This is a genomic window from Blastococcus mobilis, from assembly GCF_900188025.1.
Lineage (GTDB): Bacteria > Actinomycetota > Actinomycetes > Mycobacteriales > Geodermatophilaceae > Blastococcus_B > Blastococcus_B mobilis.
In genome coordinates this window covers 56596-99923 of record NZ_FZNO01000022.1, presented here as the reverse complement: position 1 = coordinate 99923, position 43328 = coordinate 56596, and the positions used below count along the sequence as shown (strand labels likewise).

At 74.2% G+C, this 43328-nt stretch carries 40 protein-coding genes (1 of these 40 running past the window's edge); 13 read left to right on the top strand and 27 right to left on the bottom strand.

What is annotated here, in order from left to right:
- Window positions 1–225: 225 nt before the first annotated feature.
- Both CHB94_RS18345 and CHB94_RS18340 read right to left on the bottom strand, forming a co-directional pair.
- Window positions 226–507 (bottom strand): hypothetical protein, encoded by a 282-nt coding sequence (locus CHB94_RS18345; RefSeq protein WP_089337995.1) that lies wholly within the window; start codon window positions 505–507, stop codon window positions 226–228.
- Between the two features lie 217 nt (window positions 508–724).
- Window positions 725–2752: an ATP-dependent helicase gene (locus CHB94_RS18340; RefSeq protein ID WP_089337994.1), complete on the bottom strand. Its 2028-nt coding sequence runs from the start codon at window positions 2750–2752 to the stop codon at window positions 725–727.
- A 168-nt stretch (window positions 2753–2920) separates the two neighbouring features.
- On the opposite strand from CHB94_RS18340, the gene CHB94_RS18335 reads away from it, so the two are divergent.
- From CHB94_RS18335 to CHB94_RS18325, 3 genes are all read left to right on the top strand, one after another.
- On the top strand, window positions 2921–3187 hold the full coding sequence (locus tag CHB94_RS18335; protein ID WP_089337993.1) for a mycoredoxin: 267 nt from the start codon (window positions 2921–2923) through the stop codon (window positions 3185–3187).
- A gap of 120 nt (window positions 3188–3307) precedes the next feature.
- The gene (locus CHB94_RS18330; protein WP_089338012.1) at window positions 3308–3907 is read left to right on the top strand and encodes an ANTAR domain-containing protein; all 600 of its coding nucleotides are present in this window, start codon (window positions 3308–3310) and stop codon (window positions 3905–3907) included.
- Window positions 3908–3990: 83 nt separating this feature from the next.
- Window positions 3991–4557, top strand: coding sequence for a nucleoside/nucleotide kinase family protein (locus tag CHB94_RS18325; protein WP_254920751.1), 567 nt, complete (start codon window positions 3991–3993; stop codon window positions 4555–4557).
- Here the strand turns inward: CHB94_RS18325 and nudC are convergent.
- From nudC to CHB94_RS18305, 4 genes are all read right to left on the bottom strand, one after another.
- Entirely contained in the window at window positions 4550–5473 is a 924-nt protein-coding gene (nudC, locus tag CHB94_RS18320) for an NAD(+) diphosphatase (RefSeq protein ID WP_089337991.1), read from the bottom strand. The genes CHB94_RS18325 and nudC overlap by 8 nt on opposite strands.
- The gene (locus tag CHB94_RS18315) at window positions 5470–6831 is read right to left on the bottom strand and encodes a M16 family metallopeptidase (RefSeq protein WP_089337990.1); all 1362 of its coding nucleotides are present in this window, start codon (window positions 6829–6831) and stop codon (window positions 5470–5472) included. The genes nudC and CHB94_RS18315 overlap by 4 nt, the downstream gene beginning before the upstream one ends.
- Window positions 6828–8138: a M16 family metallopeptidase gene (locus CHB94_RS18310; RefSeq protein WP_089337989.1), complete on the bottom strand. Its 1311-nt coding sequence runs from the start codon at window positions 8136–8138 to the stop codon at window positions 6828–6830. The genes CHB94_RS18315 and CHB94_RS18310 overlap by 4 nt, the downstream gene beginning before the upstream one ends.
- A gap of 341 nt (window positions 8139–8479) precedes the next feature.
- Entirely contained in the window at window positions 8480–9370 is an 891-nt protein-coding gene (locus CHB94_RS18305) for a DUF2510 domain-containing protein (RefSeq protein ID WP_089338011.1), read from the bottom strand.
- A gap of 63 nt (window positions 9371–9433) precedes the next feature.
- Here CHB94_RS18305 and CHB94_RS18300 point away from each other — a divergent pair, with 63 nt between their 5' ends.
- Entirely contained in the window at window positions 9434–10216 is a 783-nt protein-coding gene (locus CHB94_RS18300) for a putative protein N(5)-glutamine methyltransferase (RefSeq protein ID WP_254920750.1), read from the top strand.
- 98 nt (window positions 10217–10314) lie between these two features.
- Here CHB94_RS18300 and CHB94_RS18295 read toward each other — a convergent pair whose 3' ends face one another.
- Window positions 10315–11730 carry a M20/M25/M40 family metallo-hydrolase gene (locus tag CHB94_RS18295; RefSeq protein WP_176445624.1) on the bottom strand — a complete coding sequence of 472 codons (1416 nt, stop codon included), beginning with the start codon at window positions 11728–11730 and terminating at the stop codon, window positions 10315–10317.
- A 57-nt stretch (window positions 11731–11787) separates the two neighbouring features.
- On the opposite strand from CHB94_RS18295, the gene CHB94_RS18290 reads away from it, so the two are divergent.
- Window positions 11788–12639 (top strand): alpha/beta fold hydrolase, encoded by an 852-nt coding sequence (locus CHB94_RS18290; RefSeq protein ID WP_089337988.1) that lies wholly within the window; start codon window positions 11788–11790, stop codon window positions 12637–12639.
- A gap of 286 nt (window positions 12640–12925) precedes the next feature.
- Here the strand turns inward: CHB94_RS18290 and CHB94_RS18285 are convergent, their stop codons facing one another.
- The 11 genes from CHB94_RS18285 to CHB94_RS18235 form a co-directional block, all read right to left on the bottom strand.
- Complete coding sequence (locus tag CHB94_RS18285; protein ID WP_089337987.1) at window positions 12926–16264, bottom strand: ATP-dependent helicase; 3339 nt, start codon at window positions 16262–16264, stop codon at window positions 12926–12928.
- Window positions 16261–19461: an ATP-dependent helicase gene (locus CHB94_RS18280; RefSeq protein ID WP_089337986.1), complete on the bottom strand. Its 3201-nt coding sequence runs from the start codon at window positions 19459–19461 to the stop codon at window positions 16261–16263. Before CHB94_RS18280 ends, CHB94_RS18285 begins: the two co-directional genes overlap by 4 nt.
- A 61-nt stretch (window positions 19462–19522) precedes the next feature.
- The gene (locus CHB94_RS25320; protein ID WP_176445623.1) at window positions 19523–19693 is read right to left on the bottom strand and encodes a hypothetical protein; all 171 of its coding nucleotides are present in this window, start codon (window positions 19691–19693) and stop codon (window positions 19523–19525) included.
- 140 nt (window positions 19694–19833) lie between these two features.
- Window positions 19834–20337 carry a GNAT family N-acetyltransferase gene (locus tag CHB94_RS18270; RefSeq protein ID WP_254920749.1) on the bottom strand — a complete coding sequence of 168 codons (504 nt, stop codon included), beginning with the start codon at window positions 20335–20337 and terminating at the stop codon, window positions 19834–19836.
- 30 nt (window positions 20338–20367) lie between these two features.
- Complete coding sequence (locus tag CHB94_RS18265; protein WP_217899370.1) at window positions 20368–20673, bottom strand: MGMT family protein; 306 nt, start codon at window positions 20671–20673, stop codon at window positions 20368–20370.
- Window positions 20674–20761: 88 nt separating this feature from the next.
- A complete protein-coding gene (locus CHB94_RS18260) occupies window positions 20762–21343 on the bottom strand; it encodes a TIGR03086 family metal-binding protein (protein ID WP_089337984.1) in 582 nt (193 codons plus the stop codon).
- Window positions 21344–21480: 137 nt separating this feature from the next.
- Window positions 21481–22641 carry an adenylyltransferase/sulfurtransferase MoeZ gene (gene moeZ, locus CHB94_RS18255; protein WP_089337983.1) on the bottom strand — a complete coding sequence of 387 codons (1161 nt, stop codon included), beginning with the start codon at window positions 22639–22641 and terminating at the stop codon, window positions 21481–21483.
- Window positions 22642–22725: 84 nt separating this feature from the next.
- Window positions 22726–24360: an ABC transporter permease gene (locus tag CHB94_RS18250; RefSeq protein ID WP_141137546.1), complete on the bottom strand. Its 1635-nt coding sequence runs from the start codon at window positions 24358–24360 to the stop codon at window positions 22726–22728.
- Window positions 24357–25271 carry an ABC transporter ATP-binding protein gene (locus tag CHB94_RS18245; RefSeq protein ID WP_089337981.1) on the bottom strand — a complete coding sequence of 305 codons (915 nt, stop codon included), beginning with the start codon at window positions 25269–25271 and terminating at the stop codon, window positions 24357–24359. Before CHB94_RS18245 ends, CHB94_RS18250 begins: the two co-directional genes overlap by 4 nt.
- 110 nt (window positions 25272–25381) lie before the next feature.
- On the bottom strand, window positions 25382–26341 hold the full coding sequence (locus CHB94_RS18240) for a DUF3152 domain-containing protein (RefSeq protein WP_089338006.1): 960 nt from the start codon (window positions 26339–26341) through the stop codon (window positions 25382–25384).
- A gap of 94 nt (window positions 26342–26435) precedes the next feature.
- Window positions 26436–27509 (bottom strand): alpha/beta fold hydrolase, encoded by a 1074-nt coding sequence (locus CHB94_RS18235; protein ID WP_089337980.1) that lies wholly within the window; start codon window positions 27507–27509, stop codon window positions 26436–26438.
- A 69-nt stretch (window positions 27510–27578) separates the two neighbouring features.
- Between CHB94_RS18235 and CHB94_RS18230 the strand changes: the two genes are divergently transcribed.
- Together CHB94_RS18230 and CHB94_RS18225 are read left to right on the top strand one after the other, a co-directional pair.
- Complete coding sequence (locus CHB94_RS18230; RefSeq protein ID WP_089337979.1) at window positions 27579–28226, top strand: TetR/AcrR family transcriptional regulator; 648 nt, start codon at window positions 27579–27581, stop codon at window positions 28224–28226.
- A 148-nt stretch (window positions 28227–28374) separates the two neighbouring features.
- Window positions 28375–28611 (top strand): DUF3107 domain-containing protein, encoded by a 237-nt coding sequence (locus CHB94_RS18225; RefSeq protein WP_089337978.1) that lies wholly within the window; start codon window positions 28375–28377, stop codon window positions 28609–28611.
- Between the two features lie 130 nt (window positions 28612–28741).
- Here CHB94_RS18225 and CHB94_RS18220 read toward each other — a convergent pair whose 3' ends face one another.
- Window positions 28742–29407, bottom strand: a complete 666-nt coding sequence (locus CHB94_RS18220; RefSeq protein ID WP_089337977.1) for an SDR family oxidoreductase — start codon at window positions 29405–29407, stop codon at window positions 28742–28744.
- 10 nt (window positions 29408–29417) lie between these two features.
- A complete protein-coding gene (locus tag CHB94_RS18215) occupies window positions 29418–30071 on the bottom strand; it encodes a ferritin-like fold-containing protein (RefSeq protein WP_254920748.1) in 654 nt (217 codons plus the stop codon).
- A gap of 339 nt (window positions 30072–30410) precedes the next feature.
- Here CHB94_RS18215 and CHB94_RS18210 point away from each other — a divergent pair, with 339 nt between their 5' ends.
- The 4 genes from CHB94_RS18210 to CHB94_RS18195 all read left to right on the top strand — a co-directional run bounded on the left by CHB94_RS18210 (window position 30411) and on the right by CHB94_RS18195 (window position 35244).
- Window positions 30411–32081 carry a DEAD/DEAH box helicase gene (locus CHB94_RS18210; protein ID WP_089337975.1) on the top strand — a complete coding sequence of 557 codons (1671 nt, stop codon included), beginning with the start codon at window positions 30411–30413 and terminating at the stop codon, window positions 32079–32081.
- An 89-nt stretch (window positions 32082–32170) separates the two neighbouring features.
- Window positions 32171–33304, top strand: coding sequence for an outer membrane protein assembly factor BamB family protein (locus CHB94_RS18205; RefSeq protein WP_089337974.1), 1134 nt, complete (start codon window positions 32171–32173; stop codon window positions 33302–33304).
- 144 nt (window positions 33305–33448) lie between these two features.
- Entirely contained in the window at window positions 33449–34366 is a 918-nt protein-coding gene (locus tag CHB94_RS18200) for an alpha/beta fold hydrolase (RefSeq protein ID WP_089337973.1), read from the top strand.
- Entirely contained in the window at window positions 34363–35244 is an 882-nt protein-coding gene (locus tag CHB94_RS18195) for an oxygenase MpaB family protein (protein ID WP_089337972.1), read from the top strand. The genes CHB94_RS18200 and CHB94_RS18195 overlap by 4 nt, the downstream gene beginning before the upstream one ends.
- Before the next feature lie 46 nt (window positions 35245–35290).
- Here CHB94_RS18195 and CHB94_RS18190 read toward each other — a convergent pair whose 3' ends face one another.
- The 5 genes from CHB94_RS18190 to CHB94_RS18175 form a co-directional block, all read right to left on the bottom strand.
- Window positions 35291–36139, bottom strand: coding sequence for a RecB family exonuclease (locus CHB94_RS18190; protein ID WP_254920747.1), 849 nt, complete (start codon window positions 36137–36139; stop codon window positions 35291–35293).
- Between the two features lie 54 nt (window positions 36140–36193).
- Complete coding sequence (locus tag CHB94_RS18185) at window positions 36194–37051, bottom strand: PHP domain-containing protein (protein WP_089337971.1); 858 nt, start codon at window positions 37049–37051, stop codon at window positions 36194–36196.
- Window positions 37052–37073: 22 nt separating this feature from the next.
- Complete coding sequence (locus tag CHB94_RS18180) at window positions 37074–37718, bottom strand: PH domain-containing protein (RefSeq protein ID WP_089337970.1); 645 nt, start codon at window positions 37716–37718, stop codon at window positions 37074–37076.
- Between the two features lie 12 nt (window positions 37719–37730).
- Window positions 37731–37889 (bottom strand): hypothetical protein, encoded by a 159-nt coding sequence (locus tag CHB94_RS25315; RefSeq protein ID WP_176445622.1) that lies wholly within the window; start codon window positions 37887–37889, stop codon window positions 37731–37733.
- 164 nt (window positions 37890–38053) lie between these two features.
- Complete coding sequence (locus tag CHB94_RS18175) at window positions 38054–38677, bottom strand: DUF6758 family protein (RefSeq protein ID WP_089337969.1); 624 nt, start codon at window positions 38675–38677, stop codon at window positions 38054–38056.
- 102 nt (window positions 38678–38779) lie between these two features.
- On the opposite strand from CHB94_RS18175, the gene CHB94_RS18170 reads away from it, so the two are divergent.
- A complete protein-coding gene (locus CHB94_RS18170; RefSeq protein WP_089337968.1) occupies window positions 38780–39211 on the top strand; it encodes an NUDIX hydrolase in 432 nt (143 codons plus the stop codon).
- Between the two features lie 28 nt (window positions 39212–39239).
- Here CHB94_RS18170 and CHB94_RS18165 read toward each other — a convergent pair whose 3' ends face one another.
- Together CHB94_RS18165 and CHB94_RS18160 are read right to left on the bottom strand one after the other, a co-directional pair.
- On the bottom strand, window positions 39240–39746 hold the full coding sequence (locus CHB94_RS18165) for a MaoC family dehydratase (RefSeq protein WP_089338004.1): 507 nt from the start codon (window positions 39744–39746) through the stop codon (window positions 39240–39242).
- Window positions 39747–39963: 217 nt separating this feature from the next.
- Window positions 39964–40257 carry a WXG100 family type VII secretion target gene (locus CHB94_RS18160; RefSeq protein ID WP_089337967.1) on the bottom strand — a complete coding sequence of 98 codons (294 nt, stop codon included), beginning with the start codon at window positions 40255–40257 and terminating at the stop codon, window positions 39964–39966.
- Between the two features lie 151 nt (window positions 40258–40408).
- Here CHB94_RS18160 and CHB94_RS18155 point away from each other — a divergent pair, with 151 nt between their 5' ends.
- A protein-coding gene (locus tag CHB94_RS18155; RefSeq protein WP_089337966.1) for a type VII secretion EssC family protein crosses the window boundary here: on the top strand, window positions 40409–43328 show its 5' portion. It continues 1391 nt past the right edge of the window; the window shows 2920 of its 4311 coding nt (coding positions 1–2920); the start codon lies at window positions 40409–40411; its stop codon lies beyond the right edge, outside the window.

Here is a 43328-nt window from a genome sequence, read left to right as displayed (position 1 = left end):
CTTCTTGGTCGTTGATCCCTCTACCGGAGACCTCGCCTTCTTTCGGCACCGACACGCCAGCCACGGCCCGCGAGCGACTTCTCAAACAGGGCCTAGTTCTCGTCGTCGGCGACGGTCAGCGGGAACCCGCCGACCGGTGGTCGGTGTCGGGGGCCGCGGACAAAGAGAAAGGCCGCGGATCCCGGGGTTCGGGTTCCGCGGCCTCGTGGAGGACCGGTCGAGCGCTTAGCTCTGCGGTCTCCTCGAGGAGTGGATCCCGAGGGTGGTGCCGTTGTTGTCGAAGAAGTTCTTGATCACGACGTCGTGGCCGACGGCCTGACGGGTGACGGGGCGCACGCGCAGGGCGGTGCCGACTGCGGGCAGATCGGTCCTCTGCCGGGTGGCGATAGGCGCAACGGCGCGCTCGGCACGACCGCCGCACAGGCCCGGGCCGTAGACCGGGCGCACGTCGAAGCCGCCCAGGCCGAGGAGATCGGCGGGGGCCTTCATCCACGTCGTGCTGATCATCGGTGCCCCCTCCTTCCTCGGGTTCGGTCCCGGCCGGACGGCCAGGAGCGCAGGGGTGCAGCTCGTGTGTGCCGGAACACTAGGGCGCCCGTCGAAGCGGGGTCAATCGAATTAACCGGCAGTTCCTCCGGACGCGTCGCGCCCGCCGTTCCGACCCGCCTGCCGTTGCCCTCGGTATCGGCCCGGCCCGGGCCCGGATGTGCCCGCCCGGACCCGTTCAGCCGCTGACGGCGGCCAGCACGTCCTCGCCGTAGAGCTCCAGCTTGCGAGCCCCCACGCCCGGGAGCCCGGAGAGCTCCCGCAGCGAGGCCGGTCGCGTCTCGGCGATGGCCTGGAGGGTCGCGTCGGTGAAGACGACGTAGGCCGGGACCGAGGCCGACTGCGCCGCCTGGCTGCGCCACGCGCGCAGCCGCTCGAAGAGTTCGCCCGCCTCACCCTCGAGGACGACCTTGGGCCGCTTGTTGGGCCGGCGAGGAGCGGGCGCCGTAGGCCCGGAGTCGGGGGCCAGGCCGGTGAGGAAACGGCTGCGCGGACGAGCGCGCTTGGCACCGGGGTTGCGCCCCAGGGACCAGGACAGCGACAGATGTTCTCGGGCGCGGGTCACGGCGACGTAGAGCAGCCGGCGTTCCTCCTCCACCGCGTCGGGCCGGGACAGCGACTGCGCGATCGGGAGGACGCCGTCCACCAGGCCGACCACGAACACGACGTCCCACTCCAGGCCCTTGGCCGCGTGCATCGACGCCAGTGTCACGCCCTGCACGGTGGGCGCGTGCTGCGCATCGGCCCGACTGGCCAGGTGACCCACGAACCCGGCGAGGTCGAGCGTCGGGTTCTCCGCGACCAGGTCGACGGCCAGGTCGACCAGGGCAGCCAGCGACTGCCACCGGTCGCGGGCCGCGCCGCCGGCCGGAGGCCGGTGCTCGGCCCAGCCCACCGAGGCCAGCACGTCTCGGACGGTCGGGACGAGCGCGCCGGGTTCGGTGCCTCCGGCGGCCGCACCGCGGAGCAGGAGCACCGCCTCACGCACCTCGGGCCGCTCGAAGAACCGCTCGCCCCCCTTGAGCACGTACGGCACACCGGCGTCGGCGAGCGCCGACTCGTAGACCTGGGACTGGGCGTTGATCCGGAACAGCACGGCGATCTCGGCCGCCGGCATCCCGGAATCGATCAGCGCCTTGCACTTCGCGGCCACGGCGGCGGCCTCGGCCGGCTCGTCGGGATGCTCGGTGAACGTGGGCTCGCCGGCGTCGGGGCGCTGACCGAGCAGGCGCAGGCCCGGCAGGCCCTTGCGCCGGGGAGCCTGTCCGATGAGCCGGTTGGCCAACCCGACCACCTGCGGGGTCGAGCGGTAGTCCCGCTCCAGCTTGACCACGGCCGCGTCGGGATAGCGATCGGCGAAACCCAGCAGGTAGTCGGGATCGGCCCCGGTGAAGGAGTAGATCGTCTGGTTGGGGTCGCCGACGACGCACACATCGGCGCGCCCGCCCAGCCAGGCGTCGAGCAGCCGTTGCTGCAGCGGATTGACGTCCTGGTACTCGTCGACGACGAAGTGGCGGTACTGCGCCCGCACCTCCCGGGCCACCGCGGGATGCTCCTCGAGCGCGTAGGCGGTGACCAGCAGCAGGTCCTCGAAGTCCAGGGCCCCGTCGCGCTGCTTGGCCGACTCGTAGCTCGCGTACACGGCCGCGACGGCGGCCGCCTCGAAGGGCGGCTCCCGCCCCGCAGCCCGCGCGCGGGCCGGATAGTCGTCGGGCGTGGCCAGCGTCGTCTTGGCCCATTCGATCTCGCTGGCCAGGTCACGCAGGCTCGTGCGGTCGGTGGACAGCCGCGACCGGGAGGCGGCCGTGGCCACCAGCCGCAGCTTGTTCTCGACCAGCGAGGGCATCGGGCCACCGAGGACCCGCGGGGCGAAGTAGCGCAGCTGGCGCATCGCCGCGGCGTGGAACGTGCGCGCCTGCACGCCACCGACGTCCAGCGCGGCCAGCCGGCCACGGAGCTCCCCGGCCGCGCGGGCGGTGAACGTCACCGCGAGCACCTGCTCCGGCACGTAGACGCCGGTGTGCACGCCGTAGGCGATGCGGTGGGTGATGGTGCGGGTCTTGCCGGTGCCGGCACCGGCAAGGATGCAGACGGGGCCAGTGACCGCCTGCGCGGCCTCCCGCTGTTCGTCGTCCAGGGCGGCGAGCACCGCCTCCGCACGGGAGGCCGGCTCGGTGTCCGGTCGTACGGATCCGGTCCTCTGCATCGTGGCCCCCTTTCTCTCCTCGCGGTCGACGTGCGGCCCCCGATCCTGTCAGTCCGGAGCGACGACGTCGGGAAGCATCCCCAGGAGAGCGGCGTTGCCCTCGACACATGGCGGTCCACCCTCTCGGGGACTGGACCCGCTCGCCCCTACCAGGGAGGATTCCCCTCGATGACCTCGACCCCCACCGCCCCCGTGACCATGTACACCACCGCCTGGTGCGGTTACTGCATGCGGCTGAAGAAGCTCATGCAGCGCGAGGGCATCGAGTTCGCCGAGGTCGACATCGAGCACGACGCGCAGGCGGCCGACGTGGTCATGACCGCCAACGGTGGCAACCGCACCGTTCCCACCCTGCTGTTCGCCGACGGCGTCGCGTTGACCAACCCCACCATCGACGAGGTCAAGGCCCAGCTGGGCTCCCTCCGGGAGGCGTGAAAGCAGGTGATCCCCGGCCCGCGGCCCTCGAAGGGGCATGAGCGCCCCCGAGCGGGCCGCGTCCGCGGCACCGACGTCGTCCGGCCGTCGTCACCGGAGACGTTCTCGGAGGCCGCCGTCGTGAGCTCGGGATCCCGCTTCGCCTCTCCCTCCGGCACTGGCCCCGTCGCCCTCACCCGCACCCCCCGCGGCTGGGCGGTGAGCTCTGCCGCCGGGGTCGAGACCGCCGGCGACCTGATCGAGGGGCTCTCCCTGGCCGACCTCGTCGCCGAGGAGTTCGGCGCGCTGACCGAGCCGGACCGCGCCGCTCGGCGGTCCGCGCGCGGGCCCGGCACCACCGATGCGCCGCTGGACTCGACCGAGGCGCGGATCGCCGAACTGGAGCGGACCATCGCCCAGCTCGAGCACGCCCTGGCGTCGCGGGTGTCCACCGAGCGCGCCATCGGGGTCCTCGCCGAGCGCCACTCCACCAGTGTCCGGGAGGCCTTCGAGTCGCTGCGCCGGGACGCGAGGTCGCAGGGCCGGCCGGTCGCGGAGTTGGCCCGCGAAGTCCTCGACAGCCTGACCGCGGAGTCCGTCGCTGCCCCGGGTGCTCCGGCCGCGCTGGGCCACGCGCCTGGCGGACACCGTCCCGACGCGGTCGTCTCCCCCGGTCCGCGGCCGGTTGCGCGCATCCCGTCCGGTTCCCCGGCCCTGACCGCCACGGACGGCGCTTCCTGACCCGTCCGCAGCCGCTCAGCCCGCAGGCCCTGGCCGACCGCCTGGCCGCCCTGCTGGTTCCGCTGAAGCCCGATCCCGAAGCCGTGGCCCTGCGGGTCGCCGTCGACGGGCCGGACGCTGCCACGCCGGGCCGTCTGGCCGCCGCGCTGGCCGACCGCCTGCCGTCGCTGGGCCGCGCCGCCCTCGTCGTCCCCGCCGACGGGTTCTACCGCCCGGCCTCGTTGCGCCTGGAGCGCGGTCGCACCGATCCCGACGCCCGGTACTCCGACTGGCTCGATGCCGGGGCGCTCACCCGGGAGGTGCTGACTCCCCTCGGGCCCCGGGGGTCGGGCGAGTACCTGCCGGTCCTCTGGGACGTCGACCGGGACAGGGCGGCCAGGGCGCAGCGCCGCCCGGCACCCCCGGGGGCTGTGCTGCTGGTCCCTGGCGCGCTGTTGCAGGGCGTCGGCCTGCCCTTCGACGTGGTGGTGCACCTGCGGATGTCCCCTGCGGCGCGGCGGCGACTGACCCCGCCGGACCGGGCCTGGGAATTGCCGGCTTACGACCGCTACGACGACGAGGTGGACCCGGCGGGCCTGGCCGACGCCGTCGTCCTGGCCGACCATCCCGACCGGCCCGCGCTGCTGCTCGGGGGTCGGTTCGTCAGCTGAGTTCCCCGTCGACCCACCGGTCGAGGATGTACCGGGCGATCGAGATCGACGGTGGGGTGGCGAGCGGGCCCGTGCCGGCGCGCAGCTCATCGCGGGTGAACCAGCGCGCCTCCTCGATCTCGTCCGGGTCGAGGCGCAGCGGCTGGTCACCGTCCGCACGGGCGACGAAGCCCACCATGAGCGATTGCGGGAAGGGCCAGGGCTGGCTGGCGACGTACCGGACGTCGCTGACGTCCAGGCCCACCTCCTCGGCGACCTCGCGCGCGACTGCGGCCTCCAGCGACTCCCCCGGCTCGACGAAGCCGGCGAGGATGGAGAACCGGCCGGGCGGCCACGTCGCCTGCCGGCCGAGCACCACCCGGTCGGCACCGTCGTGCACGAGCATGATCACGGCGGGATCCGTGCGCGGGAAGAACTCCGTGCCGGTGCTGGGGTCCCGCTGACTCCATCCCGCCCGCTCGATGGTGGTCGCCGTCCCGGTCAGCGGGCTGAACCGGTGCCGCTCGTGCCACTCCAGGATGCCGATCGCCTCGACGAGCAGACCCGCATCGAGGTCCGCCAGGTCGGCGCCCACCTCACGGAGCCCGGACCAGGCGTCGACCGGCCGGCCGTTGACGGTCAGCGAGCGCTCCCCGCGGACAGCGGCATACGGCACACCGTCGGCCTCGCCCAGGTAGACCGCGCCCAGGGGCAGCTTCGGTTGCTCGTCCCACACCAGCTGCGGGCCGGTGGGGCCCTCCGACACCGGCACCGTGCGCTGGGCATCGACGGTGAGCACGCGCACCGGCCTGCCACCGGCCGGGTCGGGAAGGGACCGCGCCAGGTGCGCCCGGTCGTGGGCGGCCCGCGACAGAACGGGAGCCTCGCCCCGGGACGGCCTCGTGCCCTCCGGCCCGGCCGACGCGGGATCGGTCATGCCGAGGCGCTCCGGGTGATGCTGACCGGCGCGAGGGGCTCCAGCTGATCTGCGACCCGTCCGGCGTCACCCAGGACCACAGCGGTCAGCGCGCTCGGGGCCAGGTAGCGGCGGGATGCCTCCTGGACCTGGCCGACGGTGACCGCGGCGAGGTCCCGCTGGTGCTCGGCGAGCCAGCCCGGCGGCAGGCCCGCCCCGACCAGAGCCGAGAGCGTGCTGGCCATACCGGCGTGGGTGGCGGTCGAGAGCGCCATGCTGCCCAGGATGTAGCGGCGGGCCCCGTCGAGCTCGGCCTCGGTCACCGGGAGCAGCGCCATGCGGCCGAGCTCGTACCAGGTCTCCAACAGCGCCGGCCCGGTGACCTCGGTGGCGACGTCGGCCTCGACGAGGAACGACGAGCCGGCCGCCTGGTGGTCCACGGAGCTGCGGGGGCTGTAGGTGTAGCCGCGCCGCTCCCGGATGTTCTCGACCAGGCGGGAGGAGAAGTACCCACCGTAGATCATGTTGGCCAGGCGCACGGCGGCCAGGTCCGGATCCGTCCGGCCCGGCGCCGGCCCCCCGAGGCGGATGTTGGACTGCACCGCACCGGATCGGTCGACCAGCTCGATCCCCGTCGCGCGGAGGTCGGGCGCCGGAGGTGCCTCGACGGCGTGCCCGCTGACCGTCCAGTCCCCCAACGCGTCGGCGGCGGCCTCTGCGGTCGCCCGGGGATCCAGGTCGCCGACCAGGACCAGGGTGCTGCCGGCCGGGAGCACGCGGGCGCGGTGCAGGTCCCGGAGCGCGTCGCCGTCGACGGAGGTCACCAGCTCGGGGTCGGGCAGGGTGATCGCGTACGGATGCTCGCCGTAACGGCGCGCGGCGAGGGAGCTACGGGCGATGACGCCGGGCTGCGAGAGGGCGATTCTGATCCGCTCGGCGACCCGCTCCCGTTCGCCCTCGACCCGGTCGTCGGGATAGGTGGCACCGGTCAGCAGCTCGGCGAGCATGCCGAGGACAGGGGCGAGGCCGTCAGGCAGCAGGGTGGTGGCGAACAGCAGGCGATCAGCATCGGTCGAGACCGACAGCTCGGCGCCGTGGCCCTGCAGCAGCTCGGCGATCCCGGTCTGGTCGTGCTGGGCCGAACCCAACAGGACCGCGCCGGAGAGCACCGATCCGCGGGCGGTGTGCAGCCCGGCATCGGCGGCGGTCGTGGCCGCGAACGGCACGCGGAGACGCAGCTCGATCAGCGGCACCCCCGGCCGGGGCACCAGGATCAACCGCAACCCGTTGGGCAGCGTCGACTCCTCCGCCGCGGGCACCGGCTGCGGGCGGGGTTCACCGAGCGGCGGGATCAACGTGAGGTCGAGGCCGGTGGTCATCGCTGTCCTCCCGTGGCGCGCAGCTGGAGCACGGCGGCCGTGCCGGGGTCCAGGTCGCGGGCGGCTGCCTGGACCTGGTCGGGGGTCACCGCGGCCAGCCGGGCGGCGAGCTCCCCGGCGAGCTCGGCACGGCCGTGCACGATCTCCGCGGCGGCGAACCCGAGCGTGCGGCCCAGCACCGAATCGGCCTGACGGAGCAGCTGCGCCTCGGTGCGTGCCTGCACCCGGCGGAGCTCGTCGACGGGGACGCCGTCCTCGGCGATCCGCCGCACCTCCTCGTGCACTGCCGCCTGCACCCGCTGGGCGGGAACGGCGGCCGGGTGGTGCACCTGGGTGGTGAGCAGGGTTGCGTCGCGGACGTCGAAGGGGTCGCCGAACAGGCCGACATAGCTGCTCTGCGCGATCGCGATCCGGTCGTCGTGCACCAGCCGGCGCTCCAGCCGGGAGGCGTCGCCCTCGCTGAGCAGCTCGGCCAGCAGCACGGTTCCCAGGTAGCGGTCGAAGTCGCCCACCGGGTCGGGTACCCGCCAGCCGATCGCCAGTGCGGGTGCCGGCGCCAGCGCGTCCTCGACGATCGCCGTCCGCTCGGTGGTCGGCAGCGGCTCACCGGTCGCCGGGATCGGCGGCACCGGGCGTGCGGCGACCGGGCCGAACCAGCGCTGGACCAGCCGTTCGGCCTCGGCGACGTCGAGATCACCGCCGATGCACAGGACGGCGTTGCCCGGCGCGTAGTAGTGGGAGAAGAAGTCGGCCGCGTCGTCGACGGTCGAGGACTCCAGGTCGACGAAGGAGCCGTAGCCGTCGTGGGTGTTGGCGAAGCTCTCGAAGGCGATCTGCGGCAGCTGCAGCCATGGGAACGCGCCGTAGGGCCGGTTCAGCACGTTGACCCGGATCTCCTCCTTCACCACGTCGATCTGGTTGCGGAGGTTCTCCTCGGTGATGGCGGGAGCGGCCATGCGGTCGGCCTCGAGGAAGAGAGCGCGTTCCAGCGCCTCGGCGGGCAGCGCCTGGAAGTAGTTCGTGTAGTCCTGGTGGGTGGAGCCGTTGAACGTGCCACCGGCCGCCTGCACCAGGCGGGCGTGCTCCATCTTCGGAACGTTCGCCGAGCCCTGGAACATCATGTGCTCGAAGAGGTGGGCGAAGCCGGTCCGGCCCTCGGGCTCGTTGCGCATCCCGACGTCGTAGAAGACGCTCACCGCAACGACGGGCACGCTGCGATCGGGGGCGAGGACGACGCGCAGGCCGTTGTCCAGGGTGAACCGCTCCACCGGGTGCCGCAGGGTCAGTTCGGCGCCGGCTGTTGTCACAGCCCGACACTAACCGCGGATGGCCGACGAGTGCCGTGCGGTACACCGGTCGCCGCGGTCGTGCGCCGGTCGCGGGGCCCGCAGGGTCCCCGACCGGGACACGGGGCTTCGGCTCCGCGCAGCAGGGGGACGGCACCCGGTCGCGGTGTGGACCGGTCGCGGGGCCCGCAGGGTCCCCGACCGGGACACGGGGCTTCGGCTCCGCGCAGCAGGGGGACGGCACCTGGTCGGGGTGTGGACCGGTCGCGGGGCCCGCAGGGTTCCCGAGCGGGACACGGGGATCGGCTCACCGTGGGTCGGGGACGGCACCTGGTCGCGGTGCGATCCGGAGGATCGCGATGTCAGAGCACCTCGACGGCGTCGATGACGCGGTCGATCACCCCGTAGAGCTCGGCGTGGGTGTTGGGGATGGAGATGTAGAGCAGGGCCGGGTCCGGGCGGCCGACGTCGATCAGCAGCAGCGCGGCCCGCTCGCCGCTCGCGTCGTACCCGGGCACGTCCCAGCTGAGCTGGAACTCGTACAGATGCGCCGCGTGCCCGTCGACGGTCCGCGCCTCGTCGCGCAGGACCCGTGGCTCGTTGGGCCGGGGGTAGTAGTTGAACCGGACGCTCTCGGCGACGGTCCGCGTCGTCGTCGGCAACGTGGCGGGGCCGGCCCAGCCCAGGCCCTCGGCCAGGGGCCCCGAGGTGCACTGCGCGATGAAGGTCGACCCCGCCGGAGTGAGGTCCTGGGTCGTGAAGTACTGCCCGGCGATGGCGGTCACCTCGGCCTGCATGCCGAGGTCGAACTCGTACCAGCCGTCGCCGAGGAACGGATAGGAGATGCCCGACTCCTCGTCGATGATCCGCACCGTCCCGGGCGGGAACGTCGGCCGGGCGGGGGCCGGCGGCTGGGCCGACGGAGCCGGCGCCTCCGCCACGGACTCGTCCGCGGTGGTCGAGCGGCCGATGAGGACGGCGGCCCCGACGACCGCGACGAGGACGAGCAGCGCGACGCCGATGACCCAGCCGGACCGGAAGCTGCCGCCGCCCGGTGACTCCTCGGGAGGCAGGGAGTCCGGCAGCGCGGTCGGCGGGGCGAGGACGGGTGAGGACTGCACCGCGACGCCGGGGCCGGCCGGGGTCGCGACGTCGGACCAAGCCGCACCGTTCCACCAGCGGACGAGCCCCGGCGTGCCGTCGGGGTCGGCGTACCAGCCTGGCGGCGGGGCCTGCTGGCCAGGTGCGGTCACGGGCTCCACCCTAGGAGGGCGGCCCTCCCCGGTACGGTCGCGGCCTCGCTCCTGGGAGGCTCCGTGACCGCAGCTCCACCGGCGCCGGACGACGCCGGCGTCGTGGCCCGGCTCCGCTCCGCCGGCTGCGTCTTCGCCGAGGACGAGGCCCGCCTGCTCGTGGCCGAGGCCGGGTCGACCGCCCGGCTCGAGGCCCTGGTCCGGCGCCGGGTCGCGGGCGAGCCCCTGGAGCACCTGCTGGGCTGGGCGGAGTTCTGCGGTCTGCGGATCGCCGTGGCACCCGGGGTCTTCGTCCCGAGGCGTCGCACCGAGTTCCTGGTCGAGCAGGCCGCCGCACTGGCGCCACCGGGCGCCGTCGTCGTCGACCTGTGCTGTGGATCGGGCGCGGTGGCGGCCGCGCTGACCGCGCGGGTCGACGGACCCGAGGTGCACGCCTCGGACGTCGATCCGGCGGCGGTGGCATGCGCGCGGCACAACCTGCCCGGCGGCAACGTGCACGCCGGGGATCTGTTCTCGGCCCTCCTGGACGGGCTACGGGGACGGGTCGACGTCCTCGTCGCCAACGTGCCGTACGTGCCGAGCGAGGCCATTCCACTGATGCCGCCCGAGGCCCGCGAGCACGAGCCGCGCACCGCGCTGGACGGCGGCACCGACGGCCTGGACGTCGCCCGCCGGGTCCTCGCCGGCGCCGGGGACTGGCTCGCGCCAGGTGGCTGCGTGCTCTTCGAGATCGGCGAGGCGCAGGTGCCCGCAGCAACCGACGCCGTCAGCACGGCCGGTCTCGTACCGCGGATCGCCGAGGCGGAGGACACGGGCGCGACCGTCGTGATCGGGACCCGCGCCTGACGGCGCACGGAACCTCCGCTGGAGCTCGGCGGGGACGCCAGGGCACGCCGTTCGCACTCATCCACGCCGAGTCGCACGGGGCACGCAGGCCCACCACGTCAGCGCAGGCGCATGGCTCCCAGCTCGCGCCAGAGGTGGGCCGCCGCCTCCGCGCCGCGGTAGAGCATCGGCAGCAGGACCCGCTCGTTGGGCGAGTGGATGCGGTCGGTGGGCAGCCCCGCCCCGAGGAACAGCAGCGGCGCGCCGAGGTGCTCGACGAGGTCGGCCTCGGGCCCGCTGCCGCCCTCGCGCGTGAACAGGACGTCGCCCGGCTCGGTGTCGAAGGCCTGGCCGATGGCACGGAGCAGGGCCCCCATCGCGGGTGAGTCCAGGTCGCTGGCACAGGGAGCGACGCCACCGGGCGGGGTGTGCACCTCGGCCTCGATACCGGCCGGGACGTTGGCCTCCACCCAGGCGCGCAGCTGGGGGCCCACATCCTCGGGGCGCTGGTCGGCGACCAGCCGGAAGCTGAGCTTCGCGTGCGCCTCGGCCGGGACGATCGTCTTGTGGCCGGGGCCGGTGTAGCCGCCCCACATGCCGTTGACCTCGGCGGTCGGCCGGGCGCCGGTGCGCTCGAGCGTGCTGAAGCCGGCCTCGCCGTAGGTGGCGCGGGAGGCCGCCGGGCCGGCCAGCCAGGCCTGCTCGTCGAACGGCACCCGGGACATGAGCTCGCGCTCCCGGTCCGACAGGGGGCGCACCTTGTCGTAGAAGCCGGGCAGCGTGACCCGGCCCTGGTCGTCGTGCAGCGCGGCCAGCAGCTCGGCGAGAGCGTGCAGCGGGTTCGGGACGGCGCCGCCGAACGAGCCGGAGTGCAGGTCCACGGCCGGGCCGCGCAGGGTGATCTCGGCGTCGGCGAGGCCCCGCATGGCGGTGACCGCACTCGGCACGTCCGGGGCGGCCATGCCGGTGTCGCTCACGACGACGACGTCGCAGGCCAGCCGGTCCTTGTGCTGCTCCAGCAGGGCCGCGAAGTGCGGCGAGCCGGACTCCTCCTCGCCCTCGATCAGCAGTTTGACGGTGACCGCGGGAGTGTCCCGACCGGTCGCGGCGAGGTGCGCGCGCATGCCGAGCAGGTGGAAGGCGACGTTGCCCTTGTCGTCGATGGCGCCGCGGGCGTGCAGCTCCGGGCCGTCGGGGCCGTCGACCCGGGTCGGCTCGAAGGGCGGGTGCACCCACAGCTCCGGCGGGTCGACCGGCTGGACGTCGTGGTGGCCGTAGACGAGGGCGATCGGTGCGTCGGCCTCTGCGGACGGCCACTCGGCGAAGACGGCGGGGGCGCCGGGCGTGGGCCAGATTTCGACGACCGGGAAGCCGGTGCGGCGCAGCGCCTCGGCGAGCCACGCGGCACTGCGGGCCACTTCGGGGGCGTAGGCAGGGTCGGCGGAGATCGACGGGATGCGCAGCCACGCGTCGAGGTCGGCGTGCAGGTCGTCGAGGTGGTCGAGCACGAAATCGCGTTCCGGACTGCTGGTCACGAGGCTCGACCGTAGTGCTGCCAGCGGTACCCGCCGCGTCCGGCTAGCGTCCGGGGCATGCCTGGAGAGCTGCTGCGCGTCGACGTCGGCGACCTCACCTTCGACGTCCGCGTCGACGGTCCCGAGGACGGGCGGCCGGTGCTGCTGCTGCACGGCTTCCCGGAGACGTCGGCGTCGTGGGCCGCGGTGACGCCGCTGCTGACCCAGGCCGGGCTCCGGACCTACGCCCCCGACCAGCTGGGTTACTCCCCTGGCGCCCGCCCCGGTGACGTCGAAGCCTACGCGATGCAGAACCTCGCGCAGGTCACGGCGAACCTGATGACGGCGCTGGAGATCCCGGTCGCCGACGTCGTCGGGCACGACTGGGGCGCGAACGTCGCGTGGACGCTCGCCGCCTGGCACCCGGACCGGGTGCGGTCCCTGACGGCGGTCTCGGTGCCCCACCCGGCCGCGTACACCGCGGCCTACCGCGCCGACCCGGAGCAGAGGGAGCGCTCGAGCTACATCCGGCTGTTCTGGCAGGAGGGCAAGGCCGAGGAGGTGCTGCTCGCCGACGACGCGCGCCGGCTGCGGCGCATGCTGGCCGGCGGCGAGCAGGCGTCCGGCGTCTCGGCCGAGGCGATCGACGAGTACGTGGCCGTGCTGTCCGCGCCCGGCGCATTGACCGCGGCGCTCAACTGGTACCGGGCGATGAGCTCCGACACCCGGGTCGACCCGGTCGGGGTGCCGACCACGTACGTGTGGAGCGACGGTGACGTCGCCATCGGGCGGACGGCCGCCGAGGCGTGCGCCAACCACGTGACCGGCGACTACCGGTTCGTGGAGCTTGCCGGGGTCACGCACTGGATCCCGGAGCAGGCACCCGAGCAGCTCGCGCGAGCCATCCTCGACCGGATCGCGTCGAGCTGACAGCTGATCTGTTCGTTCGCGAGGATCCATGTCGGCTGACGCTGGGGACAGGGACGGATGACCGTGCCGCCAACATGGTTCGCAGGTCCCGCAACCTCCTCGGCGGTGGCGGTGGCGTGGGAGATCGTGCTGGAGGTCCGGCAGCCCGTGGGTCCTCGACAGTTCGGCGGCTGCACGCTGCCCATGCCCGACGCATGTCCGGAACCGCCCCCGGACAGCTACGTCGCGGACGTGCGCAGCGCGCAGCGCGCCGCCAGGTGACCCCGTACCGCACCGCCCGCGGCGCTCAGCGGTCGGTGCCGGTGACCAGGACGAGCAGGCCTTCCTCGTCGAGCAGGTCGACCGGGCGCAGGGTGAGGTTCGCCGCGACGTGGTGGAAGCCCGCACTGACCCGTTCCACCGGGACGCCGGTGAGCCGCGACCAGCCCAGCCGGTAGGCGGCCAGCTGCACCGCGGCGGCGGAGAGCTCGGCGCCGGACGGCGGCGGGCCGGTCTTCCAGTCGATGACCTCGAAGCCGCCGTCGGCGTCGGCGTAGACGGCATCGATCCGTCCCCGCAGAGTGAGCGGCCCGAGCGGCGTCTCGAAGGGGACCTCCACCTCGACCGGCTGACGGTCGGCCCACACGCTGGCGAGGAAGGCCTCCTGCAGCTCGGCCACCACACCGTCGGGAGCGGCGAACTCGTCGCCGGACCCGGGCAGCTCGTCGAGGTCGACCAGCTTGGCGGCGCCGAACCGCTCCTCCAGCCACGCGTGGAAAGCGGTACCGCGCCGGGCCTGGGGGGCGGGGGCCGCGGGCATGGGGCGCCGCAGCCGCCGGGCCAGCTCCGCGGGGTCGCGCCGCAGCGTGACCAGCGCCGACACCGACAGGTGCGACGGCAGCGGGACGTCGACGGTCGGGCTGGCGTGCCGGGCCCGCTCGCGCAGCAGCAGGTCGGCGTCGCGCACCCACTGCTCGACCAGCGGGTCGGCGCCCTCGAGGATCTGCTCGGGGTCGAGCGGGTGCGGCGCCGCACCGGCCACCAGCTCGGCGGCCGCGGTGAGCGCCCGGCGACGTCCGGAGGACAGCGGGTCGGCCGGCCAGCTCCCGACCGGCCACTCCGCCAGCGCCGGGTTGGTCGCGTCGCCGGCCGGTGGCTCGGCCCAGTGGACGACGGTGCCGGCGCCGTCCTCGCACGCCTGCCGGGCGGTGAGCAGCAGCGACGACGGTCCGCACGGCTTGACGCCGTCCCGCCACCAGCTGCCGGAGCACAGCAGCAGGTGCCGGGCCCGGGTGACGGCGACGTAGCCCAGCCGGATCTCCTCGGCGGTGCCGAAGTCCTTCCAGTCCTGGACGTACTCCTCCAGCGCCTGCTTCACCACGGCCTGGTCACCGGAGCCGGGGACCGGGAGCCGCAGCCGGGGCAGCTCCTCGCGGTCGGTGAGCCGCAGGTCGGCCGGCACGGCGCCGGGATCGCGGATCCAGGAGTCGCTGGTGTCGGCCTTCGCCGGGAACTGGTCGGCGGTGAGCCCCGGAACGGCGACGACGTCCCACTCCAAGCCCTTGGCGGAGTGCCCGGTGAGCAGCTGCACGGCCTCCGGGTTCACCGCCACCTCGCCGGGCTCCAGGCCCCGCTCGCGCTCCTCGGCGTCGCGGAGGTAGCCGAGGAACGCCGGCAGCGAGGGCAGCTCGGCGAGCTCGGTGAACTCGGCGGCGACGCCGTGGAGCGCGTCGAGGTGGGCCCGCGCCCCGGCCGGGCTGGCACCGGGCGCGCTGGCGAGCTCGGTCTCCAGGCCGAGGGTGCGGGCGACCTCGTCGACCAGGTCGGGCAGCGCCTCGCTCAGGCGCGTCCGCAGGTGACCCAGCTCGGCTGCGAGCCGCCGCAATCGGCGGTAGCCCGCCTGCGAGTAGGCGCCGGGGCCGCCGAGGTCGTCCAGCGCCTCGACGATGCTGCCGCGCTCGGAGGGGGCTTCGACGACCGGAGTCCCGTCGGCGTCCCGGGACCGGGCGGGCCGGCGTGCGTGCACGAGTTCGCGGGCGCGGGCCTCGAGGGCGGCCAGGTCCCGGGGGCCGATCCGCCACCGCGCTCCGGTGAGCAGCCGGCCGAGTGCGTCCCCGGCCGTCGGGTCGACGAGCACGGTGAGCGTCGCGATGACGTCGGAGACCTCGGGCACCTCCAGCAGCCCGCCGAGGCCGACGACCTCGACGGGCAGGCCGCGCTCGCGCAGCGCGGCGGCGATGCCCGGCAGCTGCTTGCGGGTGCGCACGAGGACCGCCACGGTGGGGTGCTTCCCGTCCTGGCGGGCGACGAGGGGGTCCTCGTTGAGCCAGCAGGCCGCGAGCCGGTCGGCCAACGCCGTCGTCTCGTCGGCGACGGTCTCGTAGAGCCCCACGGTGACCGCACCGCGCCCGGCGGTGGGTGCGGGGGCGAGATCGGGCAGCGGCTGGTCGGGGGGCGGAAGCATCCCCGACACGGCGTTGGCGACGGCGAGGACGGCGTCGTCGTTGCGCCAGCTGGTGGCCAGCGTCAGCCGCTCGGCCCGCCGTCCGGGCAGCCCCGGGAAGGTGCGGGCGTAGCGCTCGATGGTGCCCGCCGAGGCCCCCCGCCAGCCGTAGATGGACTGTCGCGGGTCGCCGACGGCGAGCACCGGGTGGCCGGTGTCGCGGCCGAACAGGGCCTCCAGCATGCGGAGCTGGCCGACGCTGGTGTCCTGGTACTCGTCGAGCAGGACGATCTTCCAGCGGGTCCGCTCGCGGCGGCCGACCTCCGGGGAGGCGACGGCGATCCGTGCGGCGTAGGCGACCTGGTCGGCGTAGTCGATGGCGCCGGCCGACCGCTTCCGTGCCTCGAAGGCCTCGACCAGCGGCAGCAGCGCGACGCGCGCCTTCTGGCGGGCGAGCATGTCGAGGACGGGGGCGTAGGGCCCCTTCTTGCGCGGCGCGTCCGGGTAGCCGTGGACCTGCGCTTCCAGCCGGGCGGTCCAGGCCCGCAACGCCGCCGGGCTGATGTCGTGCTCGCCGAGGTCGGCGGCCAGGGCGAGGACGTCCTCGACCGTGGTGAGCAGCGTGAGCGGGACGTCGCTCATGTCGCCGGTGTAGGCGGTGACGACGGTGGCGGCCTGCCCCCAGCACATGGCGGGCCCGAGGACGCCGGCGCCGGGCTCGACGCCGATCCGCAGTCCGTGCTCGGCGACCAGCGCGGCCGCGTAGCCGTGGTAGGTCGAGACGGTGGGCTGGGCGACCTCCAGCCGCTCCCGGAGCTCGGGCTCGGTCTCCGGGTGGCGGGCGAGCGCACCCAGCCGGAGCCGGATCCGCTCGTTGAGCTCGCTGGCGGCCTTGCGCGTGAAGGTCAGGCCGAGGATCTCCTCCGGCGCGACAACCCGGTTGGCCACGAGCCAGGAGACGCGGGCGGCCATCGTCTCGGTCTTGCCGGAGCCCGCCCCCGCGACCACGACGAGGGGCCGGTCGGCGGGTGCCTCGACCACCCGCGCCTGCTCGGGTGACGGCGCATAGGACAACCGACAGCGGGCGGCGACCTCGGCCGGGCTCAGCCACCTGCGGACCCCCGGCCGCTCCGGGGCCGCGTCGGCAAGCAGATCGTCGAAGGAGAGCTGGCCGTCGGCCGCCGTTCCGGTGAGGGGAGTCATGCCGTCACCTGCCGGCCGGGCTCCTGCAGCGGGCAGCTGCGGCGGGCGGGGCACCGCGAGCAGTGCGATCCGGTGCGCACCTCGAAGGTGGCCGCACCCATCCCCTCCCCCACCTGCGCGAGCAGCTCGCCGGCCCACGTCTCGTCCAGCGGCACATCGGCGGGCAGCGGCTCCTGGTGCTGCTCCTTGGCCTTGGCGCCGGTGCCCACCTGGAGCAGCGCGGCTCCGCCGGGAACGCTGCCGTGGTCGCCGAAGGCGCCGGCCGCGATCGCCACCTGGTAGGCGGCCAGCTGGCCGTGCTCCTCGGTGTTCTTCGCCGCGGTCCGGCCGGTCTTGAGGTCGACGACGACCAACCGTCCCTCGGAGTCGCGCTCGAGCCGGTCGACCTGGCCGCGGATGCGGGCGCGGCCGACCGTCACGTCGAAGTCCACCTCCGCGCCGATCAGCTCGCGGCCGTTGGCGGCGTGCCAGCGGAGGAACTTGTCGAGCATCTCCTGGGCCGAGATCCGCTGGCGCTGGTCGGACCAGCCCGGTCCGAGGTCGAGCTGATCGAGCTCGGCGGCGAGGGCCGCAGGAGCGTCGGAGGGAGGCAGCCCGTCGGCGACCTGCTGGGCCACGGCGTGCACCGCCGAGCCCACCGTCCGGGTCGTGTCCGGGGACGCCTCGGCACCGACGGCCCCGAGGACCCAGCGCAGGGGGCACCGCTGGAAGGTCTCGATGGCCGACGGGCGCACGCGGACGGGCTCCTCCTCCGCCACCAGTGGGGCGTCGTCGGACAGCGGGGCGAGGCCCCACCAACTGGTCGACGCCGCCCCCGGAACTCCCTCGTCGGCCAGCCGGCGCAGGACGGAGGCGGCGGCCGACCGGCGCGGCGCCGGGGTCTGCGGATCGGTCAGGGCGCGCCGCAGGTCGGCGACGAGCGCGGGCAGCGTCAGCGAGCGGGGCAGCTCGGTGAGCGGCCGCCCGTCCTCCGGCGGCGGCGCGACGAGATCGAGGAACCGGGAGGCGGTCGCACCGGCGTCCGCGCCGTCCAGAGCCCCCTCGACGGCGGTGACGACGAGGCGCCTGCGGGCGCGGGTGCAGGCGACGTAGAACAGCCGCCGCTCCTCGGCGAGGGCGAGCGCGCGCCGGTCGACCGCCGTGCCGTCGACGCCCGCGGCGCGCTCCACCAGTTCCTCGGTGCCGAGCAGGGTGGACCGCTCCCGGAGGTCCGGCCACACCCCTTCCTGCACGCCGGCGACGCAGACGAGGTCCCACTCCAGGCCCTTGGCCGCATGGGCGGTCAGCAGCCGGACCGACTCCCCCGTGACCGCCCGGGCGGCTCCGGTGTCCCCGGGCAGTTCCTGGGCGGAGAGGTGGGCGACGAACGCGCGCACGTCGGCCGAGGGCAACCGGTCGACGAAGCCGGCGGCGGCGTCGAAGAGGGCGACGACGGCGTCGAGGTCCCGGTCGGCCACGGCACCCGACGGCCCACCGGCCGCGCTGGCCCGGGCCCAGCGGATGGCCAGCCCGCTGCGCTGCCACATCTCCCACAGCACGTCCTCGGCGGTGCCGTCGTGCGCGAGGGCCAACCGGCCGGCGGCCAGGACCGCGGCGACCCGCTTCGCCGGCCGGGAGACGTGCTCGGGGAGCGCATCCAGCAGGGTGTCGTCGCCGAGCGCGAGGGCGAGCGGCGCGCCGCGCTCGGTGGCGTCGATCCCCTGCTTGGCCAGCGCGATCCGCACCGCCCGCCGGAGCCGGCGCAGGTCGAGCACGGTCGCGCCCCCCAATGGGGAGGCCAGCAGCGCCTCGGCTGCGGACTCGTCCAGGCCCACCGCCGCCCCCTGTGCCTCCGGTCCGGACCCGGACGCGGGCAGGAGGGCGTTCAGGGCGGTGAGCAGCGGCGCGACGGCCGGCTGCCCGGCGAGGGGCAGGTCGTCGGCGGAGACGGCGACGGGCACGCCCGCGGAGGCGAGCGCCCGGCGCAGTGGTCCCAGCGCGACGGCGGTGCGCACGACGAGGGCCATCTGCGACCAGGGAACCCCGTCGAGCAGGTGGGCACGGCGCAGCACGTCGGCCAGGTAGGCCGCCTCGACGGCGGCGGAGCCGAAGACGTGCACCTCGGCTGCACCGGGGTCGGTGGCCTCGCCGGGGACGAGGCGTCGGTGCTCCCACGGCCCCGGCAGTCCCTCCGCGACCTTCCGGCTGATCCGCAGCAGCTCCTCCCCTGACCGCCGGCAGACGCCGAGGGAAACCCGGCCGGCGGGGCGGTTGTCGGTGTGCCGGAACCGCTCGGGGAACTCGACGATGCCGCGCGGCTCGGCGCCACGGAAGGCGTAGATCGCCTGGTCGGGATCGCCGACGGCGACGAGGTTGCCGCCGCCCCCGGCGAGCAGCTCGAGCAGCTCCACCTGCGCGGGGTCGGTGTCCTGGTACTCGTCGACGAACAACCACCGGGCGCGCTCGCGCTCCTGACGCAGCAGCTCGGGGTCGCCGTCGAGCTCGGCGATCGCTGCCCGCACCAGCTCGGCGGGGTCGTAGCCGGACGCGTCCCCGCGGCCCGCCGTCGAGAAGGCGGTGACGCCCTCGTACTGCTCCTGGAACGCGGCGGCGAGCACCCAGTGCTCGCGGCCGGTCTCCCGACCCCAGGCCGCCAGCCGGGCCGAGCCGACACCTCGCTCGGTGGCCCGCATGAGCAGGTCGCGCAGCTCGGTGCGGAAGCCTGCCGTGCCGAGTGCCGGGGCGAGAGCGGCAGGCCAGCGGACGGCACCCTCCTCCTCCGCGTCGCCACGGAGCAGCTCCGCCACGACGGCGTCCTGCTCGGCCGAGGTGAGCAGGCGGGGCGGGGCGTCGCCGCGGAGCAGCGCAGCCCGCCGGAGAACGCCGTAGGCGTAGGAGTGGAACGTGCGGGCGAGCGGCTCCCGGATGGTCCGGGCGACCCGGCCGGTGATCCTGGTGCGGAGCTCGGCGGCGGCCTTGCGGCTGAAGGTCAGGACGAGGATCTGCTCCGGGTCGATCCCGGCGTCGATCCGCGCGGCTACTGCCTCGACGATCGTCGTCGTCTTGCCGGTCCCAGGGCCGGCCAGCACGAGCAGCGGACCGGCCTCGTGGTCGACGACGGCCTGCTGCGTGGGGTCCAGCTGCGGCGCCGTCGGGCGCGGGGCCTCACCGGCGACGAGCCGGTAGACCGGCGCGCTCTCGCTCCCCCGCACTGCCACCCCCCGATGGAAGCACGACGCACCGACAGTCCAGGCACGGGTGGGCGATTGGTGCAGCGGTTCAGGTCAGGTCGAGCGCGGCCTCCCGCAGCCCCGCCTCGACCATCAGATCGGCGGCCGTCGTCAGCCAGCCGGCGACCTGGAGCAGGGGCCACTCGGCCTCGTGGTCGAGGGACGCCGTCGCCGCGCACAGCCCGGCCTGGGCCACCGCCCGGCACGCCATGATGTTCATGACCAGGTGGTCGGCACACCGCGGCCAGTTCTGAAGTCGGCCCCGCACCGGGGCCCGGCCCCGCTGCAGGGTCCGCCGCGAGCCTCCGAGCGGTGGGGGCAGCGGGTTCCTTCTACGGAGGGTGGGAGGACGGGGTCCTTTCAGCCGGGGCGTGCGGGGACGAGCTCGAGCACGAGCGTGCCGGGATGGCGGGCCGAGGCCACGGGCACGAAGCCGAGACGCTCGTACAGGTGCCAGGCGGGATTGCCCTCCTCCACGCTCAGGCTCAGTGCGCTCAGGTAGCGGTGCCGCGCCTCGGTCACCGCTGCTGCGACGAGCGCACCGCCCAGGCCGGCACCCCGGTAGCCGGGGAGCACGCAGACACTGAGCTCCGGGACTCCCGCGCGCACGAAGCCGTATCCGGGACCGTCGGTGGGGAAATGCCTCACCCACACCACGCCCGTGGGCTCGCCGCCGATCGTGGCGACGATGCCGTAGTCGCCGTCCTCAGGGGTGAAGCGGTAGTACCCGGCCAGATGTGGAGCGGCGTCCATCTGGGCGAAGGACAAGCGCTCCCCGCACCAGTTGAGATTCATCCACGTCGCGGTGCGGATCAGGAACCGGTCGGCCGGCCGCAGCTTCCGGACGGTCACCGGCTCAGGCACGGCTGCTGCTCGCCACGGCGTCTCTGCTCCTCACGGCCAGCGGACGGCGGAGAGCACGACGCGCCCCTCGCGCATGGGCACGCCCTCCGAGGCGAGCAGCTCCAGCTGTCGCACGCGGACCGGCTCGGCGGCCGACCCGTCAGCGCGCACCACCCGGTACCACGGCACCGCGCCGCCACCGGACGACAGCGCCCGCGCGACCCGGCGTGGGCCGATGCCGATGAGCTGCCCGATGGCGCCGTAGGTGCTCACGCGGCCCGGCGGGATGCGCTCGACGACGTCGAACACCGCCTCGTCGACGTCGGCCGGGTCGGTCACCCGCTCATCGTCGGGCACGCGTCAACGACGGGGCATTGCCCCTCCACCCGGCCATTCCGTCCGGTCCGATGGCCGGTGGAGGGGCATCGCTCGGGGAGTGAGCCGGTCAGGTCGCCTTGCGACCGAACCGCGCCAGGAGTCGCACCTGCGGCGGAGCAGCGGCGGAGACGTCCAGCGGTGGGTCGAACAGCCCCGGCACGCCGTCCTCGGGGAGCTGCTCGGCGAAGACCAGCGCCGCGGTCACCAGCTCGCCGTCCAGCTCGGTGTCCCCTCCGGTGGCGTGGGCGAGGTCCCAGGCGTGCACGGTGAGGTCGGCGGTCATCTCGAGGATGTACTGGGTCGCCGGCGTCGGGCCGCGGGAGAGATGGACGGTCCGCATCAAGGCGTCGTCCTCGGCGAAGGCCGACAGCGCCCCGTCCGCGGCGGTCTCCCAGCCGGTGAACGGGTCGGTGCCCAGCAGGTCGGTGGTGTCCTCCGGGAACCGCCCCTCGGCGTAGGGCTCCCCGGCCAGCAGCGGCGGGACCCACAGGGCCTCGCTCACCAGGTGGGCGACCAGGTCGGCCACGGTCCACCCGGGGAGCGACTCGTCCTCCCACTGGTCGGAGCCCACGGCATCGACCCGGTCGGTGAACTGGTTCTGGGCACGCTGGAAGAGCTCGAGCAGCTCCACGGGCGAGAAGTCGGCCATGCCGCCAGTACACATGCCGAGGGCCCGGCCCGCCTCTCCGGGGAGAGGCGGGACCGGGCCCTCGTAACGCGATGGAACGGCCCCGCTGCAGGGCCCCGACGCGAGCGTGCGAGCGGTGGGGGCAGCGGGGTCCTTCCTCAATAGGTCGGCAGGGCCTTGTCGATCCGCGTCGCCCATGCGGTCACGCCGCCCTGGACGTGCACGGCGTCCTTGAAGCCCGCGTTCTTGACCGCGGCAAGTGCCTCGGCCGACCGGACGCCGGTCTTGCAGTGCAGCACGATCGGCTTGTCCTGCGGCAGCTCTGCCAGCGCACGGCCGGAGAGGATCTCGTCCTTGGGGATCAGCTTCGCCCCGGGGATCGACACGATCTCGTACTCGTTGGGCTCCCGGACGTCGATCAGCTCGAAGTCCTTGCCGGCGTCCATCATGTCCTTGAGCTCGTCGACGGTGATCGTCGAGCCCGCGGCCGCCTCCTGGGCCTCGGCCGACACGACGCCGCAGAAGGCCTCGTAGTCGATGAGCCCGGTGATCGGGTCACCCTCGGGGTCCTTGCGCACCTTGATCGTGCGGAAGGTCATCTCCAGGGCGTCGTAGACCATCAGCCGGCCGAGCAGCGTCTCGCCGATGCCGGTGATGAGCTTGACCGCCTCGGTGGCCTGGATGGCGCCGATCGTCGCGCAGAGGACGCCGAGCACGCCGCCCTCGGCGCAGGAGGGCACCATCCCGGGCGGCGGCGGCACCGGGTAGAGGTCGCGGTAGTTCGGGCCGTGCTCGTTCCAGAAGACCGAGACCTGCCCGTCGAACCGGTAGATCGAGCCCCAGACGTAGGGCTTGTTCAGCAGCACGCACGCGTCGTTGACCAGGTACCGGGTGGCGAAGTTGTCGGTGCCGTCGACGATGAGGTCGTACTGGCCGAAGATGTCGAGGACGTTGTCGCTGTCCAGCCGCGTCTCGTGCAGGCGGACGTCGATCAGCGGGTTGATCTCCTTGATGGAGTCCCGCGCGCTCTCGGCCTTCGACCGGCCCACGTCGGACTGGCCGTGGATGATCTGGCGCTGCAGGTTGGACTCGTCGACGGTGTCGAACTCGACGATGCCGAGGGTGCCGACCCCCGCCGCGGCGAGATACATGAGCACCGGGGAACCGAGGCCACCCGCCCCGACGGCGAGCACCTTGGCGTTCTTCAGCCGCTTCTGCCCGTCCATCCCGACGTCGGGGATGATCAGGTGGCGGCTGTAGCGGCGGACCTCGTCGATGGACAGGTCGGCGGCGGGCTCCACCAGGGGTGGCAGGGACACGTGTTGCTCCTCAGGTCGTCCGGCTACGGCCCACAGAGGCCGCCGATCGTGTGCCATAACAGCGTGGCACGGGGATCGAATTCCCTATTCCCGAAGGTCGCGTCGGGCGTACGCCACGACCCCGGCGAACCCCAGGACGGCGGCGACGGCGACCATGCCGACCGCCCCCACCAGGTCCGGCGGGTCGGCCGGCACCGATGCCACGTGCGCGAAGGGCGACAGCGCCCGCGCCGCCTCCGGCCAGCCGAAGGTGTCGGCGAACAGCAGCAGCAGGTACCCGCCGGCCGCCGGGAGGACCCCGATCGCCAGGACCGCGCCGGGGGCGTACCCGAGGGCGAAAAGCGCGGCCCCGAGGCAGAGGAGCGCGACGGGGACGACGTTCAGCGCACCCGCCAGTGCCTCTCCCGAGGTCAGCCCGGAGCCGACCCACGCCGCCCCGGCCCAGGTGGCCAGGCCGGCGACCGACGCGAGGACGACGCACCCCAGCGCCACGGTGGCCGCCTCCGTCCCCGCCCACCGCGCCCGGCGGACGGGCAGCGAGTAGAGCAGTGCGAGCCGGCCGGCCACCTCGTCGGCCGCGCTCGCCGCGATCCGGCTCGCGGCGAAGGCCCCGACGGGGACGGCGAGCAGCGAGAACAACGACGCGGCGTAGCCCTGCACGGTGAAGAGCTCGTCGAAGCCGGCCTCCACGGCCAGCTCGGCGAACTGGCGGTTCGCCTCGAGGAAGTCGGTCATCGCCGTCGCCAGCAGGCCGATGAGGAGGAAGTAGGCCCCCACCCCGACGCCCCACGTGACCAGCGCGCGCCGCACCCGGTGCACGCAGAGCCCGGGCAGGCTGCGCAGGAGCGGGCTCGGCGAGCGGGCGGTGTCCCGCCCGCCGAGCAGGCCGGCCCCGACGTCCCGTCGTCCGGCGAGCACCACGGCGATGACCGCCGGAACGACCGCCAGGGCGGCCAGGACGAGCAGCGGCGCCGCCCGGTCGTCGGCGTAGGGGGCGACCGTGGACAGCAGCCCGAAGGGGCTGAGCCAGCGCAACCAGCCGAGGGCGTCGACACCGTCGCCGACCATGCGCAGCAGCAGGCCCGCGAGCACGAGTCCCACGGCCAGCCCGGACGCCGCCCGGCGCTCGGCGAGCAGCTGGGCGGCGAGGCCTCCGCAGGCGGCCCCGGTCAGGCCGGCGCCGGCCACCACGGCGCCGAAGAGGAGCGCGCCGGTGGTGACGGTGCCGACGAGCAGCATCCCGATGGCCACGGCGACGCCGGGGAGCGCGGCCGCGACGAGGACGACGGCCAGCTGGCGCCGGACCAGCGTGGCCGCGCGGACCCGGCCCGCGAGCAGGAGGTCCCAGCGGCCGGACTCCTCCTCGCCCCGCGTCACCCGGGTGGCGGTGAGGGCCGCCCACACACCGGCCAGGACGGCGAGCACCGTGCCGGTGCGCCAGACGGTGAAGCCCCCCGCGTCGTCCAGGGCACGCGCCGGGCCGAACAGGGTCCGGATGGCCGGATTGTCGGCCAGCGCCGTCAGGGACCCTGTCGTCAGGGCGCCCTGGAACGTGCTCCGGTACTGGACGGCGACGAATGCGGCGAGGACGCCGGACAGCACCGTGACCACCAGGGTCCCGCGGCGCACCAGTCGCACCGCGAGCAGGACCACCCCGCGCGCGGGGGCCGAGGCCGTCGCCGCAGGGGCCTGTGGGCGCGTTGCCGTGCGGCTGGTCACGCCGACACCTCGCCGTAGTAGTCGAGGAAGATCTCCTCGAGCGACGGCTCGCGGACGTCGATGCGCGCGACGTCGGTCTCGCCGAGGGCCCGCAGCACGGGGCCGGGGGGACCGACGAGGGACAGCGTGAACTGCAGGCCGGAGGCCCAGCGCAGGTCGGTGACGCCGGGAAGGTCGGCGAGACCTCGCAGTCGGGGCGCCGGCCGGCTCAGGTCCACGGTGACCTCCGTCCGCCGGAGCCGGCGCAGCTCCTCGAGGCCGGCGACCTCGACCAGCCGGCCCGTGCGCAGGATGCCGACGCGCGAGCACACCGCCTCCACCTCGACGAGCTTGTGGGAGCTCAGGAACACCGTCTGCCCGCGCTCGGCCGCCTCGGCGATGCACCGCCGGAACTCCCGCTCCATGAGGGGGTCCAGGCCGCTCGTCGGCTCGTCGAGGACCAGCAGGGGCGCCCGCGTGGCGAAGGCGGCGACCAGCGCCACCTTCTGCCGGTTGCCGGTCGAGTAGGTGCGTGCCCGCCGGCCAGGTTCCAGGCCGAACCGGGCGACCAGTTCGTCGCGGTAGGCGAGGTCGGTGCCGGGACCGACGCCGGCCAGCAGGTCGAGGCACTCCTGGCCGGTGAACGCGGGCCACAGGGCGACGTCGGCCGGGACGTAGGCGAGATGGCGGTGCGCCCGCGCCACGTCGGCCACCGGGTCGTCGAAGATCCAGGCCGCCCCGTGCGTGGGGCGCAGCAGCCCCAGCAGCAGGCGAATGGTCGTGGACTTGCCGGCGCCGTTGGGGCCGAGGAACCCGAAGACCTCACCCGTCGGCACGGTCAGTGACAGGTCGTCCACCGCGAGCGTGGTGGAGAAGCGCTTGCTCAGGTTCTCGGCACGGAGTGCAGGAACGGCGGCAGGGAGGAGGGCCACGGGTGGACGCTCCGATCGCAGTCGGGAACACGACTGCCGACCAGGCTTCCCGGCGCACCGAGAACAACGCTAGACCCCGTGGTCCAGATCCATCACGACTTCTTTCCCGGTCAGGGGTAGGGCCAGGCGTTCCTCTGGCACCCGTCGAGGCCGAGGGTCTGCTGCTGCATCACCGGGGCGAGCTGACCCGTTCCAGGGCAGTCCTGGTGCCCGTTGCCGAGGGCGTGGCCGACCTCGTGGTTCACGACGTAGAGCCGGTAGGTGGCGACGTCGCCCTCGTAGTCGGGGACGGCGGTGGCCCACCGCGCCAGGTTGATGACGGCACGGTCCCCGTAGCGGCAGGAGGTGTAGCCGCCGGTGCCCACACCCGGGCAGTAGGTCTCCATGTTGCCGGGGCTGACCAGGCTGACCTTGAACTCGAACTGCCCGGCCGCGGCCTCGGCGACACCGACGCGCTGGAAGGACATCCGGCCCCCGCTCCCCCACGACCGGGGGTCGCCGAGGGTGGCCTCGACCGCCTGCGCGAAGGGGGCGCCCTCGACGCCGATGCCGTCCTCGACCTCGACGATGAAGCGGCGCAGCGGGCCGGTGCCGTAGACGGCGGAGGTCCCGTCGACGACCGAGAGCGTGCCGGCTCCCTTCTCCACGTAGCTCTCCACCCCGACGGTCGCCGGCGCCTCGCTGGGAGCGGCGTCACCCTGGGCCGGTGCAATTGGAGCGGCCTCGACCGCGGGCGGTGCCGGTTCGCCGGCTGCGGTCGTGGGCGCGTCGCCGAGGCTGGTGTCCGCAGGCACACCGGGCGAGGTGAGGGCCAGGTCGACCAGGGTCACGATCGTGGCGATGGTCAGCAGGGGGACGGCGTACGCGCGCCAGCCGTAGCGCCGGACGAAGCTGCCGAGACGCCCCGGTCGCCGGCCGACGACGGGTCGCCTGCGGGACGGATCCGGGAGCTCGATGCGGGCGACCAGCGGGGCCGGCCGCTCGACGGTGGAGACGAACCGTCCGGGAGGGGACGACGTCCCTGACGGGTCCGCGATCGAAGGCGCCGGTCGGGGGTGTACACGGCGCACGCCGTCGAGGCGCCCGCCCGAAGGACGGCCGTCGGCCGGACGTCCACCCACTGGCCGCACTCGTGCTCCTCGTTCGTGCTCCGGCGTCAGCTGGTCAGCGTCTCACGCCCCGTGGCGTGTCGACGGCAGCGTGGGGATCCCGGCACGCCGTCACCGTCTCCACCATCCCCAGTACCGCCCGGGCGGTCGCCTCCGGCGCCTCCAGCATGGCCACGTGCCCGACCCGCTCGAGCACCTGGAGCCGCGCGTCCGGGACGACGGAGGCCAGCCGTGGGGCGAGCGCCGGATCGACCAGCTTGTCGCGGGCGCCCCACAGCACCAGCGTGGGTGACTGCAGGGCGCGTGCGGCGCGCCAGGCGTTCGCCGCATCCACCCGCAGGTACGACGTCATCAGCCCACGCATGCTGCGGGTCAGCGCGTGGTCGGCCCAGGGCTGCGCGGCCCGGTCGCGCATCTCCTGGACGGCCTGATCGATCCGCTCCCGCGGCACCTTCGCCGGCTCGCCGAAGCACATCCGGATCATCCCCCGCACGCTCTGCTCCGGGGTGACGGCCCCGATGCGGCGGGCAGCCAGTGACGGGACGCCGGGCACGAGGAGGAGCAGCAGCGCGCGGCTGAACGCCGGCGGCACGCGGTAGACGGGCATGGCCGGGGAGATCAGCGTCAGCGTGGCCACGAGGTCGGGGCGCCGGGAGGCCACCAGGAGACTGACCAGGCCGCCCAGGGAGTTGCCGAGCAGGTGCACCGGCCGGCCCGCCGCCTCCCCCGGCTGCCGTGCGATGTGCTCGAGGACGTCGATCACCGCCCGCACGTGCCCGCTGATGGAGTAACGCCGCCGAGGCGGCGGCTGCGACCGTCCGAAGCCGGGCAGGTCGAGCGCCCAGCCGTCGAACCGGACCGCGAGCAGCGCGGCCAGGTCCGTCCAGTTCGTCGACGCACCACCGAGCCCGTGGACGTAGAGCGCCCGCTCGCGAGGTGCGTCGTCCGCCGGCCCGTCGACCGGCCCGGTCCAGGGGGTGGCCCGGACGAACACCTGCCCGCCGCGCACCGGCAGCTGCTCCCCGGGCCACGGCGGCAGCAGCGACGTCAGCGGGGGCAACGAGGTGGCCGACGGCCGGGCCGCCGGGACATCGGCGGCCGCGACGCGGGACGGAGGGTCTTCGGACATCCACTGGACGGTAATCGCAGGCCGGCCCGGCATGCGGTGGGGCAACCCGCCGGTAACATCCACCCTGTCATGCAGCCGCCTCGTTCCGCCCCCGTGAACAACCGGCGCACGTCCCGCCTCCCCCGGGGAGCCCGCCGGCTGCAGCTCCTGCGCGCCGCCCGCGACGTGTTCGTCGCCCAGGGTTTCCACGCGGCCGCCATGGACGACATCGCCGACCGGGCCGGGGTGAGCAAGCCGGTGCTCTACCAGCACTTCCCCGGCAAGCGGGAGCTCTACCTGGCGCTGCTGGAGGAACACGTCTCCGAGCTGGCCGACCGCGTCGCCGAGGCGATGGGCGGCACCGATGACAACCGGGCCCGCGTGAACGCGGCCGTCGGCGCCTACTTCGACTTCATCGACGCCGAGGGTGAGGCGTTCCGCCTGGTCTTCGAATCCGACCTGCGCAACGACACCGACGTCCGCGCGATCGTCGACCGCGGCACCAGCGTGTGCGTCGAGGCCATCGCCGGGGTGATCGCGGCCGACACCGGCGCTGACCCCGAGCGCGCGCTGCTCCTGGCCTCCGGACTGACCGGCTTGTCCGAGACGAGCGCCCGATGGTGGCTCCCGCGCAAGGGCACCGTCTCCCGCGACGAGGCGGTCGGCCTGGTCGCGGCCCTGGCCTGGCGGGGCATCTCCGGCTTCCCGCGGGTCGACGGCGAGCCGATCGCTCACTGAACAAGAGCCCCTGCCCCCGCCGCTCACAGGCTCACAGCGGGACCTGCAGGAGCCCCGTTCGCTGACGGCGCACCCGCACGGCGGGTCCTCGGCACGGCCGCTGGGCTAGCGTGGGGGCAGTCGCGCGAACCGAGGAGGCATCGCCCACGTGGAAGTCAAGATCGGCGTCCAGCACTCCCCCCGGGAGCTGGTCATCGACAGCCCCAAGACCCCCGATGAGATCGAGAAGGACGTGGCCGCGGCCATGTCCGGATCGACCAAGAACGGCCTGTTGACCCTGGTCGACGAGCGGGGTCGTCGCGTCGTCGTCCCCGTCGACCGGATCGCCTACGTCGAGATCGCGCAGGCCGATCAGCGCCGCGTCGGCTTCATCGTCGGGGCGTGACGGCGCGGAGTCGCGCTGGTTGCACCGCCTGATCGTCCGCACGTCCCCGACGGGGCGCCCTCCGCTCACCGTGGGGGGCGCCCCGTCGGTCGTTCTCCGCTCCGACGCACCGTTCGCCCTCAGCGTCGTGCTAGGGCGTGAGGTCGACGACGGTCCGCCACTGCTCCGGCCGGCCGGCGGTCTCGGCCACCAGGTCGGCGTAGAGCGCGGCGACCCGGTCCGGGTGGATCTGCCGGTCCTCACCCACGAAGCCGCGGACCGTCGCCGTCGCGACGTGGATCCCCTCGGCCGCCAGCGCGCGGGCCTGCACCTCTACGAGCGCCCGTAGCGCGGCCTTCTGGACCCCGAGAGTCGCCATCGAGGTGACCGGGCGGTCCGCTGACCCGCCGCCGGTGACCAGCACGGTGCCCGAGCCGCGTTCACGCATGCCCGGCAGGACAGCGCGCACGGCGGTCTGCAGGCCCACCGCACCGGCGGCGAGATCAGCGAGAAGGTCCTCCGGCGTCAGCTCGGGCACGGCGACCTGGCGGCCGACCGACACGTTGTAGAGCAGGACGTCGACGGGCCCGAGCGCTGCCGAGAGGGCGTCGACGGCGGCGGTGAGGGACGCGGGATCCCCGGCCTCGGCGGTCACCCACTCAGCGCGGACGCCGTCCCTCCGCAGGGCGGCACCGAGCTCCGCGAGCGGCCCCTCGCGCCGCGCGACCAGGCCGACGGCGTGGCCCTCGGCGCCCAGCCTCCTGGCCGTGGCGGTGGAGATACCGGGTCCGGCGCCGACGACGAGCAGATGCGGCACGAGAACTCCCTCAGGGGTTGAGGCCCAGGACCTTCATGCGCTCGGTGTGTGCGGCGGTGATCCGCTCGATCAGCCGGGCGACGCCGGAGAGGTCACCGGTGCCGCCGATGATCAACTCGGCCAGCCGGTCGTGCTCGGCGATCACGGCCTGCGACTGGCTCATCGCCTCCCCCACGAGCCGCCGTCCCCACAGGGACAGCCGGCCGGGGAGCTTGCGGTCGGCCTTGATCGCCGCCCGCACCTCTCGGACGGCGAAGTCGGCATAGCCGGTGTCGGCGAGCACCTCCAGCACCAGCGCCCGGTCGGGGTCGGGCAGGAGCGCGGCGATCTCGCGGTAGAAGTCGGTGGCCAGCCCGTCACCGACGTAGGCCTTGACCAGACCCTCGAGCCAGGTGCTGGGACGGGTGCTCTCGTGGAAGGCGTCGAGCGCCCGGACGAACGGCGCCATGGCCTCGCCCGGGTCGACCCCCAGCTCACCGAGCCGCTCGGTGAGCCGGCCGTGGTGGCCGATCTCGGCTGCCGCCATCCTCGCCAGCGCGGCCCGACCGGAGAGCGTCGGCGCCATGCGGGCGTCCTCCGCGAGCCGGTCGAACGCTGTCAGCTCGGCGTAGGCCAGCGCGCCCAGCAGGTCCACGACGGCACTGCTGTCGACCGGGGTCGTCACACACATCTCCTGAGGTCCTCGGGGTGCCGGACACCGGTCGCGGCCGGAGGTGCAGCTGACCGTGGCAGCGCGGCGCGCAGAGGCTAACCGGTGCCCGCGCTACCATGGCAGTCGGCGTACCTCCGGGTGCGCCGTGTATCTGTGCGCTGACAACCGCTGGACGACGCCCCGAAGGGCTGTCTCCCGGGTTCTGTCGCCCGGTCTGCTGGCCGCGTCGGCGCTGGAACTGATCCCGCGACAACCGACCGGGACAGGTCCGACGCAGCGGAACTCCGCCGCCGGAGCCGGTCCCCCATCAGACCAGAGGCGAGAGCACTGACCTCCACCGAGAACACCGCCATGTCCACCGAAGCCACTGCGCTCGAGCGCGCCGAGACCGGCGCCCCCGCTCCCGAGGAGCTGGAATCGCAGGTCGAGGAGCTGGGCGGCGCCCCCGTCGCCGTCGACAGCCCGCTGTTCAGCGACTTCGACGTCCACCCCGACATCGTCGCCGCGCTGGCCGACGTCGGGATCACCCGCACCTTCGCCATCCAGGAGCTGACCCTCCCGCTGGCGCTGGCCGGCAACGACCTGATCGGCCAGGCCCGCACGGGCACCGGCAAGACCCTCGGTTTCGGCGTCCCGCTGCTGCAGCGGGTCAGCCCGCCGACCGAGGGCGGCGACGGCGTCCCGCAGGCGCTGGTCGTCGTCCCCACCCGTGAGCTGTGCGTGCAGGTGGCCCGCGACCTGGGCACCGCCGGCGCCCGGCGCGGCATCCGCGTGCAGGCCATCTACGGCGGCCGCGCGTTCGAGCCGCAGGTCTCCGCGCTGCAGGCCGGTGTCGAGGTCGTCGTCGGAACCCCGGGGCGGCTGCTCGACCTCGCCCAGCAGGGCCACCTGATCCTGGGGAAGGTCAAGGTCCTGGTCCTCGACGAGGCCGACGAGATGCTGGACCTGGGCTTCCTGCCCGACATCGAGCGGATCCTGGCGATGGTCCCGGACAAGCGGCAGACGATGCTGTTCTCCGCGACCATGCCCGGCCCGATCGTGACGCTCTCCCGGTCGTTCATGACCCAGCCCACGCACATCCGGGCGCACGGCAACGACGAGGGCTCCACGGTTCCGCAGACCACCCAGTTCATCTACCGGGCACACAACCTGGACAAGCCCGAGCTGCTGGCGCGCGTGCTGCAGGCGCGTGACCGCGGCCTGGCCATGGTCTTCTGCCGCACCAAGCGGACCGCGCAGAAGGTCGCCGACGAGCTGGTCGACCGCGGGTTCGCCGCGGCCGCCGTGCACGGCGACCTCGGCCAGGGCGCCCGCGAGCAGGCGCTGCGCGCCTTCCGCAGCGGCAAGGTGGACGTCCTGGTCGCCACCGACGTCGCCGCGCGCGGCATCGACGTCACCGGCGTCAGCCACGTCGTGAACTACCAGTGCCCCGAGGACGAGAAGACCTACGTGCACCGGATCGGCCGCACGGGCCGCGCCGGCAGCACCGGCGTCGCCGTCACGCTCGTCGACTGGGACGACATCCCCCGGTGGCAGCTGATCAACAAGGCGCTCGACCTCGACTTCGCCGACCCGCCGGAGACCTACTCGACCTCGAAGTGGGTCTACACCGACCTCGACGTCCCCGAGACCGCCACCGGCCGGCTGCCCCGTTCGCAGCGCACCCGCGAGGGCCTGGGGGCCGAGACCCTGGAGGATCTCGGCGAGACCGGCAAGCGCAACCGTCCGGCACAGTCCGGTGGCCGTGACGGGGGCGGGCGTGGCGACTCGCGCGGCCCCGCTGACGGCCGCCAGGGCGAGTCCTCCGGCCCCTCCGGTGACGGGGAGCAGGGTGCCGGGGTCGGCAAGAGCCGTCCGCGGCGTCGCACCCGTGGCACCCGCTCGGCTGCCGCCGGCGGTGAGGCGGCTCCGGCCGCGACGACGGAGTCGGCTCCGTCGGAGGGCACGGCGACCAAGCCGCGCCGCCGTCGTCGTCGCGGCGGTGCCAACCGCGGGGGTGGCGGCTCCGAGTCCGCCGTCTGAGAAAGGGACCCCCCTGCCCCCGCCGCTCGCACGCTCGCGACGGGACCCTGCAGGGGGGCCACCCTTCTCCACTCTGGAGGTGGCCAACGATGCGTCTACCGCTGCGGGTGTGGGGCTGGACGGCGGCCACGGTCGCGCTGCTGCTCGTCGCCACCCTGCTGTGGCGGGGCTCGGACGCGGCCGCCACGGAGAGCACCACCGCAGCACCGGCCGACGTCCCCACGGGGCAGCCGGCCGGTGCCGTCTCCCAGGCGTGGTCGGCCGACGGCGCACCGAACCCCGACACGGTCGTGCAGGACGGGCGGGTGCTCGTCGGCTCGGCGCACGGCGTCCGCGCGCTGGATCCGCTCACCGGCGAGGAGGCGTGGCACTACACGCGGGCCAATGCTCGGATGTGCGGCCTCACGGTCACCGACGGCGTGGCGGTGGCGGTGTTCGCCACCGAGGACCGCTGTGACGAGGCGGTCGCCCTGGACGCGGGTACGGGGGTCCGGACATGGACGCGCAGCCTCAACCTCGCCGGTGACGCGGTCCTCGACTCGACCGCTGCCATCGTGCTGGCCAGCAATCCGACGGGTCTGGTCACCTTCGATCCGACCGGCAGCAACATCCGCTGGCGCCACGCCCCCCCGGAGGGATGCCGGCTGCTGGCCGCCGAGGCGGGCAGTAGCGGCGTCGCCGTCCTGCAGCGCTGTGCGGGCACCACGGAGGTGCAGGTGCGACTGCTGGACGGCTTCTCCGGATCGGCCCACTGGAGCCGCGCCCTGCCGGTTGCCGAGGGCGCCGCCGTCGAGCTGCTGGGCGCGGACACAGCGGTGACCGTGCGCGTCGGGGACGTGGTGCAGACACTGGCCGGCCCGGACGGCAGTGTGCTGGCCCGGCTGCCGATCGCCGCGGGGGACGACGTCCAGCAGGCGACCGTCGGCTCGGTCTCGTTGGTCCGGGTCGGCGGACGAGTGTCGGCGCTGGACGCGGTGTCGGGTGCCGCGCTGTGGGAGGCCTCCGCGACCGGGCTTCCGGTGACGTCCGGAGCCGTCGACGACACCCACACCCCCACCGGGCTCGTGCTGCCCGACGAGGACGGGTTCTCCTCCCGCGATCCGACCACCGGCGTGGAACTCGACCGGTTCGCGGTGGCCGGCCTGCCCGACGGCGGGACCGCCTCCGCGATCGGACCGATCGCCGTCCTGCGGCTGGACGGCCGGGTGCTCGGCTACCGCTGAAAGAGGACCACCCTTCCCCCCACGCCTCGGTGAAGGACCCCGTCCTCCCCACCCCTCGCAAGCTCGGGGCGGTGCCCTGGACGGGGCCACCCCTGAAGGATGGCCGATCAGCGGTGCAGAGCAAATGCAGGGCAGACTCGGGGAATGGTCCTGCCCGGCGGTCCCGACTTCTCCGTGTCCCTCGCCATCGCGCCCGACGACCTGCGGCAGCTCGCCGATCACGGCGCGACGCACCGCACCTTTCCGGGGCGCGCGGGCCCGCTGACCGCCCTGGACACCGGCGGCGAGGCGGTGCGCGGCACCGCGCTCCTGGTCGCCGGATACACCGGCAGCAAGGAGGATTTCGCGCCGCTGCTGGCCCCGCTGGCCGAGGCGGGCTACCGGGTGGTCGCCCTCGATCAGCGCGGCCAGTACGAGTCCCCCGGGCCCGACGACCCGGCGGCCTACTCGGTGACCGAGCTCGGCCTCGACGTGGTCGCCGTCGCCCGTGTGCTGCGCGAGGAGTCCGGCGAGCCGCTGCACCTGCTCGGCCACAGCTTCGGCGGACTGGTCACGCGGGCCGCGGTGCTCGCCGAGCCGACGCTCTTCACCTCGTTCACCCTGCTCGGTTCCGGGCCCTCGAAGCTCGGGGGCCGGCGGGCGGAGCTCCTCGACCACCTCGGCCCGCTCCTGGACGCCGGCGGCGTGCCGCTGGTGCACCAGACGCTCGAGCAGGTCGCCATGACCGACCCGAAGGCGCAGGCGGTCCCGGCGCCGACCCGGGAGTTCTACTCCCGCCGGTTCCTGCGCAACTCCGCGGCCGGCCTCCGGGGCATGGCCGACGCCATGCTCGACGAGCCCGACCGCGTGGCCGAGCTGGCCGCCACCGGGCTCCCGCTGCTGGTGGCGCACGGCGAGGCGGACGACGCGTGGCTGCCGCACGTGCAGGCCGACATGGCCGAGCGGCTGGGGGCCCGCCACGAGGTCATCAACAACTCGATCCACTCCCCCGCGGTGGAGAACCCGACGAGGACCCTGGAGGTGCTGCTCGACTTCTGGGCGGACGCCTCGGCCCGCTCGTGAACAGGCTCGCGCCGCTGCCGTCGCCCGACGAGTGGACGGCAGAGGAGGACCGGCTCGGATTCTTCGGCCCGGACAGTGTCACCTGGCGCATCCACGCCGATCCGTCGTACCACCTCGGCGGAATGCGTGCGCTGATGCTGCAGGCGCTCCACCCCGTGGCCATGGACGGCGTGGCGCGCAACTCCGCCGGCTTCCGCGACGAGTGGTGGATGCGCATGACCCGCACCGGTCAGTACGTGGAGACGGTGACCTTCGGCACGCGGACCGAGGCACGGCGCATGGCCGCGCGCGTGCGGGGACTGCACCGCCAGCTGTCCGGGGTCGAGGAGACGACAGGGCGGGCGTATCGCGTCGACGATCCGGACCTCCTCCTGTGGGTGCACGCCTGCGAGGTGGAGTCGCTGCTGACGACCGCGCGCCGGGCCGGTGTGCCGCTGTCGGACACCGACGCCGACCGCTACGTGCTCGAGCAGGTCGCCTCGGCGCAGCTGATCGGCGTGCCACTGGCGACGGTGCCGACGTCGGTCGCCGAACTGGACGCCTACTTCGAGATCGTCCGCCCGTCGCTCGCCGCGACGCCCGCAGCCGTGGAAGGGGTCCGCAGGCTGTTCCTCCCTCCGATGCCCGGCTGGCTGCAGGTGCTCACGCCGGCCCGCCCGGCATGGGGCACGCTCGCCTCCCTGGGGATGGCGCTGCTTCCGGCCTGGGCTCGCCGCATGTACTCGCTGCCCGGCCTGACGCTGACCGATGCCGCTGCCACGGCGGGACTCAAGGCCTTCCGAGCGGCATTCCTGGCGCTTCCGGAGCGGGCGCGATGGTCGCCGACGGTGCGGGCCGGCTTCGAGCGAGCGGCGGCCGTGGAGGACCTGACCGCCTGACGCGCCCCGACGTTCGGCGACCGTCGGGATGCCCCGGGTGGCCGCCTCAGTGTCCGGCGTCGTCCTCGGGCAGGAAGCTCCACGTCTCCCGCGCCGGGACGGCGGCCTGGCCGGTGGGGCAGCTGGGCCGGAAGTCGCACCAGCTGCACTGCTTGCCGGGGACGGCCGGGAACGCGACGTCCGGCTCCTCGCCCGCCGCCATCCTCTCCGTGGCCGCGGTGATGTCCAGCGCGATGTCCTCCGCCCGCCGCACGTGGTTGGCCAACGAGCGCTCGGTGTGCTCGAAGGAGGCCACCGTGCCGCTGGGCAGGTGGTGCAGTTCCACCCGGCTGCACGGGCGACGCAGCGTCCGACGCACCCCCAGCACGTAGGCGGCCAGCGCCGGTGACCCGCGGGCCTCGTCGTCGGTGCTGACCGCCCGGCCGGTCTTGTAGTCGACGACCACCAGCTCGTCGCCACGCTGGTCGATGCGGTCCACCCGGCCCGACAGCGCCAGTCGCTCGGTAGTGGCTCCGACGGTGCGCTCGTTGCCCACCGGTTCATCGGTCGGGTCCAGCGTCGCCACGTAGTCGGTCAGCCAGCCGGCTGCGCGCGCCCGCCACCGCTTGGCCTGTTCGGCGTCCCGGAACCCGTTCTGCGACCAGGCCCCGTACAGCAGCTGCCGCGCGGCGCCGGTCGTCCGCTTCTCCACCGGCAGGTCCCACCACGAACGCAGGGCGGCGTGCACGGCCGCGCCGACGGTGTTGTGCGCCCAGGCCGGCCCCTTCGGCGGCGTCGGCCGGTCGACGTAGGCGTAGCGGTAGCGGCGGGGACAGTCGGCGAACGAGGCGAGCTTGCTCGGCGTCGCGGAGAACAACCGCCGCGGCATCCCCGGCATCTCCAGCTGCGCGCTCATGCGGTGGCCCTCCCCATGCCACTCACGGTAGCCAGCGGGTCCGACGGTCCCAGCTCAGTCACGGAACGGCTCGCTGCCGGTCCCCGCAGCCAGGATCGCCTCGAACTGGTCGGGGTCGGTCGTGCGGGCCGCGATCGGGGTCACCTTGTTCGTGCCGTGGTAGTCGCTGGACCCGGTGGTGATGAGGCCCAGCTCGGCCGCGAGACCGCGCAGGTGCGCCCGCTCGTCGGCGGAGTGGTCGGGGTGGTCGACCTCCAGCCCCAGCAGTCCGGCCTCGACCATCGCCACGATCGCGTCGTCCCCGACGATCCGGCCTCGCTTCGTGGCGAGTCCGTGGGCGAACACCGGAACCCCTCCGGCGGCGCGGATCAGCGCGATGCCCTTCCGGACGTCGGTGTCGGCCTTGGTCACGTAGAACGGGCTGCGGTGGTGCAGGAGGGTCGCGAACGCGTGGTCGACCGAGTCGGCGGCTCCCACCTCCACCAGCGCCCGGGCGATGTGGGGGCGGCCGACGACACCCCCCTCCGACCGCTCGACGATCCGCTCCCACACCACGGGGTGCCCGGCGGCGGCGAGCGCGGCGACGATCCGCTCCCCTCGCCCCAACCGCTCGTCCCGCAGCCGGACCCGCTCGGCGGCGAACCCGGGATGGCCGGGGTCGAACAGGTAGGCGAGCAGGTGGACGCTGATCGGCGCCTGATCGTCGGGGATCCACCGGCAGGACATCTCCATGCCGGGCACGACGGTGAGCCCGGGCGGTCGGGCGGCCTCGGCCACCGACCAGCCGGCCGTCGTGTCGTGGTCGGTCAGCGCGATGACGTCGAGGCCGGCCGCGCGCGCGGTGGCCAGCAGTTCGGCCGGGCTCTCGGTGCCGTCGGACACCGAGGAGTGGGTGTGCAGGTCGATCCGCATCAGTGTCCAGCCTGCCGCACGCTCACTGCTGATGCGGAGGGAGGCGCGGGATCGGCTCGGTGTCCCGTCGATCGGCATCCGTCTGCGGAGTCGGCTCGGACGGCGGCTCGGGGTTCCCCTCGTCGTCGCCGCCGGATGCGGCACCACCCCAGTCGCTGCTGAACAGCAGGGCGCTGACCCGGCGGTAGAGGACGTCGGCGGCGGGCAGGAAGGTGATCTCCGAGAGCGCCTGTTGCTGGCCGGCGGACTCGAACCGGAAGGTTCCGTACCCGAGCAGCTGGCCCAGCAGGGTCTCCTTCCAGGTGAGGTCGGTGATCCGTCGCAGGGGCAGCAGGGTCACCGTCCGCACGATGACGCCGGAGGTCAGCAGGACGCGGCGGGTGCTGACGATGAAGTGCCGCATCCACCACTCGCCGACGCGCAGTCCGTAGTAGCCGAGCGAGCCGACCAGCACCAGCAGCCCGGCGGAGCTGGTGACCCTGTTCTCCGGATCGAAGAGCAGCAGCCAGCCCCCGGCGAGGAAGACCGGGAGGAACTTGGCGGTCGGCTCGATGAGCACCGCCCAGTGCCGGCGGGTGGCGACCACCGCCGTCTCGTCGGGCAGGAGGTACTTCTCGACGTCCTTGCTGGCCCGGGGAGGAAGCTCCAGAGGCCCGGATCCGGTCACGCCGCCGACGGCTCAGACCAGGGAGCCGACGAACTGGGCCAGGGACGACGCTGCGTCCCCCAGTGCGGTGCCGGCGGTGCGCACCAGCTCGGCGGACTGCTCGGGCGCCTGGATGATGTAGAAGACGACGAATGCGACGACCAACCAGGTGACGACCTTCTTGAGGTTCACCGCCACCTCCACAGGTGCGCTCGGGCGGGCAGGCTCGGGTGCTCCGAACCTGCGGGTACAGGGTCCACCCGGATGCGGCGGACGGCTTCGTCCCATGGGTAACACAGGCCCCAGGGATCACACCGGCGACGCGCCGATCATGAACGGGGTCGGTCGGGTTCCGGTCATCTCCCCGGAAGCAGGTGCTCGCTCGGCGGACCCAACGGGAGGTCGGGGTAGATGCGGTCGCGCAGATCGATCAGCTCCAGCTGCTCGGCGAGCAGCCAGGCGGCGTTCATCGGCCACATGACCAGCCACAGCCAGACGCCGTAGGCCTCGCCCACGAAAGCGGCCCGGTCGTCCGTCGTCGGCACCGCCCACAGCGGGGCGTGCTGCCCGGCAGCCTTGACGTCGACCGACGAGGGGCCCTCGATGACGTCGCCGGGGTCGGGACCGGGCAGCCCCGCGTAGCCGCAGCCCACGCCCGTGCCCGGCTCCTCGGCCACCAGGACCAGCTCGGCCGATCCCCCGAGCGGCGCCGGACCGGCGCAGTCGACGACGATCGCCCGGGCGCCGGGCTCGCCGCCCCAGGCCAGGCCGGTGACCGACCAGCCGACCGGCATCGGGTCGGGCACCCACGCCGGGACGCGGGCATCCGCGGTGACCGCCGCGAGGGCGTCGTGGGCCACCAGAACGGTGTGGTGCAGCGGCGTGACGGCGCCGTGCACGTGGCACCACGCCTGCGCGGTCGAGCCGGGGCGGACGACCAGCGTCTCGCCGCAGCGAGGGCAGACCGGCGAGACTTTCATCGGGCAACACCGTCCTGGGACCGCGTGCAATCGTCAAGCGGGGGCGTCGGGCCGAGCGCCGCCGGGCGGGCCCGCCGCCCGCTACTGCGTAGCGTGGTGTCCATGACTTCGCTCGTCCTCGCCGAGGCGGAGCCGCCGGTCGTGGCCTGCGTCGGCGCGGTCGTGCAGGACCCGTCCGGACGGCTGCTGCTGATCCGGCGCGGCCACGCCCCGCACGCCGGGCTCTGGTCCCTGCCGGGCGGCCGGGTGGAGGAGGGCGAGACGCTGGAGCAGGCGGTCCGCCGCGAGGTGCTCGAGGAGACCGGCCTGCGGGTGCGCCCCGGCGCCGTCGTCGGGCGGGTGCGCATCCCGGGTGACGGGGTCGTGTACGACGTCGCCGACCTGGCGTGCACGCCAGACCCGCCCGGCCAGCAGCCGGTCGCCGGCGACGACGCGACCGACGTCCTGTTCGCCGACGACGTCAGCCTCGGACGACTGCCCTGCACGCCCGGGCTGGTCGAGACCCTCCGCGGGTGGGGCGTCCTCGCCGGGTGACGCCGCCCGGACCTCATGAGGGCCGCCCTCAGCGGGGAGTGGGCTCGGGGCGACCGGGCTGCTCGCCGCCACGGGCCTCGCCGTAGGAGCGCTTGGGCACCATGACCTTGCGCCGGAAGATGCAGACGATCGTGCCGTCCTGCTTGTAGCCGATGGTCTCGACGTGGACGACGCCGCGGTCGTCCTTCGACTTGGACGGGGTCTTGTCGAGGACCGTCGTCTCGCCGTAGATGGTGTCTCCGTGGAACGTCGGGGCGACGTGCCGCAGGGATTCGATCTCCAGGTTGGCGATGGCCTTGCCGGACACGTCCGGGACGCTCATCCCCAACAGCAGCGAGTAGATGTAGTTGCCGACGACGACGTTCTTGCCGAAGTCGGTGGTCTTCTCCGCGTAGTTCACGTCCATGTGCAGCGGGTGGTGGTTCATCGTGAGCAGGCAGAACAGGTGGTCGTCGTACTCGGTGACGGTCTTCCCGGGCCAGTGCTTGTAGACGGCCCCGACCTCGAACTCCTCGTAGTACCGACCGAACTGCATGTGCTCGCTCCCGACCTCGACGACTGAGCCGGGCACCCCGGAGCCGGCAGACGGACCCACCGCACGGGTGGGCCGGCTGCCCATCGCGAAGCACCGGTGACCCGCCTGGACAGGTGTTGATCTTACGGGCGGCTCCCCGGGCCGCCGCCCGGGGCGAGAGGGGCAGCGACCCACCGGCCCGGCAGAGCACCGCGGACCGCCACCCTCCGGTCATCGGTCAGATCATCGCGCCGATACGGGCCGCCATGTCGGCCTCGTGCTGCTGGTAGGAGGCGGCCACACTGGTCAGGAGTGCTCCCATTCCTGTCAAGGCGTCACTGACCCCCTGAGCGGACATCCGCCACTGCTCGTAGAGCTCGCCGAACTGCAGGGCCGCCTGGCTGTCGGTCCACCCGTCGAGCACGGACGCGTTGATGCTGCTCGACAGGGTCGCGTGCCGGCCCGCCGTGTCGGCGGCCTCGGCGCGGCACTGACCGGCCATGGACTGCAGGGTGGCGATGTCGACCTTCACGATTCCTCCTCGGGTCCGGGTCCGTCCCGGTCCCGGCGAACGCTAGGACCTTCCACGGCGGCGCAGCCCGCGTTGTCCACACCCTCCTCGTTGTCCACAGCCCGTCGCCGCTCCGCCCCGGCGCGGGGGCGCAGCCGACAGGATCCCGGTCGTGACCGCTCCCCCGACCGGCGATGCCGGAGGCGTGTCCTCGGCGCGCTGCTGGACCCTCTCCGGCGACATGGGCACGCTCGATGTCGAGGTCAGAGTCGAGCCCCGCCACCGGCTCCTCGACGTGCTGCCCGTGCTCAGCCAGGTGGTCGGGCGGCCGGTCGAGGGCATGTGGGCAGGCTCGACCCGGCTGGCCGACGACCTGCCGCTGACCACGTCGGTGTTCGACCACGGAGCGGTCCTCGGCCTGGGTCGACCCGCCCACCGCCGGCGTCCGGACCGGGCCTCCAGCGCGCTGGAGCTCCACGTCGTGGGTGGCCCCGACGCGGGGCGGTCGGTCCCGTTGGGCCGAGGGAGTCACGTCATCGGCCGCAGCAGCGACGTCCCGATCCGCCTCCACGACCCGGACGTGTCCCGCCAGCACGTGGCGGTCCATGTCGGCGGCGGGACAGTCACGGTGGCCGACCTCGGGTCCAGCAACGGGAGCCGGCTGGACGGCGCCGACCTCGGCGAGCAACCACGGGAGTGGCCGGTGGGCGCGGTCCTGCGGATGGGAGCCAGCGCCGTGGCCCTGGCGGGGCCGTCGGCGCCGGCCGCGACTCTCGAACCCGGACCTGGTGGTCGCCGATATCTGCGCTCTGTACCGCGCATGACCACGCCCGCTCCGGAGGTCGAGGTCCGGTTCCCTCGGCCCCCGAGCCCACCCCCGCGCCGACGGCTGGCGTGGGTCGCCGTCGCCCTGCCGGCGGTCGGCGGCGTCGCACTGGCGTGGCTGCTGCACACTCCGACCTTCCTGTTCTTCGCGCTGCTGAGTCCCGTGGTGGCGCTGGGAACCTGGCTGTCCGAGCGGTGGTCCGGGCGGCGCAGCGGCCGGCGGGAAGCCGCGGCCCACGCGCTCGAGGCGCAGGCCGCGGAGCTCCGGCTGGCCGAGGCCGTGCGGTCGGACGTCCGGGGCGCCGAACAGGCCCATCCCGACCTCGCAGCACTCGCCAGGGCCGCGCGCCGGCGCACCTCCCTGCTGTGGAGCCGGACGCGGGGCGACGGCGAGGCGATGACCGTGCGCCTGGGCAGCGGGCCGGGGCCCACCCGGGTGATCCGTATCGACGGTGAGGGAGCCCGTGTCCGGGGGACCGCTCCGCATGTCCCGGTCGTCGTCGACCTGCGGAGCACGGGCGGCTTGGCCGTCGTCGGACCCCGGGAGCGGACGCTCGGCTGTCTCGCGTCCGTGGTCGCCCAGCTCTGCTCGTTGCACGCCCCCGGGGAGGTCGACCTGGTGCTGCTCGTCGCCCCCGATCGACTGACCGACTGGGCGTGGGCCCGCTGGTTGCCGCACCTGGACCCGGGTGCAGTGCACGTCCGGTTTCCCGACCACGCGGACACCAGCGCCGCGAACGACGACCTCCAGGCACGGTTGGCCGCCCTGATCGCGCGGCGGAGGGCGCTCGCGGCCGCTCGCCCGGGTCCGTCGGGTCCCGCGCCGGTGCCGGGTTGGCTGGTGGTGGTCGTCGATTGCCCGCTGGACCCACGCACCTCGGCCGGCCTGCACGCGGGCCGGGACGTCGGCCTGGTGACCGTCACCGTTGCCAACAGCGCCGAGGACGCGTCCGTGGACGTCGACGCGGTCCTGCGCCTCTCCGGTGAGACAGGCAGCGTCGGCGTGCTTCGCAGGCAAGGGGCGCCCGACCGGGACGCGGTGACCGTGGATCGCCTCCCGGCCACGTTCGCCGCCGATCTGGCCCGCGACCTCGCCGCGCTCGCTCCGCTGACCGCCGAGAGCAGTCTTCCCCGCGAGGCGCGGCTGATGGATCTGGCGACGGACGGGCTGTGGGTCGACGAGGCCGGCGAGGCCAACGGCTCCTGGTCGCGCGCCCGGGACTGCTTGCTCGCGACTCTGGGACGGACGACACACGGTGCGGTGCAGGTCGACCTCTGCCGTCAGGGACCGCACGCGCTCATCGCCGGCACCACGGGGTCGGGCAAATCGGAGCTGCTGCAGACCCTGATCGCGGGGCTGGCCCTGAACCATCCGCCCGACCGCTGCTCCTTCCTGCTGGTCGACTACAAGGGGGGCGCGGCGTTCGCGGAGGCCGCCTCCCTGCCGCACACGGTCGGGCTGGTGACCGACCTGGACGGCCAGACCACGGCGCGAGCCCTGCGCTCGCTGGCTGCCGAGCTCACCCGCCGCGAAGCGATCCTGGCCGCCCATCAGGTGGCCGACATCGCGTTCCTCCCCGAGCGGGTCGAGCTGGCTCGACTCGTCATCGTCGTGGACGAGTTCGCCGGTCTGTCCGAGGAACTCCCCGAGTTCGTCCCAGGCCTGGTCGCCATCGCCCAGCGCGGCCGGTCGCTGGGAGTGCACCTGGTGCTGGCCACCCAGCGGCCGAGCGGTGTCGTGTCGCCGGAGATCCGCGCGAACTGCAGCCTGCGCATCTGCCTGCGCACCACCGACGAGGCCGAGTCCCGTGACGTCCTGGGCACGGCACAGGCGGCCCATCTCCCCATCGACGTACCCGGCCGCGCGTGGCTCCGGTCCGGCAGCGGCGCACCGACGGCTCTGCAGGTCGCCCGCGTGGCGGGTCCCGCCCCGCTGCGGTCCCGCGCGGCGCCCGAGGTCCGCCCGTGGGCGTGGCCGCCAGTGCGACGTCCCGAAGGCGAGCGACGGCCCGCCGCCGGGGACAGCGACCTCGCCCGCCTGTGCCGTGCCGTCGGACGGCACGCTGACGCTGTCGGAACGCCGACGCCGCACCGCCCCTGGCGGCCACCGCTGCCGGACCGGATTCCCGCGGCCACGCTCGACGTGGACGCCCCGGTCCCCGACCGGGAGCGGACCCTGCTCACCGTCGGGCTCGTCGACCGTCCCGACGTCCAGGCCCAGGAGCCACTGCAACTCGACCTTGCGGAGGGTGGCACCTGGCTCGTCG

Coding starts and splice junctions, on each gene's coding strand:
- CHB94_RS18285 (WP_089337987.1), bottom strand. CDS start 16,264: ATGACTCCCCTCACCGGAACGGCGGCCGACGGCCAGCTCTCCTTCGAC.
- CHB94_RS18315 (WP_089337990.1), bottom strand. CDS start 6,831: ATGACCACCGGCCTCGACCTCACGTTGATCCCGCCGCTCGGTGAACCC.
- CHB94_RS18175 (WP_089337969.1), bottom strand. CDS start 38,677: ATGAAAGTCTCGCCGGTCTGCCCTCGCTGCGGCGAGACGCTGGTCGTC.
- CHB94_RS18290 (WP_089337988.1), top strand. CDS start 11,788: ATGCCTGGAGAGCTGCTGCGCGTCGACGTCGGCGACCTCACCTTCGAC.
- CHB94_RS18165 (WP_089338004.1), bottom strand. CDS start 39,746: ATGCAGTTCGGTCGGTACTACGAGGAGTTCGAGGTCGGGGCCGTCTAC.
- CHB94_RS18260 (WP_089337984.1), bottom strand. CDS start 21,343: ATGGCCGACTTCTCGCCCGTGGAGCTGCTCGAGCTCTTCCAGCGTGCC.
- CHB94_RS18205 (WP_089337974.1), top strand. CDS start 32,171: ATGCGTCTACCGCTGCGGGTGTGGGGCTGGACGGCGGCCACGGTCGCG.
- CHB94_RS18170 (WP_089337968.1), top strand. CDS start 38,780: ATGACTTCGCTCGTCCTCGCCGAGGCGGAGCCGCCGGTCGTGGCCTGC.
- CHB94_RS18190 (WP_254920747.1), bottom strand. CDS start 36,139: ATGAGCGCGCAGCTGGAGATGCCGGGGATGCCGCGGCGGTTGTTCTCC.
- CHB94_RS18340 (WP_089337994.1), bottom strand. CDS start 2,752: ATGCAGAGGACCGGATCCGTACGACCGGACACCGAGCCGGCCTCCCGT.
- CHB94_RS18335 (WP_089337993.1), top strand. CDS start 2,921: ATGACCTCGACCCCCACCGCCCCCGTGACCATGTACACCACCGCCTGG.
- nudC (WP_089337991.1), bottom strand. CDS start 5,473: ATGACCGATCCCGCGTCGGCCGGGCCGGAGGGCACGAGGCCGTCCCGG.
- CHB94_RS18185 (WP_089337971.1), bottom strand. CDS start 37,051: ATGCGGATCGACCTGCACACCCACTCCTCGGTGTCCGACGGCACCGAG.
- CHB94_RS18230 (WP_089337979.1), top strand. CDS start 27,579: ATGCAGCCGCCTCGTTCCGCCCCCGTGAACAACCGGCGCACGTCCCGC.
- CHB94_RS18345 (WP_089337995.1), bottom strand. CDS start 507: ATGATCAGCACGACGTGGATGAAGGCCCCCGCCGATCTCCTCGGCCTG.
- CHB94_RS18235 (WP_089337980.1), bottom strand. CDS start 27,509: ATGTCCGAAGACCCTCCGTCCCGCGTCGCGGCCGCCGATGTCCCGGCG.
- CHB94_RS18200 (WP_089337973.1), top strand. CDS start 33,449: ATGGTCCTGCCCGGCGGTCCCGACTTCTCCGTGTCCCTCGCCATCGCG.
- CHB94_RS25320 (WP_176445623.1), bottom strand. CDS start 19,693: ATGAACATCATGGCGTGCCGGGCGGTGGCCCAGGCCGGGCTGTGCGCG.
- CHB94_RS18210 (WP_089337975.1), top strand. CDS start 30,411: ATGTCCACCGAAGCCACTGCGCTCGAGCGCGCCGAGACCGGCGCCCCC.